At 42.6% G+C, this 57,671-nt stretch carries 51 protein-coding genes, 1 tRNA gene and 1 riboswitch (2 of these 53 cut by a window edge); of the genes, 35 read left to right on the top strand and 17 right to left on the bottom strand.

The features are described from left to right. Both pntB and selD read left to right on the top strand, forming a co-directional pair. Window positions 1-542, top strand: partial view of a Re/Si-specific NAD(P)(+) transhydrogenase subunit beta gene (gene pntB, locus DK415_RS03510; protein ID WP_006718444.1) — the end only. The gene continues 883 nt to the left of window position 1, outside the view; 542 of the gene's 1,425 nt are visible here — the last part of the coding sequence; the start codon falls outside the window, past its left edge; its stop codon occupies window positions 540-542. A 186-nt stretch (window positions 543-728) separates the two neighbouring features. Next, the gene (gene selD / locus DK415_RS03505; RefSeq protein ID WP_109432542.1) at window positions 729-1,769 is read left to right on the top strand and encodes a selenide, water dikinase SelD; all 1,041 of its coding nucleotides are present in this window, start codon (window positions 729-731) and stop codon (window positions 1,767-1,769) included. 379 nt (window positions 1,770-2,148) lie between these two features. Here the strand turns inward: selD and DK415_RS03500 are convergent, their stop codons facing one another. Next, a complete protein-coding gene (locus DK415_RS03500) occupies window positions 2,149-3,261 on the bottom strand; it encodes a phospholipase D family protein (protein ID WP_109432485.1) in 1,113 nt (370 codons plus the stop codon). A gap of 92 nt (window positions 3,262-3,353) precedes the next feature. Then, on the bottom strand, window positions 3,354-7,046 hold the full coding sequence (gene metH / locus DK415_RS03495; RefSeq protein ID WP_109432484.1) for a methionine synthase: 3,693 nt from the start codon (window positions 7,044-7,046) through the stop codon (window positions 3,354-3,356). 217 nt (window positions 7,047-7,263) lie between these two features. Here metH and DK415_RS03490 point away from each other — a divergent pair, with 217 nt between their 5' ends. The 13 genes from DK415_RS03490 to dapB all read left to right on the top strand — a co-directional run bounded on the left by DK415_RS03490 (window position 7,264) and on the right by dapB (window position 19,936). After that, the gene (locus tag DK415_RS03490) at window positions 7,264-8,448 is read left to right on the top strand and encodes a lipoprotein-releasing ABC transporter permease subunit (protein ID WP_109432483.1); all 1,185 of its coding nucleotides are present in this window, start codon (window positions 7,264-7,266) and stop codon (window positions 8,446-8,448) included. Between the two features lie 14 nt (window positions 8,449-8,462). Continuing rightward, window positions 8,463-9,149, top strand: coding sequence for a lipoprotein-releasing ABC transporter ATP-binding protein LolD (lolD, locus tag DK415_RS03485; RefSeq protein ID WP_109432482.1), 687 nt, complete (start codon window positions 8,463-8,465; stop codon window positions 9,147-9,149). After that, entirely contained in the window at window positions 9,149-10,399 is a 1,251-nt protein-coding gene (gene lolE / locus DK415_RS03480; protein WP_109432481.1) for a lipoprotein-releasing ABC transporter permease subunit LolE, read from the top strand. Before lolD ends, lolE begins: the two co-directional genes overlap by 1 nt. A 103-nt stretch (window positions 10,400-10,502) precedes the next feature. Continuing rightward, a complete protein-coding gene (gene aroG, locus DK415_RS03475) occupies window positions 10,503-11,585 on the top strand; it encodes a 3-deoxy-7-phosphoheptulonate synthase AroG (protein ID WP_109432480.1) in 1,083 nt (360 codons plus the stop codon). Window positions 11,586-11,730: 145 nt separating this feature from the next. Beyond that, a complete protein-coding gene (locus DK415_RS03470) occupies window positions 11,731-13,137 on the top strand; it encodes a replicative DNA helicase (protein WP_109432479.1) in 1,407 nt (468 codons plus the stop codon). Between the two features lie 24 nt (window positions 13,138-13,161). After that, a complete protein-coding gene (gene alr / locus DK415_RS03465; RefSeq protein ID WP_109432478.1) occupies window positions 13,162-14,244 on the top strand; it encodes an alanine racemase in 1,083 nt (360 codons plus the stop codon). A 16-nt stretch (window positions 14,245-14,260) separates the two neighbouring features. After that, complete coding sequence (gene pgi, locus DK415_RS03460) at window positions 14,261-15,910, top strand: glucose-6-phosphate isomerase (RefSeq protein WP_109432477.1); 1,650 nt, start codon at window positions 14,261-14,263, stop codon at window positions 15,908-15,910. Window positions 15,911-16,062: 152 nt separating this feature from the next. After that, window positions 16,063-16,536, top strand: a complete 474-nt coding sequence (gene ribH / locus DK415_RS03455) for a 6,7-dimethyl-8-ribityllumazine synthase (RefSeq protein WP_006718423.1) — start codon at window positions 16,063-16,065, stop codon at window positions 16,534-16,536. Between the two features lie 6 nt (window positions 16,537-16,542). Further along, window positions 16,543-16,968: a transcription antitermination factor NusB gene (gene nusB / locus DK415_RS03450; RefSeq protein ID WP_048750566.1), complete on the top strand. Its 426-nt coding sequence runs from the start codon at window positions 16,543-16,545 to the stop codon at window positions 16,966-16,968. Window positions 16,969-16,992: 24 nt separating this feature from the next. Continuing rightward, a complete protein-coding gene (gene thiL / locus DK415_RS03445) occupies window positions 16,993-17,976 on the top strand; it encodes a thiamine-phosphate kinase (RefSeq protein ID WP_109432476.1) in 984 nt (327 codons plus the stop codon). A gap of 10 nt (window positions 17,977-17,986) precedes the next feature. Further along, window positions 17,987-18,478, top strand: a complete 492-nt coding sequence (locus tag DK415_RS03440) for a phosphatidylglycerophosphatase A family protein (protein WP_109432475.1) — start codon at window positions 17,987-17,989, stop codon at window positions 18,476-18,478. 6 nt (window positions 18,479-18,484) lie between these two features. After that, a complete protein-coding gene (locus DK415_RS03435) occupies window positions 18,485-19,105 on the top strand; it encodes a LysE family transporter (protein WP_109432474.1) in 621 nt (206 codons plus the stop codon). 18 nt (window positions 19,106-19,123) lie between these two features. Beyond that, window positions 19,124-19,936, top strand: a complete 813-nt coding sequence (dapB, locus tag DK415_RS03430) for a 4-hydroxy-tetrahydrodipicolinate reductase (protein WP_109432473.1) — start codon at window positions 19,124-19,126, stop codon at window positions 19,934-19,936. 92 nt (window positions 19,937-20,028) lie between these two features. Here dapB and yfaE read toward each other — a convergent pair whose 3' ends face one another. The 5 genes from yfaE to nrdA form a co-directional block, all read right to left on the bottom strand. Further along, entirely contained in the window at window positions 20,029-20,277 is a 249-nt protein-coding gene (gene yfaE, locus DK415_RS03425) for a class I ribonucleotide reductase maintenance protein YfaE (protein WP_005703065.1), read from the bottom strand. Window positions 20,278-20,346: 69 nt separating this feature from the next. After that, window positions 20,347-21,732 carry an SLC13 family permease gene (locus DK415_RS03420; RefSeq protein WP_109432472.1) on the bottom strand — a complete coding sequence of 462 codons (1,386 nt, stop codon included), beginning with the start codon at window positions 21,730-21,732 and terminating at the stop codon, window positions 20,347-20,349. A 258-nt stretch (window positions 21,733-21,990) separates the two neighbouring features. After that, entirely contained in the window at window positions 21,991-23,121 is a 1,131-nt protein-coding gene (nrdB, locus tag DK415_RS03410; RefSeq protein ID WP_109432470.1) for a class Ia ribonucleoside-diphosphate reductase subunit beta, read from the bottom strand. Between the two features lie 157 nt (window positions 23,122-23,278). Continuing rightward, the gene (locus DK415_RS03405; protein WP_162540460.1) at window positions 23,279-23,602 is read right to left on the bottom strand and encodes a hypothetical protein; all 324 of its coding nucleotides are present in this window, start codon (window positions 23,600-23,602) and stop codon (window positions 23,279-23,281) included. Beyond that, a complete protein-coding gene (nrdA, locus tag DK415_RS03400; RefSeq protein ID WP_109432468.1) occupies window positions 23,568-25,838 on the bottom strand; it encodes a class 1a ribonucleoside-diphosphate reductase subunit alpha in 2,271 nt (756 codons plus the stop codon). Before nrdA ends, DK415_RS03405 begins: the two co-directional genes overlap by 35 nt. Window positions 25,839-26,279: 441 nt before the next feature. On the opposite strand from nrdA, the gene DK415_RS03395 reads away from it, so the two are divergent. The 3 genes from DK415_RS03395 to DK415_RS03385 are packed head-to-tail and all read left to right on the top strand — an operon-like array spanning window position 26,280 to window position 30,427. Beyond that, window positions 26,280-27,308: an ABC transporter substrate-binding protein gene (locus DK415_RS03395; RefSeq protein ID WP_109432467.1), complete on the top strand. Its 1,029-nt coding sequence runs from the start codon at window positions 26,280-26,282 to the stop codon at window positions 27,306-27,308. A gap of 58 nt (window positions 27,309-27,366) precedes the next feature. Further along, on the top strand, window positions 27,367-29,385 hold the full coding sequence (locus DK415_RS03390) for an ABC transporter permease (protein WP_109432466.1): 2,019 nt from the start codon (window positions 27,367-27,369) through the stop codon (window positions 29,383-29,385). 1 nt (window position 29,386) lies between these two features. Beyond that, window positions 29,387-30,427, top strand: coding sequence for an ATP-binding cassette domain-containing protein (locus DK415_RS03385; protein WP_109432465.1), 1,041 nt, complete (start codon window positions 29,387-29,389; stop codon window positions 30,425-30,427). 103 nt (window positions 30,428-30,530) lie between these two features. Here the strand turns inward: DK415_RS03385 and DK415_RS03380 are convergent, their stop codons facing one another. From DK415_RS03380 to metX, 3 genes are all read right to left on the bottom strand, one after another. Continuing rightward, complete coding sequence (locus DK415_RS03380; protein ID WP_032997890.1) at window positions 30,531-30,851, bottom strand: HI1450 family dsDNA-mimic protein; 321 nt, start codon at window positions 30,849-30,851, stop codon at window positions 30,531-30,533. 117 nt (window positions 30,852-30,968) lie between these two features. Then, window positions 30,969-31,979 carry an HTH-type transcriptional repressor PurR gene (purR, locus tag DK415_RS03375; RefSeq protein ID WP_109432464.1) on the bottom strand — a complete coding sequence of 337 codons (1,011 nt, stop codon included), beginning with the start codon at window positions 31,977-31,979 and terminating at the stop codon, window positions 30,969-30,971. Between the two features lie 306 nt (window positions 31,980-32,285). Further along, window positions 32,286-33,383: a homoserine O-acetyltransferase MetX gene (gene metX / locus DK415_RS03370; protein ID WP_109432463.1), complete on the bottom strand. Its 1,098-nt coding sequence runs from the start codon at window positions 33,381-33,383 to the stop codon at window positions 32,286-32,288. 193 nt (window positions 33,384-33,576) lie between these two features. Here metX and DK415_RS03365 point away from each other — a divergent pair, with 193 nt between their 5' ends. Continuing rightward, window positions 33,577-34,299, top strand: a complete 723-nt coding sequence (locus DK415_RS03365; protein ID WP_109432462.1) for a SanA/YdcF family protein — start codon at window positions 33,577-33,579, stop codon at window positions 34,297-34,299. On the opposite strand, the gene cra is transcribed toward DK415_RS03365, so the two are convergent. The 4 genes from cra to DK415_RS03345 all read right to left on the bottom strand — a co-directional run bounded on the left by cra (window position 34,283) and on the right by DK415_RS03345 (window position 39,602). Then, window positions 34,283-35,272, bottom strand: coding sequence for a catabolite repressor/activator (gene cra / locus DK415_RS03360; RefSeq protein ID WP_109432461.1), 990 nt, complete (start codon window positions 35,270-35,272; stop codon window positions 34,283-34,285). The genes DK415_RS03365 and cra overlap by 17 nt on opposite strands. A 275-nt stretch (window positions 35,273-35,547) precedes the next feature. Then, window positions 35,548-36,039 (bottom strand): acetolactate synthase small subunit, encoded by a 492-nt coding sequence (gene ilvN, locus DK415_RS03355; protein ID WP_109432460.1) that lies wholly within the window; start codon window positions 36,037-36,039, stop codon window positions 35,548-35,550. Further along, entirely contained in the window at window positions 36,039-37,757 is a 1,719-nt protein-coding gene (locus DK415_RS03350) for an acetolactate synthase 3 large subunit (RefSeq protein WP_109432459.1), read from the bottom strand. Before DK415_RS03350 ends, ilvN begins: the two co-directional genes overlap by 1 nt. A 312-nt stretch (window positions 37,758-38,069) precedes the next feature. After that, on the bottom strand, window positions 38,070-39,602 hold the full coding sequence (locus DK415_RS03345) for a Na+/H+ antiporter NhaC family protein (RefSeq protein WP_109432458.1): 1,533 nt from the start codon (window positions 39,600-39,602) through the stop codon (window positions 38,070-38,072). 95 nt (window positions 39,603-39,697) lie between these two features. Then, window positions 39,698-39,871, bottom strand: a riboswitch (Lysine riboswitch). A gap of 159 nt (window positions 39,872-40,030) precedes the next feature. Here DK415_RS03345 and DK415_RS03340 point away from each other — a divergent pair. The 5 genes from DK415_RS03340 (at window position 40,031) to DK415_RS03320 (ending at window position 44,786) form a co-directional block, all read left to right on the top strand. Then, on the top strand, window positions 40,031-40,429 hold the full coding sequence (locus DK415_RS03340; protein WP_109432457.1) for an H-NS family histone-like protein: 399 nt from the start codon (window positions 40,031-40,033) through the stop codon (window positions 40,427-40,429). A 63-nt stretch (window positions 40,430-40,492) separates the two neighbouring features. Next, complete coding sequence (purU, locus tag DK415_RS03335; protein WP_109432456.1) at window positions 40,493-41,329, top strand: formyltetrahydrofolate deformylase; 837 nt, start codon at window positions 40,493-40,495, stop codon at window positions 41,327-41,329. Between the two features lie 158 nt (window positions 41,330-41,487). Continuing rightward, window positions 41,488-42,117: a 23S rRNA (uridine(2552)-2'-O)-methyltransferase RlmE gene (gene rlmE, locus DK415_RS03330; protein WP_006718370.1), complete on the top strand. Its 630-nt coding sequence runs from the start codon at window positions 41,488-41,490 to the stop codon at window positions 42,115-42,117. Window positions 42,118-42,232: 115 nt separating this feature from the next. Beyond that, complete coding sequence (gene ftsH / locus DK415_RS03325; protein WP_109432455.1) at window positions 42,233-44,167, top strand: ATP-dependent zinc metalloprotease FtsH; 1,935 nt, start codon at window positions 42,233-42,235, stop codon at window positions 44,165-44,167. A gap of 82 nt (window positions 44,168-44,249) precedes the next feature. After that, the gene (locus DK415_RS03320; protein WP_109432454.1) at window positions 44,250-44,786 is read left to right on the top strand and encodes an elongation factor P hydroxylase; all 537 of its coding nucleotides are present in this window, start codon (window positions 44,250-44,252) and stop codon (window positions 44,784-44,786) included. A 58-nt stretch (window positions 44,787-44,844) separates the two neighbouring features. Here DK415_RS03320 and queF read toward each other — a convergent pair whose 3' ends face one another. Next, window positions 44,845-45,684, bottom strand: coding sequence for an NADPH-dependent 7-cyano-7-deazaguanine reductase QueF (gene queF, locus DK415_RS03315; RefSeq protein WP_109432453.1), 840 nt, complete (start codon window positions 45,682-45,684; stop codon window positions 44,845-44,847). Window positions 45,685-45,692: 8 nt separating this feature from the next. Then, window positions 45,693-46,475 carry a Zn-ribbon-containing protein gene (locus DK415_RS03310; protein WP_109432452.1) on the bottom strand — a complete coding sequence of 261 codons (783 nt, stop codon included), beginning with the start codon at window positions 46,473-46,475 and terminating at the stop codon, window positions 45,693-45,695. Window positions 46,476-46,583: 108 nt separating this feature from the next. Between DK415_RS03310 and DK415_RS03305 the strand changes: the two genes are divergently transcribed. From DK415_RS03305 to cspD, 4 genes are all read left to right on the top strand, one after another. Then, window positions 46,584-46,898 carry a YqcC family protein gene (locus DK415_RS03305; protein ID WP_109432451.1) on the top strand — a complete coding sequence of 105 codons (315 nt, stop codon included), beginning with the start codon at window positions 46,584-46,586 and terminating at the stop codon, window positions 46,896-46,898. Then, window positions 46,895-47,608, top strand: a complete 714-nt coding sequence (gene truC / locus DK415_RS03300) for a tRNA pseudouridine(65) synthase TruC (protein WP_109432450.1) — start codon at window positions 46,895-46,897, stop codon at window positions 47,606-47,608. Before DK415_RS03305 ends, truC begins: the two co-directional genes overlap by 4 nt. 52 nt (window positions 47,609-47,660) lie before the next feature. Beyond that, entirely contained in the window at window positions 47,661-47,825 is a 165-nt protein-coding gene (locus tag DK415_RS03295) for a YoaH family protein (RefSeq protein WP_109432449.1), read from the top strand. A gap of 204 nt (window positions 47,826-48,029) precedes the next feature. Continuing rightward, a complete protein-coding gene (cspD, locus tag DK415_RS03290; protein WP_109128629.1) occupies window positions 48,030-48,239 on the top strand; it encodes a cold shock domain-containing protein CspD in 210 nt (69 codons plus the stop codon). A gap of 59 nt (window positions 48,240-48,298) precedes the next feature. Here cspD and matP read toward each other — a convergent pair whose 3' ends face one another. Then, window positions 48,299-48,745 (bottom strand): macrodomain Ter protein MatP, encoded by a 447-nt coding sequence (matP, locus tag DK415_RS03285; RefSeq protein WP_109432448.1) that lies wholly within the window; start codon window positions 48,743-48,745, stop codon window positions 48,299-48,301. A gap of 145 nt (window positions 48,746-48,890) precedes the next feature. Between matP and DK415_RS03280 the strand changes: the two genes are divergently transcribed. The 7 genes from DK415_RS03280 to recD form a co-directional block, all read left to right on the top strand. Then, complete coding sequence (locus DK415_RS03280; protein ID WP_109432447.1) at window positions 48,891-50,675, top strand: AAA family ATPase; 1,785 nt, start codon at window positions 48,891-48,893, stop codon at window positions 50,673-50,675. A gap of 142 nt (window positions 50,676-50,817) precedes the next feature. Further along, complete coding sequence (fabA, locus tag DK415_RS03275; protein WP_006718349.1) at window positions 50,818-51,348, top strand: bifunctional 3-hydroxydecanoyl-ACP dehydratase/trans-2-decenoyl-ACP isomerase; 531 nt, start codon at window positions 50,818-50,820, stop codon at window positions 51,346-51,348. Window positions 51,349-51,531: 183 nt separating this feature from the next. Beyond that, window positions 51,532-51,608, top strand: a tRNA-Val gene (locus DK415_RS03270). Between the two features lie 157 nt (window positions 51,609-51,765). Beyond that, window positions 51,766-53,076, top strand: a complete 1,311-nt coding sequence (locus DK415_RS03265) for an NCS2 family permease (protein ID WP_109432446.1) — start codon at window positions 51,766-51,768, stop codon at window positions 53,074-53,076. Between the two features lie 5 nt (window positions 53,077-53,081). Beyond that, window positions 53,082-53,438 carry a DsrE/DsrF/TusD sulfur relay family protein gene (locus DK415_RS03260; RefSeq protein ID WP_109432541.1) on the top strand — a complete coding sequence of 119 codons (357 nt, stop codon included), beginning with the start codon at window positions 53,082-53,084 and terminating at the stop codon, window positions 53,436-53,438. Between the two features lie 69 nt (window positions 53,439-53,507). Continuing rightward, the gene (gene recB / locus DK415_RS03255; RefSeq protein ID WP_109432445.1) at window positions 53,508-57,158 is read left to right on the top strand and encodes an exodeoxyribonuclease V subunit beta; all 3,651 of its coding nucleotides are present in this window, start codon (window positions 53,508-53,510) and stop codon (window positions 57,156-57,158) included. Continuing rightward, window positions 57,158-57,671, top strand: the 5' end (the start) of a protein-coding gene (gene recD, locus DK415_RS03250; RefSeq protein WP_109432444.1) for an exodeoxyribonuclease V subunit alpha. Its footprint extends 1,466 nt past the window's final position; the window shows 514 of its 1,980 coding nt (coding positions 1-514); it begins with the start codon at window positions 57,158-57,160; its stop codon lies off the right edge, out of view. Before recB ends, recD begins: the two co-directional genes overlap by 1 nt.

The following is a 57,671-nucleotide window of genomic DNA, read 5'->3' as shown; positions in this document are numbered from 1 at the left end:
CTTCCGATACGGAACAAGGCGAACACCGTGAAACAACCGCAGAAGAAGTGGCGGAATTGTTGAAAAATTCCAGCTCTGTGATCATCACCCCAGGATACGGCATGGCGGTGGCGCAAGCACAATATCCGGTGGCAGAAATCACCCAAAAATTACGCGAACGCGGCGTGAACGTGCGTTTCGGTATCCACCCGGTTGCCGGACGTTTGCCGGGCCACATGAACGTGTTATTGGCGGAAGCCAAAGTGCCTTACGACATCGTGTTGGAAATGGATGAAATCAACGATGATTTCGCTGACACCGACACCGTATTGGTTATCGGCGCGAACGACACCGTAAACCCTGCCGCAATGGATGACCCGCACAGCCCAATCGCCGGTATGCCGGTATTAGAAGTGTGGAAAGCGGCTAACGTAGTGGTATTCAAACGTTCTATGAATACCGGTTACGCCGGCGTACAAAATCCACTGTTCTTCAAAGAAAACACCCAAATGCTGTTTGGTGATGCGAAAGAACGTGTGGATGACATCTTAAAAGCGTTGTAATTTGCTTTAGATGACAAGCTAAAAAATAAAAGTGCGGTGAGCTTTCACCGCATTTTTTGTTTCTGAGAAATGCATTTCAATTAATGAATCATTCGTCCAATAAAGCTATAATTACACCATTCGTTTAATAAAAAGGAAGTAAGCATGACAGAGCAGGCTTTGCACGCGGAACAGAATGAATGCGTCATAACAAACGACATTCGGCTGACGCAATATAGCCACGGTGCCGGTTGAGGCTGCAAAATATCGCCTAAGGTTTTAGAGGAAATTTTGCATACCGAAATGGCACCGTTTATTGACCCGAATCTCCTTGTCGGCAATGACACCAAGGATGACGCGGCGGTGTATGATTTAGGCAATGGTACGTCGATTATCAGTACCACGGACTTTTTCATGCCGATTGTGGACGATCCTTTTGATTTCGGACGCATTGCGGCAACCAACGCTGTGAGCGATATTTTCGCCATGGGCGGAAAGCCGATTATGGCGATTGCGGTGTTTGGCTTCCCGATTAACAAATTGCCCGCAAGCGTGGCGCAACGCATTATTGACGGCGGCCGTTTCGCTTGTCAGGAGGCGGGCATTGCCCTTGCCGGCGGACACTCCATTGACTCGCCGGAACCGATTTTTGGCTTGGCGGTGACCGGCATTATCGACACAGAGAAAGTGAAACGAAATGCCTCTGCTGAAGCCGGTTGCAACTTGTATTTAACCAAGCCATTGGGCATCGGCGTATTAACGACGGCAGAGAAACAAGGCAAATTAAAAGCCGAACATAAAGGCTTGGCGACCAAGTGGATGTGCCAAATGAATTTGCTAGGAAGTCAGCTTTCAAACATTGAAGGTGTCACTGCGATGACGGATGTCACCGGTTTTGGCTTGTTAGGGCATTTAGCCGAAATCTGCGAAGGCTCAAATCTCAATGCCGAAGTGGATTTTGCTAACATTAAAACCCTAGACGGTGTGTACGATTACATTGCACAAGGCTGTATTCCGGGCGGTACAAACCGTAATTTCGACAGCTACGGACACAAAATCGCCCCAATAACGGATTTACAAAAAGCCGTTCTATGTGACCCGCAAACCTCCGGTGGCTTACTCATCGCCGTCAAACCGGATTCGGAAAAAGAGGTTTTTGCCGTTGCTCAAAACGCTGGTGTTGAATTATATCCTGTCGGCAAACTCATGGAACGACAAGCCTCACCGGAATTTATTGTGGTGAAATAGCGTTAATTTTATGATCAAAGTGCGGTCATTTTTCCAAGTGTTTTTTGAAATGAAAAACGTTTGAGGAAATGACCGCATTTTTTTAGTCATGAAAATTTATGCTAGCGCGCATTGCCTAACGCGAGCCCTAAAAAGTAAATAAAGTGCGGTGAGTTTTTGAAATGTTTTTAATTGAAATTGGGCACACGCTGGGAAGCGTGCGCCAACAGATTGTGCTAATAAGGAAAGATAGTGCCAGCGTCCACGCTGGTGCTGTTTAATAATACATTGCGAATTTTACCCATAAGTCGTTGGCAGAATTAATATTCAAAATTCTTTAGATTTTTTACCGCACTTTTAGCTGATAGGCACAAGCGAGGACGCTTGCGCCATCATAAAATTAACGATATTTGCTCTGAATTAACGCATCTAATTCAGCAAGATTTTCAATTTTGTCCATATCACTCAAGATATCTCTAAGAATTTGAGATGTGACAATATAAGTTTTTCCATCTGTAGATTTTGGTATCGTTCTATTTAAGCTTTTTAGAAAATCTCTAACTGGTTTATTGAATAATGGATATTCATTAGGATATTCTAAAGAAAGTAATTCAGATAGTAATGCTTTTCTATTTGAAATATTTTTATTTTGTAAGTTGTTAATTTCTTTTTCTACTATATTATCCCTCTCATCAGATTTGGTCTTGTATATTCTATCTAATGCTTGGCATAATAACTTAAAGTTATCACGACTCCCACGTCTAGACCAATCAAATCTAGGCTGAAAACTGATACCTTGTTTTAATATTTCTTTTAAATTTTCATAAAAATTTTTGTGGCTTATTTCACCATTAGCACATTTTGAAATTAGTTTTTTTAGTTCTTTTTGATGAATTTTATAGTTTTCAAGTTGTTTTCTTCTCGATGAAATTAACTCTTCATCATATGAGAGTAAATCTTTTAATGTTTTTTCATACATATTTAATTGTTCAATTCTAAGTGGTATTGCTTGGTTATATTTATCTATCCATTCTTTTGTAACTACTTTTGATTCTTTTTCAATACTAGATATCCATTTTATAACATCTAAAAATTGTTTCTCAGAAAGAAAAGTTAATATATTAGCTTCACAATTTGAATTAAATGCTGCATTTGTTAGATTTGACGAACCTATTAATGCATAGTATTCATTGTTACTATTTTTCCAAAAAATAGCTTTGGGGTGAAATCCTTGAATATGCTCTGCAACAAGAAATTTTTCTTGAAATTCTGAAGGAAGCCAATCTAGTACATTTTTTACAGCTTTCTTTCTAGATAAACCAAAATCTTTACCAAATATAAATCTAAACTTAGAAGGTTTTATTTTGGGGTTAAGTTTTGTATTTATGTTCCACTCAGTTAGGTATGCAGAAACAATATATAGTTCAACAGCTTCAGAAATTGCTTTTTGATAAAAATCTAATAATTCAGATTCATTTTCTTTTGTATGTAAAAATAATTTTGGTTCTTTCATTCTTGATTCCTCCCATATAGGTTATTAAATTTTCTAAAAATATATTTTGCTTAAGATAAGATCATATACTATCTAGGTATTAAATTAGAAAACTACTTCATCGCAACCCCCAACCACTTCATCATCTCTCTCTCATCCCAACCTTTACGTTTGGCATAATCTTGAGCTTGGTCTTCATCAATGCGACCTAAAGTGAAATAGTTGCTAGCGGGGTGGGTGAAGTACCAACCGCAGACGGAGGCTGCCGGCCACATGGCGTAGCTTTCGGTGAGTTTCATACCGATGCGTTGTTCCACTTCTAATAAATCCCAAATTAAGGCTTTTTCGGTATGTTCCGGGCAGCTTGGATAGCCCGGTGCAGGGCGGATGCCGACATAGTTTTCATTGATTAAACCTTGGTTGTCGAATTTTTCTTGTGTGTAGCCCCAAATGCGGGTGCGAAGCTCAAAGTGCAGGTATTCAGCCATGGCTTCGGCGAGGCGATCGCCCACTGCTTGTAGCAAGATAGCGTTGTAGTCATCACCCGCCGCTTTATAGCCTTCCACTAAATCCATTTCTTCAACGCCGGCACACACGGCAAACATCCCGAACCAGTCTTTTTTACCGCTTTCGCGATCGGCGATAAAATCGCTTAAGCAGAAGTTAAATGGGCTTTTGCTGTTTTTGCCACGTTCCGTTTGTTGGCGTAAGCCGTAAGCGGTGCCAATGGCTTGCGTGCGTTCTTCATCAGAGAATAGCACCACATCATCGCCCACACGTTCCGCAGGGGAAATGCCTAAAATACCGCTTGGGTTGAGTTTGTGGTTTTGCTCTAATTCATCTAAAACCACTTGTGCATCGTTCCATACACGACGGGCTTCTTCGCCGCCTTCCGGATAATCAAAGGCATCAGGGTAGCCGCCCATCAAGCCCCAAATACGGAAGAATGGCGACCAGTCGATAAATTTGCGTAGTTCGGCAATCGGCACGTTTTTGAATTCCACAATGCCTGTTTGTTTTGGCGTTGGTGGCACATAATCCGCCCATTCACCGCTAAAGCCATCGAAACGGTTGGCGCGAGCTTCTTCAATACTAAGCTGTTTACGTAGCGGTTTACGATTTGCAAAAGATTGTTGAATTTTTTCGTAATCCTTTTTGAACTGTTCCCACAATGCCGCGCGCCCTTCAGGGTTCATCAATGTGGCACATACGGTTACCGCACGGGAAGCGTTTGAGGTATAGAACACACCGTGTTGTTTATATTTTGGATAAAGTTTAATGGCGGTATGTTCTTTGGAGGTGGTTGCGCCGCCGATCAACACCGGCAAGTTCAAGCCTAAACGCGTCATTTCGCCGAGGAAGTATTCCATTTCGTCTAGGGATGGCGTAATCAAACCGCTCAAGCCGATAATATCCGCTTTTTCATCAATCGCCGTTTGAATGATTTTGTCTGCCGGCACCATGACGCCTAAGTCAATCACTTCAAAGTTATTACATTGCAACACCACGCTCACGATGTTTTTACCGATGTCATGCACGTCGCCTTTCACGGTGGCGATCACCACTTTACCATTGCTTGAGCCTTTTTGTTTGGTGGCGTTGATAAACGGCTCTAAATACGCCACGGATTGTTTCATCACGCGTGCGGATTTCACCACTTGCGGGAGGAACATTTTGCCGTCACCGAATAAATCGCCCACCACGTCCATGCCTGCCATGAGTGGGCCTTCAATTACTTCCAACGGCGTTGGCAATTTTTGGCGGGCTTCTTCGGTGTCTTCAATAATATGTGTGGTAATGCCTTTCACAAGGGCGTGTTTTAAGCGTTCTTCCACCGGCCACGTACGCCATTCGGCGACAGAATCCACCGCACTTTCATCATTGCCTTGGTTGCGATATTTTTCCGCAATATCCAATAAACGTTCTGTGCCATCCGGTGTGCGGTTCAAGACGGCGTCTTCAATCACATTGCGTAATTCCGGATCCAGATCATCGTAAATCGCGAGCTGTCCTGCGTTTACGATCCCCATGTCCATGCCTTGTTTGATGGCGTGATAGAGGAAGACGGCATGAATGGCCTCACGCATCACATTGTTACCTCGGAAAGAGAAGGATACGTTTGACACACCGCCCGAAATTTTGGCATGTGGCAAGCTGCGTTTAATGCGACCTGTGGCGTTAATGAAATCCACGCCGTAGTTGTTGTGTTCTTCAATCCCGGTGCCGATGGCGAAAATATTCGGGTCGAAAATGATGTCTTCCGGCGGGAAGCCAAGTTGGTTGACTAAGATGTTATAAGCACGGGTACAGATTTCGACTTTGCGATCTTCGGTATCCGCTTGCCCAACTTCGTCAAATGCCATCACGACCACGGCGGCGCCGTATTTACGTACCAGTTTGGCGTGTTCGATAAAGATTTCTTCGCCTTCTTTCAACGAGATGGAGTTCACAATCGGTTTACCTTGTACCGATTGCAGGCCCGCCTCAATCACTTCCCATTTGGAGGAGTCGATCATCACCGGCACTTTGGCTGCATCGGGTTCGGTCGCCATGATGTTGAGGAAACGGGTCATGCATTTTTTGCCGTCGAGTAAGGCTTCGTCCATGTTCACGTCGATCACTTGCGCACCGTTTTCCACTTGGTCGATGGCAATTTCAATGGCTTCGGCAAATTTGTCTTCTTTAATTAAGCGTTTAAATTTCGCCGAGCCTGTCACGTTATTACGTTCGCCCACGTTCACGAACAGGCTTTCATCATCAATGTTGAGCGGTTCTAAACCTGATAAACGCATGGCGGTTTTGATTTGTGGCAATTTGCGTGGTGGGATATTTTCTACCGCATCGGCAAAGGCTTTGATGTGTTCCGGTGTGGTACCGCAACAGCCACCGATAATGTTCACAAAGCCGCTTTCCGCCCATTCTTTCAGGTGTGCCGCCATGTCTTCTGCGCCAAGATCGTAGCCGCCGAAGGCATTCGGCAAGCCTGCGTTGGGATGCACGGAAACGTAGGTTTCGCTGATTTTAGACAGTTGTTCGACATACTGGCGAAGTTCTTTCGGACCTAGCGCACAGTTCAAACCGAATGTGAGTGGTTTGGCGTGGCGAAGCGAGTTGTAGAACGCTTCAGTGGTTTGTCCTGAAAGGGTACGACCGGAAGCATCGGTAATGGTGCCGGAAATCATAATTGGCAATTCCACGCCTAATTCTTCAAACACGGTTTCGATGGCAAACACCGCCGCTTTAGCATTTAGCGTGTCGAAAATGGTTTCGATCATAATTAAATCGGCACCGCCTTTGATTAAGCCGCGTGTAGCTTCCGAATAGGCATCCACCAATTCCATAAAGGTCACATTACGGAAACCCGGATCGTTTACGTTCGGGGAAATGGACGCAGTGCGGTTCGTCGGGCCGAGAATCCCCGCGACGAAACGTGGTTTTTCCGGTGTGCTGTATTTATCCGCCGCCAAACGAGCCAGTTTTGCACCGGCAAAGTTGAGTTCGTAGGCAATGGATTGCAAATCGTAATCTGCTTGCGCAATAGTGGTGGAGCTGAATGTATTGGTTTCGATAATGTCCGCACCGGCTTCTAAATATTTTTCGTGAATGGCGGAAATGAGTAACGGTTGGGTGAGGGTTAGTAAATCATTATTGCCGCGTAAATCGATAGCGCTTTCAGCAAAGCGTTCACCACGGAAATCCGCTTCGGTGAGTTTATATTTTTGGATCATCGTGCCCATGGCGCCGTCTAAAATTAAGATACGTTGGGCGAGGGCATTTTTTAGTATTTCAGTGGTGTTTTTCAAAATAAGCTTTCCGTTTGTTGGAGTTCAAATAAATGGGAGGAATAGTAGGAAGATGTGCTTGCGCTGTCAAATGTTATCTCTCTAAAAGTGCGGTGTTTTTTTAACGCATTTTTCTAGTAGGCATAAGAAGAGAATTCTTTGCCGATATTCTGCTTTTTATCTTGGTCTATGCTAAACTAGCGCGCAATTTTTCTCGTATTTTTAATGATTTTTATCCCTTATGACCTTATCTACCCCTCTTTTTATTGCATTGCGCTATTGGCGGGCGAAAAGTGCCGATCGTTTTGGACGGTTGGTGACGAATTTAGCCAGTTTCGGCATTGTGCTTGGCGTGATGGCATTGATCATTGTGCTGTCTGTGATGAACGGTTTGGAAGGCTATCAAAAGCAACAAGTGCTTTCTTCCATTCCACACGCCATTGTCAGCCCGAACGGCAAGGTGAAGATCGACGATGCCGAGCCAACTATGCCGAGTTTTGTGCAAAAAGCCGTGCCGATAAACATGACAAATGTGATTTTTCAAACCGCGGGCGGTGTCAGTGCGGGACAAGTGATTGGGATTCGACAATTTGCTGATGACCCAATTTTATCCACATTGTCTGAGCAGAATTTTGAGGATTTGCTCCCGACAGGCGAATTTAAAATTATCATTGGCGATCAACTGGCGCAGAAATTAAACCTGCATATTGGCGATAAAGTACGTTTAATGATTACTGAAAACAGCCAATACACGCCATTTGGGCGCGTGCCGTTGCAACGTTTATTTACCGTCAGTGAAATCTATTTTGAGACGGGCGAAGTATCCGGTTATGAAGCGTTTGCCAATTTAACGGACATTGGACGCTTAATGCGAATTCAGCCGGGCGAAGCACAAGGTTTCCGTTTATTTTTAACAGATCCGTTCCAAATTACCGAGTTGCCGGCTGCGTTTCCGTCGGCAGAGCAAATCACCGATTGGCGCACACAAAAAGGCGAATTTTTCCAAGCGGTGCGTATGGAAAAAAACATGATGGGCTTGTTGGTGAGCTTAATTATTGTGGTGGCGGTGTCCAATATTATTACGTCTTTAAGCCTGATGGTGGTGGACAAACAGGGCGAAATCGCCATTTTGCAAACCCTCGGTTTAACAAAAGGACAAGTGCGTTCCATCTTTATTTATCAAGGCTTATTGGTCGGTTTGATGGGCACCTTGATAGGCGCCATATTGGGCGTGTTAGTGACGTTAAATTTGGACGCTATTGTGAATATCTTAGGCGCAAAAACGATGTATTTGCCGACCGCACTTGAGCCTTGGCAAATTCTGACGATTATCGCGTTTTCCTTATTATTGTCATTGTTATCCACCATTTATCCGGCCTATCGCGCCGCGAAAGTGGAACCGGCAGAAGCCTTGCGCTACGAATAAAAAGAGATGAAAAAATGAATACAGCATTATTATCTTGCCAAAATGTGAGTAAATTTTACCAAGAAGGCACCCAACAAACGGAAGTGCTAAAACAGGTGTCTTTTTCTATGCAACCGAGCGAATTGGTCGCGATTGTGGGCAGTTCAGGTTCGGGCAAAAGTACGTTATTGCATACCTTGGGCGGATTAGATCAACCGAGCAGCGGTGAAGTGTTTATCAAAGGGCAATCGTTGCAACAAATGACGCCGAATGCCTTGGCAAAGTTGCGCAATCAATATTTAGGCTTTGTGTATCAGTTTCATCATTTGATGGCAGATTTCACCGCACTTGAGAACGTGATGATGCCTATGCTTATCGGGCAACAAAACAAAACGGAAGCGCAGGATCGCGCAGAACAGATCTTAAGTGCGGTCGGTTTACAGCACAGAATTTCACATCGTCCCTCTGCGTTATCCGGTGGAGAACGCCAACGTGTGGCGATTGCCCGTGCGTTGGTGAATAACCCGGCATTGGTGTTGGCTGACGAACCTACCGGCAATTTGGATCACAAAACCACGGAAAGCATTTTTGAGCTAATTCAACAGCTCAATCAAGAAAAGCAGATTGCGTTCTTGTTGGTGACCCACGACTTAAATTTGGCGGAAAAATTGAATCGCCGTTTAATTATGCAAGACGGCGTGTTACGCGAGGAAAATGCCTGATGAATACGCCATTTTTTATTAGTTGGCGCTATCAACGCAGTAAGCATAAAAACCGTTTGGTGTCGCTGATTTCGTTTTTTTCCAGTATGGGCATTGCCTTGGGCGTGGCGGTGTTAATTATCGGCTTAAGTGCCATGAACGGCTTTGAACGTGAACTCAATCAACGGATTTTGGCGGTCGTGCCCCATGCGGAAATTTCCTCTGCAAGAGGGCAAAACAACGCACCGATTGATCATTGGCAACATCTTGCCGCTAAGTTGAAGCAAAACCCGCAAATCATTGGCGTTTCGCCTTTCGTCAGTTTTACCGCGCTCGTGGAAAACGGTGCGAAATTAAAAGTAGTGCAAATCAAAGGTGTGGAAACGGCGTTGCAAGATCAAGTGAGTTCCCTTGGGCATTTTGTGTTAAATCAGGGATGGCAAAATTTTGCACAGAATGGCGGTTTGGTGCTGGGTTCGGGGATTGCACGAGAGTTGGATGTGCAAGAAGGGGATTGGGTTTCCCTGTTAATTTCACAACAAAAAGGCACGGAAAATTTGACGCAGCCGTTGCGTGAACGTATCCAGGTCACGGGGATTTTGCGTTTAGATGGACAGCTAGATCACAGCTATGCCCTCATGCCCTTGGCGCAGGCGCAGCAGTTGATGGATTATCAAGCGGAACAGGTGAGTGGGGTAGAACTGAAAACTACCGATCCGTTTAACATTCAAACCCTTGATTATTCCATGTTGCAAGATTATCCGCAGATGCTCTACCTGCAAAACTGGATCAGCAAATTCGGCTATATGTATCGTGATATTCAGCTGATTCGTACGGTGATGTACATTGCCATGGTGCTGGTGATTGGGGTGGCGTGTTTTAACATTGTGTCCACGCTCATCATGGCGGTAAAAGATAAAGCCGGTGACATTGCCATCATGCGTACCCTTGGCGCGAATAATGGGTTTATTAAGCGTATTTTTATTTGGTATGGCTTGCAGGCTGGCATGAAAGGCTGTCTGATTGGCATTGTGTTGGGCGTGATTTTGGCCTTAAATTTGACCGCACTTATTCAAGGCTTGGAAAGTGTCATCGGTAGAAAATTATTGTCCGACGGCATTTATTTCGTGGACTTCCTGCCAACCGAACTCCATTGGCAAGATGTGTTGCTGGTGTTGCTTTCTGCGTTAATTCTCAGTTTATTTGCCAGCCTTTATCCGGCAAATCGCGCAGCAAAATTGCAACCGGCACAAGTATTAAGCGGTCATTAAAAAAGAAATCAAACAAACTAGTTTACTAGTACAAATTACAGTGGTAGAGTAATACCACTTTTTTCGGTCATTTTAGAATTTTATGAAGATAAGCGAGTGAACAATGAATACAAAAAACGATATTTCCATTGAAAACGACGATACGCGAATTGGCAAGATTGAACAGGTGTTACCCCCGATTGCCTTGCTAGAAAAATATCCGGCAAGTAGCGTTGCGGCGAAAACGGTGGAAAATGCCCGTCACGAAGCGCATAAAATTATTCATGGTGAAGATGATCGTTTACTTGTGGTTATCGGGCCTTGTTCCATTCATGATCCGAAAGCCGCATTAGAATATGCGAAACGCATTAAATTAATGCGTGAAAAATACCAGGATACCTTACAAATTATCATGCGTGTGTATTTTGAAAAACCGCGTACCACTGTGGGTTGGAAAGGCTTAATTAATGACCCGCACTTAAATAATACGTATGCCTTGAACGACGGTTTGCGTATGGCGCGTAAATTGTTATCCGACATTAACGATTTAACCGTACCGACGGCAGGTGAGTTTTTGGACATGATCACACCGCAATATTTAGCCGACTTTATGAGTTGGGGCGCGATTGGCGCAAGAACCACCGAATCCCAAGTGCACCGTGAACTGGCTTCCGGTTTATCTTGTGCCGTTGGCTTTAAAAATGCGACCAACGGTGGCGTAAAAATTGCGTTAGATGCGATTGGTGCGGCAGAAGCACCGCATCATTTCTTGTCTGTTACGAAGTTTGGTCATTCTGCTATCGTTTCCACCAAAGGTAACGAAGACTGCCACATTATTTTGCGTGGTGGCGACAATGGCCCGAATTATAGCGAACAAGATGTTGCTAACGTATGTGATGAACTTGCCAAAGCGGGCTACAGAGCCCATGTCATGGTGGATTTCAGCCATGCCAACAGCTACAAACAATTCAAAAAACAATTAGATGTGAGCCGTGAAGTGGCACGTCAAATTGCTGCCGGCTCCGATAAAATTTTCGGCGTGATGATTGAAAGCCATTTGGTGGAAGGGCGTCAAGATTTGATCGAAGGCAAACCCTTAACTTACGGTCAAAGCATCACCGACAGCTGCATCGGTTGGGAAGACAGTGAAAAAGTCTTGCAAGAGTTATCCGATGCGGTGGCGGCAAAACGAAAATTAAACGGCTGATTTTTCTTTTCACCCGTTCATTTCAAACAAAAGTGCGGTGGATTTTCAGAGCGAATTTCCACCGCACTTTTTTTGACTTTTAAGTTAAACCGCCTCCGGATTTGGTATATCATATAGGGACTTATTTTTATCCACTGAGGCAATAATGGCGTCTAAAAACTCTCCTCCGGCAAAAGACCAAAACACCACCAATTTGAACATTCCACCTCATTCTATTGAAGCTGAACAAGCCGTGTTGGGCAGTATTTTATTGAACAACATGTATTGGGATGATGTGGCAGAAAATGTGGTGAAAGAGGATTTTTACCGCTTTGAACATCGTCTGATTTTTGAGGAAATGGAAAAGCTGATTGCCCAGCAATTGCCGGTGGATTTAATTACCTTAGAACAGGCACTAAAAAGTCGCGAAGTCATCGAACAGGTGGGCGGTTTTGCTTATTTGGCGGAGCTTTCCAATAACACGCCGAGTGCCGCCAACGTGGTGGCTTATGCCAATGTGGTGCGAGAAAAAGCAATCATGCGCGAGTTGATTTCCGTTGGGAACAAAATTGCGCAAAACAGCTATTCTCCGAAAGGGCAGGATGTGAAACATTTGCTGGATGAGGCGGAGCGAGAAGTTTTTGCCATTGCTGAGAAGCGCACATCTGGTACTGAAGGGCCACAAAATATCATTTCCATTCTGGAAAACACCATCAATAAAATCGAACAACTCAGCCAAATTAAAGATCATTCCGGCGTTACCGGTGTTTCCACCGGTTTCAAAGATTTAGATAAGAAAACGGCAGGCTTGCAAAAATCTGATTTGATTATTGTGGCGGCGCGTCCTTCCATGGGGAAAACCACCTTTGCCATGAACCTATGTGAAAATGCGGCGTTAGGCAGTGATAAACCGGTATTGGTGTTCAGTTTAGAGATGCCGGCGGAACAAATTATGATGCGTAGCTTGGCGTCACTTTCTCGTGTGGATCAAACGAAAATTCGTACCGGGCAGGGCTTGGATGACAACGATTGGGCAAAAATTTCCAGTACCATGGGGATGCTGGCTAAAAAACCGAATTTATTTATTGACGATTCTTCCGGTTTAACCCCAACGGAGCTACGTTCCCGTGCCAGACGGGTTTATCGTGAAAATAACGGCTTAAGTTTAATCATGGTGGACTACCTTCAATTAATGCGTGCGCCGGCTTTTTCTGAAAATCGTACCTTAGAAATTGCAGAAATTTCCCGTTCTTTGAAAGCGTTGGCAAAAGAATTAGAAGTGCCGGTGATCGCCCTGTCACAATTAAACCGTACCTTGGAAAACCGTCAGGATAAACGCCCGGTTAACTCAGACTTGCGGGAGTCAGGCTCTATTGAGCAGGATGCAGACTTGATTATGTTTATTTATCGCGACGAAGTGTATAACCGTGAGTCGGAAGAAAAAGGCATCGCGGAAATTATCATCGGTAAACAGCGTAACGGGCCGATTGGGCGTGTGAAATTGGCATTCCAAGGCAATTTTTCCCGTTTTGATAACTTAGCGGAACATCATCATTATGATGACGAATATTAGATAACAGAGTAAAAGAGATAAAAAATGCACATGAAACCTGCAACAGCGAAAATCAGTTCTGTTGCGTTAAAACACAATATTCAAACCATTAAACAAAAAGCCCCAAACAGTAAAATTATTGCGGTGGTAAAAGCCAATGCCTACGGACATGGTGTGGTGTTCGTCTCTTCTGCCGTCGAAAGTATGGTGGATTGCTTTGGCGTGGCGCGTTTAGAAGAAGCACTAAAATTACGCTCCAACGGCATCACCAAACCGATTTTGCTGTTAGAAGGTTTTTTCTCTTCCAAAGACCTACCTATTTTAGCCGTTAATAACATTCAAACTGTCGTGCATAGCCAAGAACAGTTAGAGACTCTTGAAGAAGCCCAAACGCCTAATCCGGTGAAAGTGTGGTTAAAAATTGATACAGGAATGCATCGTTTAGGCGTGCATTTGGACGAAGTGGACAACTTTTATCAAAAACTCAAATCGCTTCCGTGTGTTGATCCGAATATTGGCTTTGTGAGCCATTTTAGCCGTGCTGATGAGCTAGAGTGCGGTTACACAGAAAAACAATTAAGCCGCTTTTTACAGGCAACGGAAGGCAAAGCCGGTGAGCGGAGCATTTCTGCTTCCGGTGGTATTTTGTTCTGGCAGGACGCGCATTTAGACTGGATTCGTCCGGGCATCATTATGTACGGCATTTCACCGAATAATACTGCAGGAAAAGAATACGGTTTAACGCCGGTGATGAATTTAACCTCCTCCTTAATCGCCGTGCGCGAACATAAAAAGGGCGAGCCGGTGGGATACGGTGGTGTTTGGACAAGTGAAAAAGACACTAAAATCGGCGTGGTAGCTATTGGGTATGGTGATGGTTATCCGCGTGATGTGCCACAAGGGACACCGGTTTATCTGAATGGTCGCCGTGTGCCGATTGTGGGCAAGGTATCCATGGATATGTTAACCGTGGATCTGGGCGCAGACAGTCAAGACAAGGTCGGCGATGAAGTGATCTTGTGGGGGAAAGAATTACCGATTGAAGAAATCGCAGAAATTACGGGCGTTATCAGTTATGAATTAATCACCAAATTAACCCCGCGTGTATTAACCGAATACATTGATTAAATTTAGAGGAGTGCTTATGCAAAATATCAATCCAACCCAAACGAACGCATGGAAAGCGTTAACCCAACATCATGCGCAACGTAAGAATGCAACGATTCAAGATTTATTCGCGCAAGAAAAAGATCGTTTCGCCAACTATTCGTTAACCTTTAACAACGAGATTTTGGTGGATTTTTCCAAAAATAACCTGACGCAAGAAACCCTTGGTTTATTGCGTCAACTCACTGAAGAGTGTGGTTTAACGCAAGCCAAAGAAGCCATGTTCAACGGCGAAAAGATCAACCGTACGGAAAATCGTGCCGTATTACATACCGCACTTCGTAACCGTTCTAATACCCCGGTTTTAGTGGATGGCAAAGATGTGATGCCGGAAGTGAATGCGGTGCTCGCCAAAATGAAATCGTTCTGTGAACGCGTGATTTCCGGTGAATGGAAAGGTTATACCGACAAAGCCATTACCGATGTGATCAATATCGGTATCGGCGGTTCCGATCTTGGCCCTTACATGGTGACTGAAGCCTTGCGCCCGTATAAAAATCATTTAACCATGCATTTTGTTTCCAACGTGGACGGGACACACATTGCTGAAACGTTGAAAAAAGTGAATCCGGAAACCACTTTAATTTTAGTGGCCTCCAAAACGTTCACCACCCAAGAAACCATGACGAATGCCTTGTCTGCCCGTGATTGGTTCCTTGCCGCAGCAAAAGATCCTGCCCATGTAGCAAAACACTTTGCGGCGCTTTCGACCAATGCAAAAGCGGTCGCAGAATTCGGTATTGATACCAACAATATGTTTGAATTCTGGGATTGGGTAGGCGGTCGTTATTCTTTATGGTCTGCTATTGGTTTGTCTATTGCGCTTTCTATCGGCTTTGAAAACTTTGAAGCGTTATTAAGCGGTGCTCATGAAATGGATAAACATTTCCGCAATGCGCCGTTAGCACAAAATATTCCGACAACGCTGGCTTTAGTGGGCTTGTGGAACACCAACTTCTTGGGCGCACAAACGGAGGCGATTTTACCGTATGACCAATATTTACACCGTTTTGCCGCCTATTTCCAACAAGGCAATATGGAATCCAACGGTAAATATGTCGGCCGTGATGGCAAAGTGATCGACGGCTATCAAACCGGCCCAATTATTTGGGGTGAACCGGGCACGAACGGTCAGCACGCGTTCTATCAATTGATTCACCAAGGTACCACATTAATTCCTTGTGATTTCATTGCACCGGCGCAAAGCCATAATCCGTTGTCCGATCATCACAACAAATTGCTTTCCAACTTCTTTGCCCAAACCGAAGCGTTGGCATTTGGTAAAACCAAAGAACAAGTGGAAGCAGAATTCTTGAATGCAGGTAAAACCTTGGAAGATGTGAAAGACATCGTGCCGTTTAAAGTGTTTACCGGTAACAAACCGACCAATTCCATTTTGTTACAAAAAATCACACCATTTAGTTTAGGGGCGTTGATTGCCATGTACGAACACAAAATTTTCGTACAAGGTGTGTTGTTCAACATTTACAGCTTCGACCAATGGGGCGTGGAACTAGGCAAACAACTTGCCAACCGAATTCTGCCTGAATTAGTAAATAACGAGAAAGTGGAAAGCCACGATAGTTCAACCAACGGCTTGATTAACCAATTCAAAGCTTGGCGTTAATTCTGTCTGATTGGCAATGCTAATTAGCAATAAAGTGCGGTTATAAAAAACAGTGTTTTTTAACCGCACTTTGGCTTTTTCTTACTGCCAGAAAATGAATTTTATGCTAGAATCCGCGCACTCTTTTTTATTCATCTTACAAAGGAAATCACATGAAAATTTTAGAAGGTCATATCGCTGCACCAGAAGCGAAAGTTGCCGTTGTTATCGGACGCTTTAACAGTTTTATCAATGAAAGTCTTTTGGAAGGTGCTCTTGATGCGTTGAAACGTGTCGGTCAAGTAAAAGACGAAAATATCACTTTAGTTCGCGTACCGGGCGCGTATGAATTGCCATTAGTTGCGCGTCGTTTGGCGGAAAGCAAAAAATTTGATGCTATCGTGGCTTTAGGCACGGTGATTCGTGGCGGCACAGCGCATTTTGAATATGTGGCAGGCGAAGCCAGCAGCGGCTTAGGCAAAGTGGCGATGGAATCTGACATTCCGGTAGCATTCGGCGTATTAACCACTGAAAACATTGAACAAGCCATTGAACGTGCGGGCACCAAAGCGGGTAATAAAGGCGCGGAAGCCGCCTTGGTTGCGTTAGAAATGGTAAATCTTTTAAATCAAATTCAGGCAGCGTAAGTGACAATGACGGAACAAGTAAAGAAAATTTCTCCTCGTCGTCGTGCGCGTGAATGTGCCGTGCAAGCGTTATATTCTTGGGCTGTTTCACAAAATTCACCGGAAATCGTAGAACTCAATTTCATGACCGAACAGGACATGAAGGGCGTGGATACCCCGTATTTCCGCAAATTATTCCGCCAAACGGTGGAGAATGTTGAAACGGTGGAACGCATTATGCAAGGCTACTTAGATCGTGGTTTAGAGGAACTGGATCCAATCGAAAAGGCCATTTTGCGTTTAGCGGTGTATGAGCTGCAATTTGAGGCGGATGTGCCTTATAAAGTGGTGATCAACGAAGCGATCGAAGTTGCCAAAGTTTTTGGCGCAGATGAAAGCCACAAATACATCAACGGTGTGTTGGATAAAATCGCACCGGTTGTTCGACGTTAATCTTCATTGAGACAGGGAGGCACAATGACAGAGGGTGAATTTGATATTATTCAACGCTATTTTACCGCCTCTAAACGTGTGCCTCGCAAAGATGTCCTCCTTTCTGTCGGTGACGATTGTGCCGTCACCGAATTAAATCCTAATCAGCATCTTGCTATTACCACCGATACTATGGTGGAAAACATCCATTTCTTGCCGAATATTCGTCCTGCCGATTTGGCGTATAAAGCCGTTGCGTGTAATTTAAGTGATCTTGCCGCCATGGGCGCAGAGCCTGCTTGGATTTCATTAGCTTTAACCTTACCAAAAATTGATCATGATTGGTTGGCGGAATTCAGCGAAAGCTTTTTTGACATTCTCGATCATTACAACGTGGATTTAATCGGTGGAGACACAACCAAAGGCCCTTTAAGCGTCACTATTACGGCGCAAGGGATTATGGCGAAGAACAAATGCCTTTGTCGCCATCACGCCAAAGTGGGCGATTGGATCTATGTATCCGGCACCTTGGGCGATAGCGCTGCGGGCTTGTCTTTCTTGTTACAAGGCAAAAGTGCGGTCAATTCTGCGCAAGAATATTTAATTCGTCGCCATTTACATCCAACACCAAGAGTCCTACTCGGCATGGAACTGGCGATGACCGGTGTTGTGAATGCCGCCGTGGATATTTCTGACGGGTTCGTTGCTGATCTCGGGCATATTTTAACGCGCAGCCAATGCGGCGCGGTGGTTGAGTTGAACAAACTCCCACTTTCCCCTCAATTAATTGAGGAATTTGGCGCGGAACAAGCGGAACAATTTGCCTTATCGGGCGGTGAAGACTATGAATTATGTTTTACCGTACCGGACAGCTATAAAGCGAAATTGGAAAAAGCCTTGGCGCATCTTGGCATTTTTTATACCTGTGTCGGACAAATTCGCCATGCCGGCAAAAAGCGCATTCAATTTCAACGTAACGGCCAACCGGTTGACATCGTGACCAGTGGCGGTTTCGATCATTTTAAATAGGTCTTTCATTATGGCAGCACCACAAAATCCCCTTGAACGGGTGACGTTGCGCAATCCTATTCATTTTCTCGCACTGGGTTTGGGTTCCGGTTTATTGCATCCGGCGCCCGGCACGTGGGGTAGTTTGGTGGGGGTGATTGTTGGCGCATTATTACTGCCTTGGCTGGGTGCAAAAACATTTTTTATATTGACCGCACTTTGTTTCTTTCTTGGCATTTGGTTATGCGAATGCACTAGCCACGACATGGGCGTGCATGATCATGGCAGCATTGTGTGGGATGAAATTGTCGCCGTTTTCTTGGTGCTGTTGGTGGTGCCGGAAGTGTCTTTATTTTGGTGCGCCGTTGCTTTCGTGACCTTCCGCCTGTTTGATATTTTAAAACCTTACCCGATCCGCTATTTCGATGAAAAACTCACCAACGGCTTCGGCATTATGGTGGATGATATTTTGGCGGCAGGTTATAGCATTCTCGTCATTCTCGCCTTAGCGCATTTTATCTAGCAAATCATGTTACATTTAATGTTCGTTCATTTAATGGGGTTGCTTTCGCCTGGGCCTGATTTCTTTTATGTCAGCCGAGCTGCGGCAATACATTCTCGGCGAACGGCAATCTATGGTGTGATTGGCATCACGATTGGCGTGACCATTTGGGCGACGGCTGCAGTGTTAGGTTTGGCGATTGTGTTCAAAACGATGCCGGCGTTGCAAGGTATTGTGATGGCATTGGGCGGTAGCTATTTGTTTTATCTGGGTGTGAAAATGGCTCGGGTCACAACCAATGCGGTATTTGATGAAAGCAATTTGATACAAAACACAGCGTCTAAAAATGAAATCATCAAAGGCCTGCTGGTGAATTTATCCAACGCCAAAGTGGTGATTTATTTCAGCATCGTGATGTCTTTTGTCCTCGTCAACATCACTGAAACGCGGCAAATGTTGACCGCACTTTTGATTATCACGATAGAAACCTTTGTTTATTTCTATGTGATTTCCCTCTTATTTTCACGCCCCTTTGCAAAACGTTTTTATAGCCGATATAGTCGCTATATAGATAACGCTTCAGGCGTGATTTTTATTCTGTTCGGCGCCTACTTAATTTACAGTGGTGCGTTGAAAATCATGAGTTAGTTTAAATCGGAGAAGATTATGGCTTTAAGAATTGCAATCGTAGGCGCCGGCGGACGCATGGGGCGCCAGTTGATTCAAGCAGTACAGAACGCAGAAGGCGTGGTATTAGGCGCGGTATTTGAACGTAAAGGTTCCTCATTGGTGGGGGCTGATGCCGGTGAGTTGATGGGGATTGGTCATTTAGGCATTCAGGTGGGCGATGATTTAAACGCCGCCAAAGAACAATTTGATGTGCTGATTGATTTCACCCGTCCGGAAGGCACCTTGGCTCATTTGGCATTTTGTGTGGCGAATCAAAAAAATATCATTATTGGCACGACGGGCTTTGATGATGCAGGTAAAGCAGCGATTAAAGCCGCTTCGGAGCATATTGGTGTTGTGTTTGCCTCTAACTTCAGTGTGGGCGTGAATCTGGTGTTTAAATTATTAGAAAAAGCCGCCAAAGTGATGGGCGATTATTGTGACATTGAAATCATTGAAGCGCATCATCGTCACAAAGTGGACGCGCCGTCCGGCACCGCGCTTTCCATGGGCGAACACATTGCCAAAACGTTGGGGCGTGATTTGAAAACCCACGGCGTATTCTGCCGTGACGGCATTATCGGTGAACGTAAACGGGATGAAATTGGTTTTTCTACGATTCGCGCTTCTGATGTGGTTGGCGAACATAGCGTTTGGTTTGCCGACATCGGCGAACGCGTTGAAATTGCCCACAAAGCTTCCAGCCGTATGACCTTTGCTAACGGCGCCGTGCGTGCGGCGAAATGGCTTGAGGGAAAAGACAAGGGCTTGTTTGATATGACGGATGTGTTGGATTTGAATAATCTATAAAAGTAGGGGTGAGTAAACGCCCCTTTTTGTATCCGAAATTGATCATCATTTCAGCTTCATCGATCAAAGTGCGGTTATTTTTCACCGTGTTTTTACAACTCAATCTCCAAATCCTCTTCCACCCGACAACAACATAATAAAATCTCGTCTTGTTGTAAAAAGGCTAACGGTGTTTCTGCGTAGGACACTTTGCCTTTTTTTATTTTTACTCGGCAAGAACCACAATAGCCACTACGACATTGGTATTCATGGTGAATGCCATGTTGCTCCAAGCGATTGAGGAGCGGGATTTGATTATCGTGTTCGATGGTTTGACGGCTGTGTAATAAATGAATTTTCATGATCATTAAAATAAAAAAAGAGCAGTTAGAAAACTGCTCTAAATAGCATTGGGCGTATTGTAATCGAAATTAGATCCACACGAAATATGCCATGCCGCCAATTATTCCGATACAGAAAAGGTTGAGAATAAAGCCGACTTTTGCCATATCTACTTGTTTGACATGGCCTGTTGCGAACACGATAGCATTCGGCGGCGTGGCGATTGGCAACATAAAGGCACAACTTGCACCGCAGGCGATGATGGCGGCAAGAGCGATTGATGGCAAGTTTAGGGTTTGCGCCACTGAAATCACAATCGGCATGATCAATGCTGCGCTGGCGGTGTTAGAGGTGAATTCTGTGAGGAAGATGATGAACGCGCTGACAACGAAACAAAGCACCCACAGCGGTTTTTCATTGGTAAATTGCACAATGGTATCTGCCATGATTTTACTGGCACCGGAGTCTTTCATCACGATACTCAAGGTTAAACCACCGCCGAAAAGCATTAACACGCCCCATTCCACACGTTCTTGAATTTCTTTCCATTTGGCTACACCGGTCACGCCGATAATCACCACGACGGTTAAAGCGATAATACTATCAAAGCTATCAATTTTTTTCTCTAAGCCCAGTAAACCGGAGAACCACGGGTTGATTAGCGAACTAAACAGAAGCAGTAATGCCATTACGCTGAAGATAATGAGAGTGATGATGTTCTTTTTCGTGAAAGAGACTTTTTCAAGAGAAGGGGCAAATTCAACATGAAAGTTGGGACGTAAAATGACCCAAAGGGCAAATAACATGGAAGGTAGCAACAACAGCATTACCGGGAAGCCATAGCCTAACCACTCGGTGAAAGTCACTTGAATTTGAGAGGCCAAGATGGCATTCGGTGCGCTACCGACTAAAGTGCCAATGCCGCCAATACTGGCACAGAACGCCATGCCTAATAAGGTAAAGGCATACAGGCGATAATTTTTTTCTGCATTCAACCCTTTTAACATCCCGATGGTAAGTGGCAACATCATTGCCGCGACAGCCGTGTTGTTGATCCACATGGATAAAAAGGTGGTGACCCCAAATAAATACGCCACGGAAAGTTTTAAATTGCCTTTGGCGAGTCGCACGATGTAATTCGCGATAATTTTATCCAGTTGCTGAATTTGTAATACTGCCGCGATAACAAAGCCGCCGAAGAACATATAAATAATCGGCGTAGCAAAAGGCGCAAGGGCTTTCTGTGTATTAATGAGCCCCAAACCAATGGCAAGAATAGGCACCATAAGCGAGGTTACCGTAATATTAAAGGCTTCCGTTAACCACAAAATACCGATGAACGTCAGCAAGGCTAAGCCGCGGTTTTCCTTTGGTGAGAAGGGCAACGTGTTGATTAGCACCAACATCAAGATAAAATCCAAAACAAGAATAATCAGGCTTTTATATTTAGCGAAGAAAGGGATTTGTGTTTGCATAATAAATGTCCTCCATGGCTGCTATTTATTAGCATTGTTTTAATAAACTAGAAACATTTTTTTAACAAAATTGTGAAGGCTATCAAATATATTTTGTGAAGAAGAAAGAGATAAAAGTGCGGTGATTTTTATGAAAGGATTACATGCTTGTTTTACTGAGTAGAGGAGACAATCATTGAGAAATAAAAAAGTGCGGTAGATTTTACTGGCGTTTAAAAACACCCGAAAAATCCACCGCACTTTTAGCGACACCAAAGATTACAGATCGAAATCGTCGAAATCTTTTGTGTCCACTTTGGAGTCAATTTGACCTACAAGATAAGAACTCACTTCCACTTCTTGCGGCGCCACTTGTACGTTGTCGGAAACCAACCAGGCGTTGATCCATGGAATCGGGTTGGAACGCGCTTGGAACGGCAATGGCAAGCCTACCGCCTGCATACGGATATTGGTGATGTATTCCACGTATTGCACCAAAATGTCTCTGTTCAAGCCGATCATGGAGCCGTCTTTGAACAAATAATCCGCCCAGTCTTTTTCTTGTTCTGCTGCCGCTAAGAATAAATCGTAAGCTTCTTGTTTACATTCTTCGGCAATCTCTGCCATCTCCGGATCGTCTTGACCTGCCGCCATAATGTTTAAAATATGCTGCGTACCGGTTAAGTGCAATGCTTCATCACGAGCGATGAATTTAATGATTTTCGCATTGCCTTCCATTAATTGACGTTCTGCAAAGGCAAAAGAGCACGCGAAAGACACATAGAAACGAATGGCTTCAAGCGCGTTCACGCTCATTAAGCAAAGGTAAAGTTGTTTTTTCAAATTACGTAAGGTAACGACACATTCTTTGCCATCCACGGTGTAAGTGCCTTCGCTGTACAGGCTGTAAAGTTGGCTGTCGCGGATTAAATCGTCGTAGTAAGAAGAAATATCGCGCGCCCGTTTGATAATTTCTTCGTTGGTCACGATGTCGTCAAACACGATAGACGGATCGTTCACAATGTTACGGATAATGTGCGTGTAAGAACGGGAGTGGATGGTTTCGGAGAACGTCCACGTCTCGATCCAGGTTTCCAATTCCGGAATAGACACCAACGGTAACAACGCCACGTTCGGGCTGCGGCCTTGAATAGAATCTAATAAAGTTTGATATTTTAAGTTACTGATGAAAATGTGTTTTTCATGCTCAGGCAACGCCGCATAGTCGATACGGTCTTGCGACACATCCACTTCTTCCGGACGCCAGAAGAAGGAAAGTTGTTTTTCAATGAGCTTTTCAAAGGTCTCATATTTTTGTTGATCGTAACGGGCAACGTTAACGTTTTGACCAAAGAACATTGGTTCTTTTAACTGGTCGTTTTTGTTTTGTGAGAAAGTGGTGTATGCCATTTTTGTTTCTCCTTTAATCTTAAGAGTAAAGTGCGGTCAGTTTTTAAAATGTTTTTTCATGCTGGCGCAAGCGTCTTCGCTTGTGCCTTTAGTTTATTTACTTAACACAAGCGTGGACGCTTGCGCTATCAGTCAGTTTATTTGGGATATGCTATTTTTAATCTCTCTTTATGAAGCGAAAACATTTATATTGATATAAGTGATCATCAGTAGACCAAGCGGTGTGTATTTCTGACGGATATTCTTCCCATAATTCACCAGTCGAATTTAACTTACTTAGAAATTGATATTTCTTTTCCTCTATAGCATTCAGGGCTTCTTCAGTAAATTTACATAAATTGAAAGGAACTCCAAAACATACATCTTGGTATTTTTCTCCACTTTCATTTTTTTTAATCCCAGAAGTTTTTACAAGCACGTTCATAATTATGTCTCCTATATAGCGTTTAAATCTTACACGCCCCACCAGCACAGCCATCATCTAAATCTTCTTGGCTGTCTTCAGCACCATCACGGGTGTTTTGGTAGTAGAGGGTTTTTAAGCCGTATTTGTAAGCGGTTAACAGATCTTTTAACAACACTTTCATCGGTACTTTGCCGTCTTCAAAACGTTTCGGATCGTAGTTGGTGTTGGCGGAGATGGCTTGGTCTACGAATTTTTGCATGATACCGACCAAGTGCAAGTAGCCATCGTTGCCTGGGATGTCCCAAAGTAATTCGTAGTTTTCACCCAAGTTTTCATAATCCGGCACCACTTGTTTCAAAATACCGTCTTTCGAGGCTTTGACGCTCACATGGCCGCGTGGCGGTTCGATACCGTTGGTGGCGTTGGAAATCTGAGAAGAGGTTTCCGACGGCATTAAGGCGGTGAGGGTAGAGTTGCGCAAGCCGAATTCTTTAATGTCGCGGCGTAGGCTTTCCCAGTCGTAATGCAACGGCTCTGAGGTTAAGCTGTCGATGTCTTTTTTGTATGTATCGATTGGCAAAATACCTTGTGCGTAAGTGGTTTCGTGGAAGTATTCACACGCGCCTTGCTCTTTCGCCAAGTTCATGGAGGCTTTCAATAAATAATATTGAATGGCTTCGAAAGTGCGGTGGGTTAAATCGTTGGCGCTGCCGTCAGAATAACGCACGCCGTGTTTCGCCAAGTAGTACGCATAGTTGATGACGCCGATACCTAAAGAACGACGGGCTAGGGAACTGCGTTTTGCCGCAATCACCGGATAATCTTGGTAATCTAATAAAGCATCCAATGCGCGTACCGCAAGATCCGCCAGATTGTCGAGCTCGTCTAAGTTTTCCAATTTGCCTAAGTTAAAGGCGGAGAGGGTACAAAGAGCGATTTCGCCTTGTTCATCGTTAATGTGGCTTAGCGGTTTGGTTGGTAAAGCGATTTCCAAACAAAGATTAGATTGACGCACCGGTGCCACTTTCGGATCGAACGGTGAGTGAGTGTTGCAGTGATCCACGTTGTGAATGTAAATACGACCGGTGGACGCACGTTCTTGCATTAATAAAGAGAACAATTCCACGGATTTTACGGTACGTTTACGAATGGACGGATCCTGCTCGTATTGCACGTAAAGTTCTTCAAACTTGTCTTGATCCGCAAAGAACGCTTCATAAAGTCCCGGTACGTCGGACGGGCTGAATAGGGTAATGTCGCCGCCTTTGATTAAGCGTTGATACATTAATTTATTGAGCTGTACGCCGTAGTCCATGTGACGCACGCGGTTGTCTTCCACACCACGGTTGTTTTTCAACACCAACAGGCTTTCTACTTCTAAGTGCCAAATCGGGTAATACACGGTTGCCGCACCGCCACGCACGCCACCTTGAGAACAAGATTTCACGGCAGTTTGGAAATATTTATAGAACGGAATACAACCGGTATGGAACGCTTCGCCGCCACGAATTGGGCTACCTAGCGCACGAATCGCACCGGCATTCACACCGATACCAGCACGTTGAGAAACGTATTTCACGATGGCAGAGGCGGTGGCGTTAATGGAATCTAAGCTGTCGCCACACTCGATCAACACACAAGAGCTGAATTGGCGGGTTGGGGTACGTACGCCTGCCATGATTGGGGTTGGCAAGGAGATTTTGAAGGTAGAAGTCGCATCGTAGAAACGACGGATATAATCCAAACGGGTTTCTTGCGGGTATTTAGAGAACAGACTTGCCGCCACTAATAAATAGAGGAATTGTGCAGATTCGTAGATCTCTCCGGTTACGCGGTTTTGGACTAGATATTTGCCTTCTAATTGTTTCACTGCCGCATAAGAGAAGGTCATGTCGCGCCAATGGTCGATAAAACCGTCCATTTCATCCCATTCTTCACGGGTGTAATCATCCAATAAGGCATGATCGTATTTGCCCATGCGCACGAGTTTTTTCACATGATCGTATAAACGCGGCGGATCGAAATGGCCGTAAGCCTTTTTACGCAAATGGAACACCGCAAGGCGTGCGGCAAGGTATTGATAATCCGGAGAATCTTTGCTGATTAAGTCCGCAGCTGCTTTGATAATGGTTTCGTGAATATCGGAAGTACGAATACCTTCATAAAACTGAATGTGAGAACGCAATTCCACTTGTGAGACGGACACATTATCCAGTCCTTCTGCCGCCCATGTAATCACGCGGTGGATTTTATCGAGGTTAATCGGCTCTAGTGTGCCGTCACGTTTGGTGACCATTAATGCCTTGTTCATGGAAGATGCTACTCCTTAGATATATACCCAAAACACAACATGTAGTTGCAAGTCAAAAAATTGGGCACAAGATAATGTGTTGAGATAAAGAATTCAAGCGATATATTTTTTTATCTCTTAGTTGACATTAAATAACTGGTTATAAATAAAGATGATTTTTCTATGGGCGGAAATAGGCCTTTATTAAAATTTGTGCGCGAGATCAAATTTTGAATTAAAAACGGATCCGAGGATGTTTTTGGGGATCAAAAGTGCGGTCTTTTTTCCCAACAAATTTTAAACCACAACGACAAGTTCATCGTTTTTGTTTACAGGTGATTGGTTGTACCTGTATTTACAAGGCTTTCATTGGCGTAAAAATTAAACGCAATCGATTTCGATTTTTCATGTAATGACATATAATCTCAGCCTTTCATTATGTCTGTTTAAGAGAGTGTTCAAATGCAAAAATGGTTTAAACACAGTTTAGGTTTGGTGTGTCTTTCGTCTTTATTTTTTAGCCAACAGGTGGCGGCGGAAGGGCGTTTGACCGTGTATTGCACGGTGCAAAATGCCTTGTGTGAAAAAGTGACGACGCAGTTCGGGGAAAAATATGATGTGAAAACTGAATTTGTACACGGGGGCACGGAAACCATTTTTGGCAAGATCAAAGCGGAGAAAGACAATCCCCAGGCAGATTTTTGGTATGGCGGTACCATTGAGCCGCATTTCCAAGCAGGCGAGTTGGGTTTGTTAGAAGCCTACCGTTCGCCAAAACAAGCGGAAATTTTACCGCAGTTTAAATCACTCATGGCGCAAAAGGGGGATTTCACTTCCGTGGCATACATGTTGGTGTTGGGCTTTGGTGTGAATACACAAAAATTGGCACAACTGGGTTTGCCCGCGCCACAAAGCTGGGAAGATTTGCTCAAACCGGAATATAAAGGTGAAATTCAACTGCCGGATCCGCGCGCTTCCGGCACGACCTATACCATCATGGCAACCTTGATTCAGCTTTGGGGCGAAGAAAAAGCCTTTGATTATTTGAAAAAGCTCAATGAAAACGTGTCGCAATATGTGAAAAGTAATCTGGTGACGGCGAATTTATCCCGTGGTGAAAGTGCGGTGAGTGTCGGTTTTGTGCATGCGTATGCCACCGAAAAAGAAAAAGGCGCGCCGGTGGAAACGGTGATCCCACAAGGTAAAACCGGTTATGCGTTGGGCGGTGCAAGTATTATTAAAGGCGCACGCAACCTCGATAATGCCAAACTTTTTATGGATTTTGTGTTGTCGAAAGAGGTGCAGGAAATGCCATGGCGTGATTTCGGTTTATATCAAATCCCGACGAATGCCAATGCGGAATCTTCACCAAAATCCGTTGATCCGAAAAAATTAGATTTTGTTGAATTTGATTTTGTGAAATTTGGTTCTAAAGACGAAGGCAAGCGATTAATTAATAAGTGGCTGGCTGATATCAAATTATCGAAATAATCCTACCTATGCTCGGCACCCTATGCTGTGCCGAGCAAGATCTTATGCTGATGTATCCATGCTAAAACACTGCTTTCATCACCCCATCATTTGGATTTTGCTCGCTTTTCTGGCATTTGCTTGTTTGCCGGTGCGCGCCTTGGATTACGGCCTTTTCGGGGCAAGCGCCAAAGAATATTTTGCTGCGATAGGATGGGCGCAAGTCAATATCAGTTGGTTGTGGTTTGCCTCGCTACTGATATTTCCTTTACTTCAGCGATACGCTGATTCTCGCCACTCGACAAAAATAACCGTTATTTTGACCGCACTTTTGAGCTTCTTCATTTGGTTCTCCGCGGAAGCTTATGCTTTTCGCTTCGGTTATGCGGTGATTTTCCTGTTTATTGCCATAGGCGCCATATTCGTCAATGCCTTGGCGCGGTTAGGTTTTTTACGGGGAGATCGTTTTTTATTGGCGGTCGCCACAGGCCTTGCCGTGTTGGTGATCGGCTTTATTTTTTATCCGATCACCGAATTATTTACGATCTTTTTTACCGGCGAATCCGGTGAGTTTGGCAATGTTTTTACGTTATTAAACCATCTCGGCTTGTGGAAAGTCATTGGTAATTCCTTGGCGGTATCGTCTGTGGTCGGCGTATGTTCTGTTATGTTTGCTCTTGTTTTGGCGTTGTACACCACAAGAATTGCCAAACGCAGTTTGTTTATCAGCAAGATCTTTTCCTTATTGCCGATGGTAACGCCGCCTTTTGTCGTGAGCCTAGGCGTGATGTTGATGTTTGGGCGCTCAGGCTATGCCACTCAATTTCTCGGGCAACATTTCGGCGTGAACTCGAATTGGCTTTATGGTTTTAACGGTATTCTTATTTCCCATACCTTAGCCTTAACGCCCATGGCATTTATGTTGTTGGAAGGGGCATTAAAAAATCTTTCACCGAAATTGGAAGAAGCCGCCGTGATGCTCGGCGCAAATCGTTGGCAGAGTTTTTGCTTTATCGTGTTGCCGTTATTGAAACCGGCACTAGCCAATGCTTTTTTAATTGTCATGGTGCAATCCTTGGCGGATTTTAGCTCGCCTTTTGTGTTAGGTGGTAATTTTGACGTGTTGGCAACGCAAATTTATTTTTACATTGTGGGGGCACAAAACGATTATTTCTCCGCAAGTGCCTTGGGGATTATTTTGTTAAGCATTTCCCTCGGGATTTTCTGGCTGCAATATCATTTTATCGGGCGTAAAAATTACGTTACGCTCTCGGGCAAAGGGTTTGAAGGTCGAAATACGCCGTTATCTTTCGGTTTAAAGATTACCGTTGTAAGTATTTTTGCTGCCTGGGTTGGTTTCAATGCTTTATTGTATGGCAGTATTTTTTATGGCAGCGTGATGCAGAACTGGGGTGTTAATCACACCTTTACTTTACAACACTACATCACGCTATTCGGACAAGGCTGGAAGAACGGTGCGATTCCGTCTTTAGTGCAAACCGTCTTGTTCGCTGTGATTGCCGCGCCTTTTACGGCAGTGAGTGGCTTTTTGTTGGCTTATTTCTTTTCTCGTCATCGTTTCTTCGGACAAAAACACATTGAATTTCTCACGCTACTCAGTTTTGCCGTGCCGGGAACGGTTGCCGGGGTGTCTTACATCCTTGCGTTCAATAATGTCCCGCTCTATTTAACCGGCACAGGGGCGATTATTGTGCTTTCGATGGTGACTCGCAATATGCCTATTGGTTTGCGTGCCGCGTTAGTGAATTTTAAACAATTAGATCCGGCATTGGATGAAGCTGCCTATTCTTTAAAAGCCAGTGCATTTCAGACGTTACGTTTTATTACCTTACCTTTATTGAAGCCCGCTTTATTGTCTGCCTTGGTGACCAGTTTTGTACGAGCTATGACGACCATTAGCGCGATTATTTTCTTAGTTACACCAAGCACCCGCGTGGCAACGTCGTTTATTTTAAATCGGGTAGAAGATGGCGATTACGGTTTAGCCGTGGCCTATGGCGCCAGTTTAATTGTGATTATGATGCTGGTTATCGGCTTATTTGGTCGATGGGTCGGTGAGACAAAATTAGGACGATAACATGACACAACATATTGAATTAAAACAGGTTTATAAAGCTTTTGGCGCAACGAAAGTATTGCAAGATTTCAATCTTTCTTTTGAAAAAGGCAAATTTACGACCTTATTGGGTGCATCAGGCTGTGGCAAAACCACCATTCTGCGCCTCATTGCCGGATTAGAAGATCTCGATCAAGGGCAAATTTTATGTGACGGAAAAGACATCAGTCGGTTACCGCCACAACAGCGAGGCGTCGGCATTGTATTTCAATCCTATGCGCTTTTCCCGCATTTAACCGTCGAGGAAAATGTGGCGTTCGGTTTGAAAATGCAGGAAACCCATTCCTCCGACATCGCCGAAAAAGTCAGTCAAGCATTAAAAATGGTGGAACTCGAGGGATTTGAACATCGTCGCATCGAACAACTTTCCGGTGGACAACAACAACGTATCGCCTTGGCGAGGGCGTTGGTAATTGCGCCACAAATTTTATTATTTGATGAGCCATTAAGTAATTTGGATACCAATTTGCGCCGTACCATGCGAGAGATGATTCGCCATTTACAACAGAAATTGGGCATTACCGTGCTCTATGTGACCCACGATCAAACAGAAGCCTTTGCTATTTCCGATGCAGTCGTGGTGATAAACCAAGGAAAAGTCGAACAGATTGGCTTGCCGAATACGCTCTATCATCATCCAACCTCTCGTTTTACGGCAAACTTCATGGGGGAAGTGTCTTTCTTTCCGGTGACGGTAAAAAACGGAAACTATGTTTTGGCAGAAAATCCCTTGTCGATTGAATCGAATGAGCTACCACAGGATGGAAATTATTTACTCGGTATTCGCCCGGAAGGCGTGTTATTAGAGTTAACAGGCGAACCTGCAGAACGTTGTGATGTGCAATCGGCGATTTATATGGGAAATTATTGGGAAATTCAGGTGCAATGGCATGGTTTGCCATTATTGGTGCATTTAAATCCTAATGATTACATACCAAATCAGCCCGAGTATTTTGTTAAGTTACGTCCGATTGGTTGGTTTGTGCTGCCTGTAGAGGAATAGGAAAGACGGAAAGTGCGGTGGGTTTTACCGTGTTTTTCGCCCTGTGTTAGACGAACAGGGCAGGGCGAGGGTTTTCGCGTGCCGGAATGAACAGAAATACGCGTTATTCTTTCCAAATAATATGATATTGGCGATCTTCTTCGCGGTGAGAAATTAAAAACTTGGCAAAAATATCATCCATTTCGTCTTGTTCATTTACTAACCCAATCCAGACTTCGGCATATTCTTCCGGATCAATTAACACGCCAATTTCTTCTTCCCAGTTATCAGCGGTTTCGACAAACTCCACAGCACCACGTTCTTCAAATTGCAGATTAAATAACAGAATATCGGCAGGATCGAGATTTTCCGGTGCCATTTCAAGAAAAATATCATAGGCAATATCAATTGCCGTATCGGGATCCAGTTTTTTGAATTCGCTCATTTGTGTATTCCATGCAAGTAAATTGGGGGCTCATCATAGCATAATTGTTGGGGAAAGTGCGGTCGGTTTTTGTGGTGTTTTAAATGTGAAGAAAAGGGGCTTTTTTGAGCCCCTTTTTTATTTGTTTATGCCATTTTTTTTCACCGATTTGCGAACCACCAATTCAGGGTGGATTTCAATTTTTTCTTTCTGATCGGATTTATGGTTAATGCGTTCAAATAATAAATTCACCGCTTGCACACCTAAACGAGACTTAGATTGGTGCACGGTTGTCAGTGGCGGTGAATAAAAACGCGAGGCATGAATGTTGTCATAACCGATAATGGAAATGTCTTCCGGTACACGTAAGCCTTTTTCGCCAATCGCAGAAATTGCGCCCAACGCCATGACGTCATTACAACAAAATACGGCGGTTGGTAAGTTATCTTGGCTTAAAATTTTATTCATGCACTCATAGCCGTCTTCCGGTTCAAAAAAGCCTTCCACCACCCAGTTCGGATTAACGGTTAAACCGGCTTCTTTCATTGCATGGATAAAGCCTTCATAACGGGTTTTAGCGGTTATTTTGGTGAGTTCACCGGCAATAATACCGATGTGTTTATGGCCGTTTTCAATGAGATGTTTGGTGGCTAAATAACCACCATCAAAGCTGTTATCTTGGATGATGTCAGTGTGTACGTTCGGGCCCCAATCCATCACGACCATCGGGATATTTTCAAAGGAATGGAGTAGGTTTAAGGAATCCGGAAAATATTCGGAACACATAACCAAAATGCCATCTACGCGTTTTTTCGCTAGCATTTCCAAATGGTTTTTGATTTTTTCCGCATTATTTTGCGTGTTACACAGAAACAATGAATAACCTTGGCGATAGCAATGTTCTTCCACCGCATGAATGATTTCCGCAAAATAAGGTGCTTCACTGGTGGTGACGATCATGCCGATAGATTTGGTGGTATTCACTTTAAGGCTACGCGCCACCGCACTTGGGGAATAATTAAGATCTTTGATGGCTTGTAAAACCAAACTTTCGGTTTCTTGTGCCACAAAGCGGGTTTTATTGATTACGTGCGACACCGTGGTGGTGGATACGCCTGCCATTTTGGCAACATCTTTGATGGTAGCCATAACTTTCTCCCTAAATAATTTTGGCTATTATAAAGAGGTAAGTGCTTTTGGTTAAGGGCATAACACCGAATTTTTATTAATCTGTCGCCTTTTTCATATTTGGTTGGCTTTTTGTGTGAATTTTTTGGTAAAATGCGGTTTCTTTTAACATAAAGACAAAAAAGAGGTGAATCATGGGGACTTTCGGTTATGCAATGATGACGGTTGCGCTTTCTCTTAGCGTGATTCTTGTTTTAGCGTTTTCCATTTTCTAATGAAAAACACATCAAAAAGAAACCGCACTTTAAAACTAAGTGCGGTTTCTTTTTAGAACCTTTCTTCTGTCTTTCCTGCTAATCCATCACGAATTTTATGTTCAAAAAAGGCGTAGTCCACCAAAAAGGCATCATGACCATAGTCTGAGCTGAATTCATAATAATTTAAATTCACACCATTTTCTTCCAAGAGCTGTTTGCTTTTGCGTAATTCCGGCAATTTGAACAGCTGATCGTTATCCACTGAAACTAGCGTGTAGCGTGCTTGAATGCGAGAAAGTGCGGTTTTTAAGTCGGCATAACCAAGGCTTGGATCATATAAATCCAACGCGCGTAGTAAATGCAGGTAGCTATTGGCATCGAAGCGCGCAAGAAATTTCTGTCCTTGGTAGCTCAAATAAGATTCCACTTGGAAATAGTCACCCTGCAAATTGCCTTCTGCTTTGGTTGCGCGACCGAAAGCTTTGGTCAGCTGAACATCCGTACGATAGGTGAGCATGCCAAGCATACGCGCTAACGCTAATCCTTTATCCGGTTTTGCACCGTCGTAATAATCGCCGTTATTGAAGTTTGGGTCACTGATAACCGCTTGGCGCATAACGTGATTAAATCCGATGGCTTCTGCGCTAAAAGATAGAGAAGAGCATAAATTCACAACGTTGGAAACAAAATTAGGGTAATCAATCGCCCATTGATTGGCTTGCATTCCGCCGAAAGAACCACCAATGATGGCGTGCAAATGCGGAATAGCCAGTGAGTCTAATAAGGCTTTTTGCACTTTTACAATATCTTGTACGACGACGGTAGGAAATTGGCTGCCGTATGGACGACCGGTTTGCGGATTCATTGAAGAAGGACCGGTTGTGCCTTTGCAACCACCAAGCACATTGGAACAAATAAAGAAATAGCGCGAAGTATCTAATGCCAATCCGTCACCCATGAAGTTTTGCCACCAACCTTGTTGGTTTGCCTCTTGAGCAAAGTAAGGTTCTGCATCCCCGGTAAGGGCATGGCAAATTAACACGGCATTGCTTTTATCCGCATTCAATACACCGTAAGTTTGATAGGCGACATCAATATGTTCCAGTTGACCGCCTAACGTAAGCTGTAAAGGTTGATGGGTAAAAACGGTGGTCTTTTTTATTGTCATTGCAAAATCCGGCGCAATTTCTCTTGTTATCAGTAAAGGTGAGTAACGTTACATCCTGCGACTATCCCTTGTCAAGAAATTTTAGACGTCTAAACATCCGGAAGTTTTTAAGGCTATAAATAACGAAATTCCACTTGAATTCAACGCTTTTTTTCATTATGTTGAGTAACAATTTTTTCTGATAACACAGCCAATGAAATTGAATTTAAAAGAAAAGTTACAAGCATTTTTTATGTTAACACACATGAAACGGCTTTCCCGTTACATGGCGTTATTTATGGCTTTTTTTGCGATTTTGTTGGTGATTGTTGATCAGACCATTGGATACTATGTGCGTAATGACATCTACTACGACATCGAAAAAGTACCAAATCGTCCTTATGGATTGGTGCTTGGCACGTCAAAGTATTTCTCTGATAACACTCTGAATCTCTTTTATTACAATCGCTTATTGACGGCTCAACGTTTGTTTGAAAAAAGAAAAGTAGATTATTTATTGTTAAGTGGTGATAACCGTACGTTGCAATACAATGAACCGCGAACCATGTTAAAAGATTTGAAAAAAATGGGCGTGCCACAAGAGTTTATTTATCTGGATTTCGCCGGTTTTCGCACGTTGGATTCCGTGGTTCGTGCCGATCAAGTGTTTAAAGCGCATTCTCTTACAATCATTTCTCAAAAATTCCACTGCGAACGAGCCTTGTTTATTGCGAAATTCCACAATATTGATGCCATTTGTTTTGTTGCTGATTATCCACAAGGTTACACAAAAGTGCGAGTACGAGAATTTTTTGCCCGCTTGCAGGCTGTGTGGGATTTATTAATGGAAAGGGAACCGCACTTTTTGGGGGCGCCGGAACCTTTGCCCCCACCAGTGACGATTCCCGATGTGACGGATGCTAACAGTGGTACTTAATCACTTTACGACTTAAAGGCGTGCTATTTACTGTTGTTTTATGTTTTTTCGAAATGGCATTAAACGCCAAGTTCAATAGTGATTGCGATATTTTATCGTAATCTTGCACGCTACAAATCACCGGATTCTCTAATAATTCCAACATTTCAAAATGACCAAAGGTTGCAATCGTTAAGTGATGAGGCACATGGCCAAAACGTTGTAATAATACCAACATCACGCCTTCTAATAGCGTAAATGAAGTGGTAAAAATGGTTGTCGGCAACTCCTCTTGTTCTGATAACCATTGTGCAAACGTATTTGTCGCATTGTTTTTATGAAATTTATCTGTATATAAATAATCAACTTTTACCGCTCTATCTTTCAGTGCTTTGCGAAAACCCTGCTTACGTTCCTTGCTGGTAGGTAGTTCAGGCAATGCCCCAAAGAACAACACTTGTTGTTGATTTGGTAACTTGAGAAATTCCTCGGCTAAGCGGTATGCATCGCCTTCATCATCAGTTAACACATTCATCACGTTCGGTGATTGAATACGGCGATCAAAACCAATAATTGGTACATCGGCATTTTGATAAAAATCCGTGTCATAGGGCAGAGCTGAAGAGACAATCAACGCATCAATTTGACGTTGTAATAAATGTCTTACGCAATTTTGTTCATTCTCAATGTGATCATTCGAACAAGAAATTAACAGCTGATATCCTTTTTCCCGCAAACGGTTTTCTAATTTGTTCGCGATTTTGGCGTAACTGATATTTTCAAAATCCGGAATAATTAAACCGATGGTTTTGCTTTTTCCCACCCGCAGGCTTGCTGCCATAGCATTGGGTTTGAAATCATATTGTTTAATCAGCGCCTGCACTTTGGCTATCGTGCTATCGCTTACGCGATATTGTTTAGCTTTTCCATTCACAACGTAGCTCACCGTTGTGCAAGAAACGCCCGCCAACTTGGCGATTTCATCTAATTTCACATTAACTCCTTAAAATGTCAGAAATAGATCGTAGATTGATTAAATTGCACAAATTTTGTATGTAACTACACAAATTATAGCATCTCATTTTATTAAAAATGGTACGCATATCACAAAATTGTTTATATGTTCAAAATATGTTGGGATTGGTTGGAAATAAGCTTATCAAACTGTTAAGTGGGATTTGCTTTGCTCTTGCGTATTTAAAAAATTAAATAAAAAGTGCGGTCAAAATTTACAACGAATTTTGACCGCACTTGATGCTTCTTTATCGACTACAAATAGCCCTTTTCGCCACGCGGTAAACTCACCAAACCGGAGCGGACGATTTCGATGACAACGGCTTCTTCTTTTAGAGTGCTCACGAAGGCGTCCAGTTTGTCTTTGGTGCCGGTGAGTTGGATGATGTAAGACTTCGTGGTGACGTCTACAATTTGTGCACGGAAAATATCCGTCAAACGTTTCAGTTCTTCTCTCGCTGCACCTTGTGCACGTACTTTAATTAACATCACTTCACGCTCAACGTGTTCACAGTCGCTCAAATTAATCACTTTGAACACGTCCACCAATTTGTGCAATTGCTTTTCAATTTGTTCTAACACTTGTTCATCGCCGTAGGTTTCGATAGTCATACGGGATAATGTCGGATCGTCTGTTGGTGCTACGGTAAGGCTTTCAATATTGAAAGCACGTTGTGAGAATAAGGCGACGACACGGGATAACGCGCCTGATTCATTTTCGAGTAATACTGATAAAATTCTACGCATTATGCATTCTCCGGTTTAGTCAAAATCATTTCATTCATAGCGCCGCCACGCACTTGCATTGGGTAAACGTGTTCGTTGGCATCAACGTTGACGTCAACAAAGACCAGTTTATTTTTAATGCTGAACGCTTGTTTGAGTTTTTCTTCCAGTTCTTCCGGTTTGGCGATTTGAATACCTACATGATCGTAGGCTTCTGCTAATTTCACAAAATCCGGCAACGAATTCATGTAAGTTTGCGAATGGCGGCCGGAATAAATTAAATCCTGCCATTGTTTCACCATGCCGAGGAAATGGTTGTTCAAACAAATGACGACGATAGGAATATCATACTGTTTGGCGGTAGAAAGCTCTTGAATGTTCATTTGAATGCTGCCGTCACCGGTAATACAAACTACCATCGCTTTCGGATCGGCAAGTTTTACACCAAGCGCAGCAGGCAAGCCGAACCCCATGGTGCCGAGCCCTCCCGAGTTGATCCAACGACGTGGTTTGTCGAACGGATAGTGTAAGGCGGCGAACATTTGGTGTTGTCCTACATCAGATGCCACATAGGCATTCCCCTTGGTTAGGCGATAAATCGTTTCAAGCACTTGCTGTGGTTTGATAACGCCACTGTTGCGATCGAAATCGAGGCATTTTTCTGCTTTCCATTGTTCGATTTCTTTCCACCAATCAGTTAAATCAGATTGGGATTTAGCAAGATTTTCATCTTCCAATAACGATAAAAATTCCTCTAATACGCTTTCTGCGCTGCCTACAATGGGAATCGCCACCAGTACGGTTTTGGAAATGGAGGTGGGATCCACATCCACATGAATCACTTTCGCATTCGGGCAATATTTCGCGAGATTATTGGTGGTGCGATCGTCAAAGCGAACGCCGATACCTAAAATCAAGTCACTGTTATGCATGGCGGTGTTGGCTTCATAAGTGCCGTGCATACCGAGCATACCAAGGAATTGTTTATCCGTGCCCGGGAAAGCACCTAAGCCCATAAGAGAAGAGGTGACCGGCAAATTTAACTGCTTAGCAAAACGTGTTAAGGCATCGTGACAGTTGGCCGAAATTACACCACCGCCCACGAAAAGTACCGGTTTTTTTGCCACCAATAAGGCTTTTAATGCTTTTTTGATTTGCCCTTTGTGACCTTGTACCGTTGGACTGTAAGAACGCAAAGTGACTTCTTCCGGATAAGTGTAGGCAAATTTGTTCAACGGATTGAGTATGTCTTTCGGTAAATCAATCACGACTGGACCTGGACGACCGGTAGAGGCAATATAAAAGGCTTTCTTAATGATGGTCGGAATGTCTTCCGGGTTTTTAACTAAAAAACTGTGTTTTACGACCGGACGGGAAATCCCCACCATGTCGCATTCTTGGAAGGCATCACTACCAATTAACCCCGATGGTACTTGTCCGGAAAGCACCACTAACGGAATAGAATCCGCATATGCGGTAGCAATGCCGGTAATAGCATTGGTGGCACCAGGGCCGGAGGTAACTAAAACACAGCCTACCTTGCCCGTGGCACGTGCATAGCCGTCTGCCATATGAACTGCCGCTTGTTCGTGACGCACTAAAATATGTTCAATACCGCCTAGGGTATGAATGGCGTCATAGATGTCTAAAACTGCCCCACCCGGATAACCAAATAAAAATTCAACACCTTGATCACGCAAGGATTGAACGACCATTTCTGCTCCCGATAATTTTTTCATTTTCACCTCTTAATATGTTGTCTTAAAAACACTGATTTTTTTGACCGCACTTTTACATGGGCAATGTAAATGTGGGTACTTTGTAGGGGATGGAATTATTTGTAATGGAAAGCAGCTGAGTTGTCTATTTAAAATTTGATGGGAAAATGAAATTTTTCTGGATTTATCAGTATAAAATTCTTTTAAAGTTTTAATTTTGGTGTTTTATAAAATTATTTTTATTTTAATTATAAAAAATGCGACTTTATGCCGCATTTTATAAATTTAACAAAATTATATTTTTTGTTTTGATTTTGTGCGCTAGATCACAATTTAGCGTTTTTTAAAGATAAACACGAGTAAGGCAAGTACAGCACCTGTGGTGATAAAACCAAGTAGGCCGGAATAGGTGAAACCGACAACGATATAGCCCGCAATAGTTGCGGTTGCCACGGTAAGAGCATAAGGCAACTGTGAGGTAACGTGATCCATGTGATCACATTTTGCCCCAGTGGAAGACAAGATTGTCGTATCGGATACCGGTGAACAGTGGTCACCGCAAACTGCGCCTGCCATAACGGCGGATAAGCAAGGCAACATAAATTCCACAGAGCCCGGCATCGCGTGAGAAGCAATCGCAGCGGCGATTGGCAACATAATACCGAAGGTTCCCCAGCTGGTGCCCGTGGAGAATGCCATGACGGATGCCAAAATAAATAAGAGCGCAGGTAATAAAGCAAGTGGCAATGTATCGGAAACTAAAGAGGCTAAATAAGCACCGGTTTTCACATCGCTTACTACATTATTAATGGTCCATGCGAAGAATAAAATGAGAATCGCGCCGGACATGGATTTCATACCTACGCCCCATGCTTTGATATATTCGGAGACATTCACCAAACGATCGGCAAAAATACAAAGTGAAGCAATTAATACCGCACTTAAACCACCAGTAACTAATGACACGCCAACGGTGGTATTTTCAAATGCTCCTAAGATGGAGAAAGGTTTTTCATCCGCCGCTAAAGCTTCGTTACCGGTATACATCATTGCGGAAACGGTCACGATAATTAAGGTTAAAATCGGTAGTACAAGATTACGTACATGGCCTTTTATGTCAGAGAGTTGTTCTTCTTCTGTATTTTCAGCTTCCAACGCAAGTTTTTCATGTTGTGCCATCGAGCCAATATCAAAAGAGAAATAGGCAACAAAGAACACCATTAAAATGGAGAAAATGGCATAAAAGTTCATAGCACTCATCGCCATAAATGCGCCAATTGGGGTATAGCCGGTGAGTGAGTAGGTTGCAAATAAGCCTGCGATTAACGTAATAATGTATGCTCCCCAGCTGGACACAGGCATAAGTACACACATCGGCGCGGCAGTAGAGTCGAGAATATAAGCTAATTTAGCGCGAGACACTTTGAATTTATCGGTAATTGGACGAGCAATTGCACCGACGGCTAAACTGTGGAAATAGTCATCAATAAAGGTAATGAAAACTAGTGCTGCGGCAACTAATTTTGCACCACGGCGATCTTTAATGTGTTTTTGCGCCCATTCAGCAAAAGCACGATTACTACCGGACATGCTTAAAAGTGCGGTCAAAATGCCAAGCAATAATAAGAAAAGCAGAATGTTAATGTTGTTGCTATTCAAACCGTCTTCAGTAATGAAAAGGGAAGAAATATTATTTTTTAAATACACTAAGGTATTCAGCGGTTCAAAGTTCGTCAACATGGCGGCACCGACCAGAATACCGACACTTAAAGAAAGGATAACTTTACGCGTAACAATCGCTAATAGCAACGCAAGTAAAGGAGGAAGTATTGACCAAATTGACGATGAATAATCGATGAGTTCCATATGTTGTTCTACCTAAAATTAAGGGAGAACCACTGACTTTAAATATTTAGAATAATCAGAAATGATTTAAAACGGTAGGTAAATAAAGACCTAACCTAACCAGTAGCGCTCCATAGTTGTTATTGACTATGACAGTGACGGTTCTTTCGAAGACGCCACCAACCAGTTAAAACGACTTTTAACTGATTTCGGCAAACGTTCCTTTCCATTTTCTTCATCGTTATCCACTCTGAAAATATACTTATAACGTTTGCACCTCTACGTATGTATAGGACACCACAAGACTACAATAAAAAAAGAGAAATGCCAATAAGGAAATGGCATTTTGTGTGATAAATAAATTTAATAAATTCTGTTTACCTGGGATATTTATTTGTTTATGATAACCCACGGTTTTATATTAGTAACGGATATCGGAGGTAAATTTAATGACTGAAGTGTTAAAGGTTTTAACAAATATTCGTAGTTTACGCGTACTTGCCAAAAATGAATCTTTGGAATTATTAGAAAGTATTTTAGAAAAGTTACAACTGGTTATTTCTGAAAAAAGAGAAGAACTCTTGAAAATTCAACAAGAGGAAAAAGAGCGTCAAGAACGCATTGCTAAATATAAAGATTTATTGAAAAAAGAAGGTATTACCGTCGATGAATTAGCTGAGATTTTAGGTGCGGAAGTTCCTCGTAAGAAGCGAGAAGCACGCCCTGCAAAGTATCAGTATGTTGATGAAAATGGCGTGACAAAAACTTGGACAGGTCAAGGTCGTACGCCAAAAGCGATTCAAATAAAATTAGATAAAGGTCAATCTTTATCCGATTTTGAAATTTAATACTATTTTTAATTATCGAGAGAAGCCCATTTTTATGGGTTTCTTTTTTATTAAGAGGATAATATGGTTGAAAATAAAATATTATTGACGGATTGTCCTGATGATAAAGGACTTATTTCTAAGATCACAAATATTTGTTATAAGCATCAATTAAATATTGTGCATAATAATGAATTTGTTGATTTTGAAACCAAACATTTTTTTATGCGCACGGAACTACAAGGGATTTTTAATGAAGAAACCTTGTTGGCCGATTTGGCACTGAGTTTACCTGAAGGGACAAATTGCCGTCTCATCAGTGCAAAACGTAAACGAATTGTGATTTTAGTGACGAAAGAGGCGCATTGTTTAGGTGATATTTTGATGAAAAATTACTATGGTGGTCTTGATGTAGAGATTGCTGCGGTGATTGGAAATCATGATTCATTGCGTACGTTGGCAGAGCGTTTTGATGTACCGTTTTTCTGCATTAGTCATCAAGATTTAACCCGTGAAGAACACGATCAGTTGCTCGCTGAAAAAATTGACGAATTTGCACCGGATTACATTGTGCTTGCAAAATATATGCGCGTGCTAAATCCAAAATTTGTGGCTCGTTATCCTAATCGAGTTATTAATATTCACCACTCATTCTTACCGGCATTTATTGGTGCGAAACCTTATCAACAGGCTTATGAACGCGGCGTGAAAATTATTGGTGCAACAGCGCATTTTATTAATAATGAGTTGGATCAAGGACCGATTATTATGCAGAATGTGATCAATATTGACCATACTTATAGCGCGGAAGCCATGATGAAAGCCGGTCGTGATGTAGAAAAAACAGTATTGAGCCGAGCTTTAGATTTGGCATTGCACGATCGTATTTTCGTTTATAAAAATAAAACGATCGTTTTATAGACCGCACTTTAATTGCTACAATAAGCACCATTCTGATTTAAGCCACCTTTCCGCCAAAAATCGAGGAAAGGTGGATTTTTTATTAATGATGATTTAAGGCTTGAAAAGTAAAGCTTAAGCCTTCATATACAACGACATTACAAAATATAAGACAGGTTATGGGCAAGAAAAAACGCTCAGCGAGTTCTACTCGCTGGTTAAACGAACATTTTAAAGATCCTTTTGTACAAAAAGCGCATAAACAAAAACTGCGTTCCCGTGCATATTTCAAACTTGATGAAATCCAGCAAACAGACCGTTTATTTAAACCGGGTATGACAGTGGTCGATCTTGGTGCCGCTCCGGGGGGTTGGTCGCAGTATGTCGTCAGCCAAATTGGTCGGAATGGACGCGTTATCGCATGCGATATTTTGGAGATGGATCCCATTGTAGGGGTTGATTTCCTACAAGGGGATTTCCGCGATGAAAATGTCCTGAGTACTTTGCTAGAACGCGTTGGTGAAGAAAAAGTCGATGTGGTGATGTCTGATATGGCGCCTAATTTCAGTGGAATGCCATCAGTGGATATTCCACGTGCAATGTATTTGGTCGAGCTTGCATTGGATATGTGCAAACAGGTGTTGGCAAACAAAGGCAGTTTTGTTGTAAAAGTTTTTCAGGGTGAAGGTTTTGATGAATACTTAAAAGAGATTCGTTCTCTCTTTAGTGTAGTAAAAGTTCGGAAACCTGAGGCCTCTCGAGATCGCTCTCGGGAAGTTTATATCGTTGCAAGTGGCTATAAGTTTTAATGGGTTAAGTAACAAAGAAAGACAATCAATTTGATAACTTTAACTTTCGAAACAAATATAGTAACCTTGCAACATTTTATTAACTTTATAAGTATGGGGTAATGCCTTGAACGATATGGTAAAAAATTTAATTCTTTGGGTTGTTGTTGCTGTTGTCATGATGACGGCATATCAAAGTTTTAATTCGACTTCTACCGGCAGTGTAACGGACTATACAACTTTTATTACTGATGTTGAAAATAGTCAGGTGCGTCAGGCTAAGTTTGAAGACAATGAAATTTTAGTTACCAAAGCAGACGGTTCTAGATATACGACAGTCATTCCTTTAGAAGATAAAAACTTACTGAATGATTTATTAAATAAAAAAGTCAAAGTAGAAGGCACACCTCCGGAAAGAAGAGGATTATTATCTCAAATCTTGATTGCTTGGTTCCCGATGTTGTTATTAATCGGCGTCTGGGTTTTCTTCATGCGTCAAATGCAAGGCGGTGGCGGTAAAGCCATGAGCTTTGGTAAAAGCCGCGCGCGTATGATGACACAAGAGCAAATCAAAACCACTTTTGCCGATGTAGCCGGTTGTGATGAAGCAAAAGAAGAAGTGGCTGAAATCGTTGACTTCTTACGTGAACCGAAAAAATTCCAAAATTTAGGCGGTAAAATTCCAAAAGGGATTTTAATGGTGGGGCCTCCAGGTACCGGTAAAACGTTATTGGCAAAAGCGATTGCCGGTGAAGCGAAAGTGCCTTTCTTCACGATTTCCGGTTCTGACTTTGTTGAAATGTTTGTGGGGGTCGGGGCTTCTCGTGTGCGCGATATGTTTGAACAAGCGAAGAAAAATGCGCCTTGTTTGATTTTTATCGATGAAATCGATGCCGTTGGTCGCCAACGTGGTGCTGGGCTTGGTGGTGGTCATGATGAACGTGAGCAAACCTTGAACCAAATGTTGGTTGAAATGGATGGATTTGAAGGTAATGAAGGCGTTATCGTGATTGCTGCAACTAACCGTCCTGATGTTCTCGACCCTGCATTAACCCGCCCGGGACGTTTCGACCGTCAAGTTGTGGTTGGATTGCCTGATGTGAAAGGTCGTGAGCAAATTCTTAAAGTTCACATGCGAAAAGTGCCTGTTGGGCCGGATGTTGATGCAATGACCCTTGCGCGTGGTACGCCGGGTTATTCCGGTGCGGATTTGGCAAACTTGGTGAATGAAGCAGCGTTATTTGCTGCACGTACCAATAAACGTATCGTTACGATGGTTGAGTTTGAAAAAGCCAAAGACAAAATCAACATGGGACCTGAACGCCGCACTATGATCATGACCGATAAGCAAAAAGAGTCGACTGCATATCATGAAGCGGGTCATGCCATTGTCGGTTATTTGGTGCCGGAACACGATCCAGTGCATAAAGTAACAATTATTCCACGCGGACGTGCTTTAGGTGTAACGTTCTTCTTACCGGAAGGCGACCAAGTGAGCATCAGTCAAAAACAATTGGAAAGTAAACTTTCTACGTTGTATGCAGGGCGTTTAGCAGAAGACTTGATTTACGGCGAAGAAAATATTTCGACAGGTGCTTCTAACGATATTAAAGTGGCAACTAATATTGCTCGTAACATGGTTACCCAATGGGGTTTCTCCGATAAACTTGGCCCGATTCTTTACACTGAGGATGACGGGGAAGTGTTCTTGGGACGTTCCATGGCGAAAGCAAAACACATGTCTGATGAAACTGCGCATGTGATCGATGAGGAAGTGCGTGCGATTGTGAGTCGTAACTATGAACGTGCGAGACAAATTCTGATCGACAATATGGATATTTTACACGCCATGAAAGATGCATTAGTAAAATATGAAACCATTGAAGAAGAGCAAATTAAACAGTTGATGAATCGCCAACCGGTTACACCACCAGCTGGCTGGGAAGAACCGAAGGGCACTAATAGCGCTGAGCCTCAACAGCCAAAAGCTGAAGAGCCTAAAGCAGCAGAGACTCAACAGGTTGAAAGTGCGGTAGAAAAAAACGACGATTCTGCCTCCTCTGATAACTAAACAAAAAAGCCTTTTCGGTTCGCCGCAAAGGCTTTATTATTGCAACCCGCTTCTTTAAGCGGGTTTATTTTTTGGAGTCAAAATGGAACATCATATCGAAGATTTAATTCATATTTTTAATCAATGTTTTGAACAAGAATACAACACCAAATTAGTCAAAGGCGGGGATGAGCCATTGTATGTTCCTGCAAATGAGGATTGCCCTTACAATGCCATTTATTTTGCGCGTGGTTTTTACAGCAGTGGATTACATGAAATCGCCCACTGGTTGGTTGCCGGTAAAGAACGCCGTAAATTAGAAGATTTTGGCTATTGGTATGAACCTGATGGACGTAGCGAAGAGCAACAACGTTTATTTGAAAAAGTGGAAGTCAAACCGCAAGCATTAGAATGGATTTTGGCAACCTCTGCCGGTTTTCGTTATTTTGCTAGCGCTGATAATCTCAATGGGCAACCTGGAGATACTCAACCATTCAAACAGGCGGTCTATGAACAAGTGAAGCTCTATGCGGAAAAAGGTTTACCAAAACGGGCTGAAACTTTGCGACAAGCATTAGTTAAGTTTTACGGCACGGAAGACGGTATTGATCTAACGAAATTTGATGTGACAAGAATTTAGTTTAGAACGTAAAAGTGCGGTCATAAAATCTAACAAATTTTGTGACCGCACTTGATGTTTATTGTCGTGCTAATCGCAGGTTTTGTGGCAACGCTTCAAAGTTTGAGCGATATGGATTGATATCTAATCCACCTCGACGAGTATAGCGCGCATATACCGTCAGCTTTTCCGGTTTTGCATATTGCATGAGGTCACAGAAAATACGCTCAACGCATTGCTCGTGGAATTCGTTATGTTGACGGAAAGAAATAATGTAGCGTAATAACTGCTCACGATTAATTTGTTTACCTACATAATGAATCTGCAAGCTCCCCCAATCCGGCTGTTGGGTAATAAGGCAGTTGGATTTGAGCAAATGGCTAACTAAAGTCTCTTCGACCACATTATCCCCAGTACAATTTTTCAGCAAGTCAGCGTTAAATGCATAATCCTGAATTTCAATATCTAACTCATCAATACATTCGCCTGATAGGGCAACAATAGGCTGTGCCGTATAGTCTGCCAGCGAATTTAATTGCACCTTGACTTTGCCTTTGGCGCAATCTTGTAAATCCTGTTGCAAAATGTGCTGTACTTCGGACGGATCAGCAAATTTTGTTTGGTTAAAACTGTTTAAATAGAGTTTAAAACTTTTCGATTCGATTAAATTTTCACTGCGAAAATCAATTTGTACATCGGCGATAGCCACTTGTGGCACGCCTTTGAGGTTGAGCCATGAAATTTCATATGCAGTCCAAATATCGGCACCGATGGAAAAGGGCTGCGTTTGTGTAATGCCCAACGTGTCGCGATTGAGATGGCGTGGAACCGGTTGTAATAAAGTGCGGTCATATTTTTCCGCATATTGAGTTTGCTGACCGAGTTTTAAGGCGTTCAGGCTGGGATCTTGATAATGCATAGTTTTCCTTATTGCCAATGCCATGAGAGATTTGAAACGAGGCGGCAATGATCACATTTAAAATAGAGGAAGTCAAAAAGCGGTTGGCTTAATGTCCAGTTTCGTTTACACAACGGGCAGCAAGATTGCAATTCTGCCTCGCGGTTTTCCCCACCAATACGATACAAATAATAGTAAGTAGGAATGCCGCTGTGGCGCGCAATTTCCTGTGCTAAATGATAGCCATGCTTAAACAACGTGCTTTTTGTGTCGGTAATTTGTGCCAAGGCGGATTCTTCTAACACAGAACCATTCATTTGCAACTGATCGCAAGCTTGCCAATTTTCCTGCCATTTAATCAAATCCATCGCCAAGTGCGGTATGTTTTTTAGTTGTTTATACAATGGAATCGGCTGCAAAGTATTACCGCTTTGTAGCGGCGAGCAAGATTGCAAATAAGTGGTGTAGAGCAGTTGCCAAGAAGGTGGTTCTGTCGCAGTGATTTCTGAATTGAGATCTTCTGCCACAATCTGAAAACTCTCAAAAAACACACCGCACTTTTCTGCTGCCTGCATGGCTTTATCCACCGAGAAATTATTAAATTCCGCTAAAAGGGAGGTTTGTTCCGGGCAGGTAACGCGTACGGCTAACCCCGTTTGATTTTCCTGTTGGGCGACAAATTGTGGAATTTCACGTCCGATAATTTGCCCATTGTAGCGCCATTGTTCAATTATTTGATTCACGCAATGACTTTGTTTTTCCAAGGAAAATTGCTCGGTTTGTAGAGAGAAAAAGGCTTCGATTAGATACATAGACGGTAACGCTAAAGTTGAAAGGGCGAATTTTACACTAAATTTGCCATGGCTGGCGCAAAAACGCGAAATCTTCTACAATGAGCCGTTTTTTACGAGGTCTTTTTTATGTATCAACAAACCCGATTACATTTACAAAATTTACAGCAAATTATGGAGCGTTTAGCGTTGTGGCAAACGATGCCGCCACAAGAAGAGGCGTTTTTGAGCGATCAGCCTTTTGCGTTAGATGCCATGAGTCCGACAGAATGGCTGCAATGGATTTTTATTCCGCGCATGTATGCACTTTTGGAAAGCCAGGCACCGTTGCCAAGCCAAATCGCGATCAGCCCTTATTTGGAAGAAGCGCTAAAAGAAGAGGCGTATTTGGCGGAATTACTACGCCCGATCATTGAAATCGAAGAATTGCTGCAACAACAATGACGCTAGAGATTTTATATCAAGACGAGCATATAGTGGCGGTGAATAAACCGGCAGGTATGTTGGTTCATCGTAGCTGGTTGGATCGTCATGAAACTCAATTTGTGATGCAAACCTTACGCGATCAGATCGGACAATTAGTTTATCCCATACATCGCTTAGATAGACCAACATCCGGTGTGTTATTATTTGCGTTAAACAGTGAAACAGCAAATTTGTTATGCCATCAATTTGAGCAAAAACAAACGGAAAAAGAATATTTGGCCGTGGTTCGTGGTTATGTGACAGGGCAGGGCGAAATTGATTATCCGTTGAAAGTTCAATTGGATAAAATTGCTGATAAATTTGCTCAACAGGATAAAGAACCTCAAAGTGCGGTGACGTTTTACAATGGATTGAAAACCGTTGAAATGCCTTATGGCGTAGGGCGCTATGCCACTTCTCGTTATTCATTGGTTCGCTTAATACCGAAAACCGGGCGTAAACATCAGCTTCGTCGTCATATGAAACATATTTTTCATCCGATTTTAGGTGATACGCAGTACGGCGATTTACACCAAAATCGAGCTTTGACAGAGCACACGGGGTGTTCTCGTTTAATGTTACATGCGGAAAAATTAACTTTTGTTCATCCGGTCACGCAACAGCCAATAACGCTTCAGGCAGGGTTAGATGAGCAATGGCAAAATTTAATGCAGATTTTTCAATGGTAAAAAATACGTAAAAAAACGACCGCACTTTTATGTAAATAATAAAGGATAGAAAATGTTAGAGAATGATTTACTTAATTTAACTCACGAACAGCAACAACGTGCCGTTGAAAAAATTCAAGAATTAATGTCGCAAGGTGTAGGAAGTGGTGAAGCCATTGCCTTAGTGGCAAAACAGTTACGAGAACAAAATACACAAAAACAAAATAAAAATGAATAAAATGAGAAATTATAAAAGCTGAAGGGATTTTGCTGATTAATTTTTGTTATTTTTTGTGATCTCGGTTTGATTTTGAAACTTTTGTTATTGCGTGATAGGGAAATTTATTTAAATATAAATGCCAACATATCAAGGTGATAGGGCAATTGTCTTATTGAAGTAAACGTAGTTCTAAAAGGACAAAAACCATAAGAGGTTTAAATTATGGAAGTTGGTGTTGTTAAATGGTTTAATAATGCAAAAGGATTTGGCTTTATTTCTGCAGAAGGCAGTGATACCGATATTTTTGCACATTATTCTGTGATCGAAATGGATGGATATCGCTCATTAAAAGCGGGACAAAAAGTTCAGTTTGAAGTGATTCACGGTGACAAAGGTTCACACGCAACAAAAATTATTCCGGTAGCAGAATAATAAAGATTTCCTTATTTAGTCATTGAAATAAAGACAAGCCCAATTGGACTTGTCTTTTTTTATTTGAGTAAATCTTTTAATCCGGCTTTCATTGCCGACATTTGATTTTCATATAATGCTTTTTTCTCTCGTTCATCAATCATATACATAATTGTTTCCGAGAGCGTCATTTTCATTTTGCGGGAATATTTTGATAAACGAAGCCAAACCGCATATTCCAAATCAATGGATTTTTTCTTTGTAGATTGTTTTTCACCGTTGAAGAAGCGCTTTCTTCTGGCACGAATGGCTTGGTCCATTTTAATCACCAATTCAGGGGCTAAATGCGCTTTTATCCATTCTTCAATTTTTTGCGGATAGTTTTGGCAACCGATGAGTTGTTTAACAATGTCTTCTTGCAAACTTTTTTCTGTATAGCGTGTAACATTTTCACCTTCACGGGCTTTCTTTGTTAAATACACCCATTTCCAGTGAGCTTCTTGGTTTTCTAACTTTTGATATTTCATAAGAATTCTATTTAGTGACGTGGTAACTCTGTCACTATACGCTGTTTATAGGTGTTTTTCTAGCAGATTTTTAAGCGATGCGAAGAAAGACGGGAAGAAATGTGCGATAATGCGCGCAAATTAAATAGACAACACAGAGATTAATGTGACTTTATCTTCTTTATCTAATACTACATTGCCTTGGCAGGCCTTACGTCCGGAATTGACGGTGACCGACATTCCTTCACAACCTCAGGATTTTTTTGCTTTACAGCCTCGTGCCAGTAAAGCCGTTCGGCATTTCATTCGAAATTCACACCGCACTTTATTGGTGCTGAAAGCGGATGATCAAGCGGAATATGCCTCTTTATTGGAAGGTTTTATTCAAAAACACCAACCTGAAATGGGCGTGTATGGTGTGCAATATCACGTAGAACAAGGGGATTCTTTCTCTTTTCCGCGTGTTTATGCTGAGCCTGCACAATCGCTAGAAGATAATTTTGCAGCCAAAAAAAGCGCTGCTACGGCGTTATATTTTGATCAGTTCCAGTTGTTCGGTTCGCTTAAAGTGCACGCATCTTCTCATGATATTCAACTTCACGCCGGATTGGTTCACCAGCTGAATAACGGCGTGCTGATTGTGACTGCGAGCGCATTATTGGCACAATTTGATTTATGGCAACGTTTGAAACAGATTTTAACGACCGGTATGTTTGATTGGTATTCGGCACATCCATTTAAAACATTGCCTTGCGATATTCCGAGTTACCCTTTGTCATTGAAAGTGATTGTGCTAGGTAATCGCACGGAATTAGCGGCTTTAGAAGAGTTGGAAGAAGAACTCTATCATTTAGCAGATTATGCGGAAATTGAAAGCTATTGCAGCGTAGAAACAGCAGAGCAACAACAGCAATGGATGCGTTATGTGCAATGGGTTGCACAACAAAATCAGTTACCAGGGTTGGATTTAAGCGGTTTTAATAAACTGTATCAATTATTGGTGCGTGATAGTGAAAATCGCCATTTAATTAATGTATCGCCACTTAAATTAAAAATGATGCTCACAGAGACCGCACTTTTAGCGGAATCTAATCCACTCAGCGCGGTGGATTTTGAACGTTATTTTCAACATAAAACGGCACAATTTGGTTTTTTGCGCGAGCAAACTTACGATGGCATTTTACAGGAACAAATTTATGTCGCGACTGAAGGCGAGATGGTCGGGCAGATTAACGGTCTGTCGGTCATTGAATATCCGGGCACGCCATTGTCTTTCGGTGAGCCTTCGCGAATTAGTTGTATCGTGCAATTTGGTGATGGCGAAATTGTGGATGTGGAGCGTAAAAACGAATTGGCAGGTAACATTCACAGCAAAGGCATTATGATTGCGGAAGCCTGCTTGGCCAATGTTCTTGAATTGCCGTCACAGTTGCCTTTTTCCGCTTCTTTAGTATTCGAGCAATCTTATGGTGAAATTGATGGCGATAGTGCCTCTTTGGCGAGTTTTTGCGTCTTATTAAGTGCCTTGTCTTCTTTGCCATTGCCGCAATCTATTGCCATTACCGGCGCAATCGATCAATTTGGATTAGTCCATGCTGTGGGCGGTGTGAATGATAAAATTGAAGGTTTCTTTACCATTTGCCAACGTCGTGGACTCACAGGTAAGCAAGGCGTGATGATTCCAAGTGCGGTGCTAAATCAGCTCAGTTTGTCGGAGGCGGTAGTCAGTGCAGTGAAAAATCAGGAGTTTTTTATTTACCTAGTAGAGACGGTGGATCAAGCCTGTGAGATTTTGTTGCAGCGGGATTTGGTGGAACAAGAAAATAAAACTTACGATTTTGATTCCTTGCCGTTATCTCGTTTGATTCACCAACGTATTGATCAATATTCTGACCAGCAATCTCATAAATTAGGTTTATGGGATCTGTTCTTCGGGAGAAAAAATCGCTAAATCAAAATAGCCATCAAAAATTAACTGATCGGACAAGTTTGGCGTACAAGTGTTAGCTATTTTAAATGACGGAATGCTTTGCTAGAATCCAACCCGCATTCAACATTACGTTGTTTAACCATATTTTATAGGATGATTAATAATGAACACTTGTACTCCAAACATTAAAGACAGTTACACTTACGAAGATTTATTGGCTTCTGGACGTGGCGAATTGTTTGGCAAAGAAGGCCCGCAATTACCGGCTCCGACCATGTTAATGATGGATCGTATTGTAAAAATGACCGAAGATGGCGGTACTTTTGGCAAAGGCTATATTGAAGCTGAATTAGATATTCATCCTGATTTACCTTTCTTTGCGTGTCACTTCATCGGCGATCCGGTGATGCCAGGTTGCTTAGGCTTAGATGCTATGTGGCAATTAGTTGGCTTCTTCCTTGGTTGGGTTGGTGGCAAAGGCAAAGGACGTGCTTTAGGCGTTGGCGAAGTGAAATTTACTGGGCAAATCCTACCAAGTGCGAAAAAAGTCGTTTATCGTATCAACATGAAACGTGTGATTAACCGTAAATTAGTCATGGGCATGGCAGACGGCGAAGTGGAAGTGGATGGTCGTGTGATCTACACCGCAACCGATTTGAAAGTTGGTCTTTTCCAAGATACGTCAAGTTTCTAATTCACCATTTCTAAAAACACTGAAATTTTTGACCGCACTTTTCTAGCAAGGAAAGTGCGGTTTGTTTTTGCAATGTTTTTATCTTTATAATGAATTGGTTAATTTTTTTGCAGTCATCCATGCAATCAAATAAAAAACTTGTTTTAGCCTAAAAAGGTAGCTATTATTAGCGCACTTTTCACTGCGACTGTAGCTCAGTTGGTTAGAGCACCACCTTGACATGGTGGGGGTCACTGGTTCGAGTCCAGCCAGTCGCACCATCTTTTCTTCCTCTATTTTTCTTCGTTATCATCTCATTTTTTATTTTTCTAAACCCGTCGCAGTCTTTCTGATCTTTTGCTAGAATCAGCGGGAAAAACACCTTTCTTATAACCTTGTTTTTCATCGTTTTTATTTTGTCTCTGATTGGAAATTACAATGAAAAATCAATCTTTTCTACAACAATTCTTTAAATTAAAAGAAAAAGGAACCTCCTCCCAAACGGAAATTATTGCCGGAATCACCACTTTTTTCACCATGGTGTATATCGTTTTCGTGAACCCATCGGTATTGGGGGATGCGGGTATGGATAAGCAAGTTGTTTTTGTTACCACTTGTTTAATCGCAGGCTTCGGTACGATTGCCATGGGGTTATTCAGTAACTTGCCTATCGCGTTAGCGCCGGCAATGGGCTTGAATGCCTTCTTTGCTTATGTAGTGGTCGGTAAACTTGGCTATTCTTGGCAAGTAGGGATGGGCACCATTTTCTGGGGTTCTGTCGGCTTATTGCTATTAACCATTTTCCAAATTCGTTATTGGCTGATGGCATCTATTCCGCTCAGTTTGCGGGTAGGCATTGGTGCCGGTATCGGTTTCTTTATCGCCTTAATCGGTTTCAAAAATATGGGGCTGGTGGTTGCAAATCCGGCAACCTTAGTGGCTTTAGGCGATCTACACAGTCCGCAAGTGTTATTGGGTATCCTTGGTTTCTTTATTATCGTGGTGTTGGCAGCACGCAATATTTATTCCGGCGTGTTAATTTCTATCGCCACGGTGACCGCACTTGCATTGTATTTTGACGAAAGCGTGATGTTCCATGGCATCGTTTCCATGCCGCCGGCATTAACTCAAGTGGTTGGCCAAGTGGATATTGCCGGTGCCTTGGATACGGCACTTATTGGCATCATCTTCTCTTTCTTATTAGTGAACTTATTTGACTCTTCCGGCACCTTGCTCGGTGTCACAGACAAAGCCGGGTTCAGCGATGAAAAAGGGCGTTTTCCGAAAATGAAACAAGCCTTATATGTTGATAGTGCAAGCGCCGTTGTCGGATCTTATATCGGTACTTCTGCGATCAGTACTTACATTGAAAGTGGTGCAGGCGTGTCTGTCGGTGGACGTACCGGTATGACGGCGGTTGTTGTAGGGTTATTGTTTTTACTGACGATTTTCTTCTCACCATTGGCCGGCATGGTGCCTGCTTATGCCACTGCGGGTGCATTGGTTTATGTGGGTATTTTGATGGCATCCAGCTTAATTAAAGTGCAATGGGACGACTTAACAGAAGCGACTCCTGCCTTTATTACCGCGGCGATGATGCCATTTACATACTCCATCACAGAAGGAATCGCTTTTGGCTTCATCAGCTATTGTGTGATGAAACTCGGAACAGGGCGTTGGCGCGAAGTTAACGCACCGGTTTGGGTGGTTTCTTTATTATTCTTAATTAAATTTATCTGGGTAGGTTAATGATGATGCAAAAACTTCTTTTTATTTTAAATGAATCGCCATATGGCACAGAAAAAAGCTTCAACGCATTGCGTTTAGCCGTGAATTTGCAGGAAGAACATGGCAAGGAAGTTGAAATTAAAGTGTTCTGTTTTGGTGATTCGGTGTTAAGCGGCATTGCTGGTCAGCACCCAAATGAAGGTTCTAACGTACAACAAGTGATGGAAATTTTGGTAGCTCAAGGTGCGGAAGTTAAACTTTGCACAAGTTGTACCAAAGCGCGCGGTTTATTTGAAGCCAAATTAATTGACGGCGTTACTCGCGGCACCTTAGACGATGTTTCCAAATGGACGATATGGGCAGATAAAGTCGTTAATTTCTAACGAGCGTATTGGGCGGATTCGGTTCCGCCCTTATTTTATTCAAAATTTTTCATTCGCGTAATCTTAACCATGCAACAACTCAATCCGATTTCTATCCCGTTAAATGCTGTTAGTCTAATTGAAGCCTCTGCCGGTACGGGCAAAACCTATACCATGGGTTCCCTTTATTTGCGCCTATTATTACAGGCAGGGGAAAATACGTTTCCCTATGCGTTGAACGTCGAGCAAATTTTGGTAGTGACCTTTACCGAAATGGCGACAGAGGAGCTGAAACGCAAAATTCGAGAACGTATTTACGATGCCAAACAAAAATTGACGGCTTATCAGCAGACACAGGATTCGGCAGTATTTGGACAGGATGATTTTTTACGCGAATTGGTTGCTAGCATCACTGATTTATCGCTTGCCATTCAACGCCTGACTTTGGCGGAACAAAATATGGATTTGGCAGCGATTTATACCATTCATGGTTTCTGTCGCCGAATGCTGATGCAATACGCCTTCAATTCAGGCGTTCATTTCAATCTAGAATTGACTGGCGAAGAAGACGAGCTGTTGTTGCGCTTGGCGCAAAAAATTTGGCGTGAGCATTTTTATTCACAGCCTTATGCGGTTGCCGAGTTTATTCAGAAGAATTTGGTTTCGCCAAACAATATCGTTAAAAACATTAAAAAATTTGCTGGAAAAGAATTAAAGCTCCCGGAAAAACGACCGCACTTTTTTGATGGATCTTCCGAGGAATTTCTTTCAAAAATTGATGATTATTTTTATGACATAGAAGATAAAGAGCAAAGATTAAAAAATTTATGGAAAGACAAATCTCAAGAAATTAGTGATTTGATTGATGCCGAACTTCAAAAAGCAATCCCAAAAGACTACAAAAAAATTAATCCTAATAGTTTTAGAAAAGACCATAAATCTAAATGGTTTACGTTGATTGACAAATGGGCTGAAGAACCAGAGTCTCCTCAACCCAATTGTTTAAAAAATTTTAGCCAAAGCGAAATAAATAAGCAGGCGGGAAGTAAATGTGAAGAATTTTTAACTCATGTAGTATTTGAGGAAATTGATGAATTACATCAATGGAAGGTTTCTTTCGTTAAAGCCCTAATGTTCCATTTTTTGAAAGTGTTGAATACCCAATTAGCAGAATACAAACTCAACCATAGCGAAAAAAGTTTTCATGATTTATTGCGCTTGTTAAAAGAGGCTTTGTGTCATCCGAATAATACTGAATTTGCGCAGTTGATTCGTTATCAATACCCGTTTGCCATGATTGATGAATTTCAAGATACGGATGCGGTGCAGTATCAGATTTTTTCTAAGGTGTATGTAGAGCCACAGCGATTAGAACCGGTGACTGATAACGGCTTTATTATGATCGGCGACCCAAAGCAGGCGATTTATAAATTCCGTGGCGCAGACATTTTTACTTACTTTAAAGCGGCTGATGAAGCACAGTACCGTTTCAATCTAGGAAAAAATTACCGCTCTCACCAAGATGTTGTGCAATGTGTCAATCACTTGTTTGATTTTCACGAACCGCCTCCGTTTTTATATGAAAAGATTCCATTCTTGCCGGTTGAATCTAAAGACGATCATCCGAAATTTTGGTTAAACGGTGAAGTGGAACCTGCCGTGCGGTTTTATGTGGATGAATCCTCTGTAAAAGAGAATATGGCAAAAGCCTGTGCCATTTCTATCCAACATTGGTTGCAAAGTGCGGTGGAAAATAACGCTGATTTTCGTTCCGATGAAAAAGGCGTCGAAAAAACGTTAAAACCGGAAAGTATTGCCGTATTGGTGCGTAGTCGCAAAGAAGCTGATTTGGTGAAAAACGAATTACGTCGCCTTGGCATTGCCTCCGTGTATTTGTCAGAAAATAGCAATGTGTTTGATAGTAAAGCAGCAAAGGATCTGTTGTTGATTTTACGGGCCTGTCTTAATCCGTTTTCCGAACGCAATATTTTAAATGCTGTTGCAACGGCGATTTTTTCGCAAACGGCTGCAGATATTCAGCGTATTCGTTTAGACGAAAGCCGTTGGGAATATTGGGTAGAAAAATTTATTCATTATCAAAAAACCTGGCAAAAACAAGGTGTATTGGTGATGTTGCACCAGTTGTTCCTACAAGAAAAAATCACTGAAAAATTGTATCCCACTGTGGATGGTAAACGCCTGGTGACGGATTTATTGCATTTAGCGGAATTATTGCAAGAAGCCGCAACGTTGAACGAAAGTGAAGCCGCATTGTTACGTTGGTTTGAAAAGCAAATTCAAGGGGAAGATCGTCAAAATGAACAACAAGTGCGGTTAGAAAGCGAGTTGCAGTTGGTCAAAATTGTTACGATTCATAAATCCAAAGGGTTGGAATACGATTTAGTTTGGTTGCCGTTTATTGGTTATGCCTCCAAATTTAGGCCTGAACACATTTCTACTTATTATGACCAAGAGTGGAAGGCGGTGCTGTGGGATATTGATAGTTCTCATGAGAAGGATGTAAAACAAGAGGATTTTGCCGAACAACTTCGTTTACTCTATGTGGCGCTGACCCGAGCGAAATATCAGTTGAATATCGGTGTACCGAAAACCTTTGAGGAAAAGTGGAGTGCCTTGTTATATGTGCTCACTCAAGGGGAAATTCAAACGAATGAGAAGCCGACAGCCTACGATAGCTTACCGTTATTGAGAAAGTTGGTTCATGATGCCTCAGAGGGAAGTATGCAGATTTCTGAAACCACGGCATTAAAAGCGCTAGATGCACTAATGCAGTCGGAGACTCAAGTGCCATTAAACGCGGCAACATTTACCGGTCATATTGAACAAAACTGGACGGTGACCAGTTTCAGTGCCATTGAGGCAATTCATCAAAATAAAAAATACTATAAAGAACAACTGGCGGCAGAAAGTGCGGTCGCTTTTGAACCTGTTTTTGATGGTGGCAAAGATTACGATTTTAATGAACAAGCAACAGAAACAATGCTTGAAAGCGCTAGTCATGAATCTGCCTATCCTTTCGGTTATTCGCCTTTCGATTTCCCGCACGGGATTAAAATCGGTACAGCGTTGCACCGTTTCTTAGAAAAATATGATTTTAGCCAACCGTTAAGCGAAGACAAGGTAGAAAAACTCTGCCAATGGCTACAGTTAGATGAAACGTGGTTGCCATCCTTACAACAATGGATGAAGGCTATTTTAGATACGCCATTAAGTGCGGATGATTCAACGTTAAAGCTGAGCAATTTGTCTCGCCATCAATGCGTCAAAGAAATGCAGTTTTATTTAAAACTCAATCGGGTATTTGATGTGCCGGCATTTAATCGCGCGTTGCAAAAACATCACCATTTACCATCGGAAGCGCTGCAATTTGATGCGATTAAAGGTATGTTACGCGGTTTTATGGATTTGGTTTTCTGCCATAACGGTAAATATTATTTGGTAGATTACAAATCGAATTTCCTGGGTGTCGAGCCGCAAAATTACGTTGGCAAAAGCCTTGAGCAAGCCATGCTGGCAAACCATTACGACTGGCAATATTTATTTTACACATTGGCACTACATCGTTATTTGCAACAACGTGATGCAAACTATCACTACGAAACCCATTTTGGCGGTGTGTTTTATTGTTTTTTACGCGGCATGAACGGGGAAAATCAGGACGGTGTGTTTTTTGATAAACCGGATTATGCGTTAATTCAAGCCTTGGAGAATTTGTTCTGATGTTAACTTTATTATCTCAACTCAAAGAAAAAGGCATTATTAACGCCGCCGACTATTATTTTGCCGAGTTTATTCATCGTAAACAGCAACCGTTTAATTATGCGCCATCTGTGCAAAACTTGGCGGTACTGATAGCGGCATTGTGTAATTTTAATTACCGTCAAGGCAACACCTGTCTTTTGTTGAACCAAGCCACTGAACAGGATTTATTCGGTTTACAGGATTATTTCAACGAACGTATTTATTTGACAGAAATTCAGCAAAAAATTGATTATTTGCCGATTTCACAATGGCAATCTACCTTGCAAAAGGTACAACACATCGCCTTTACTGATTCGCCATTACAGCAAATCGCGCCTTTGGTGTTGCAGTTTAATTGCTTGTATTTTTACCGTGTTTGGCAGGACGAATTTCGAATTGCCGATTACTTCAAAAGTGCGGTCTGTTTTGAGCCTGTTTTTTCAAAGGGACAACTCACACAAATTGCCTCGATTCTCGATCGCTATTTTCAGG

The organism is Aggregatibacter segnis, assembly GCF_003130075.1.
GTDB classification, from domain to species: Bacteria; Pseudomonadota; Gammaproteobacteria; order Enterobacterales; family Pasteurellaceae; genus Aggregatibacter; species Aggregatibacter segnis_A.
The sequence above is the reverse complement of the archived record's forward strand: the minus strand, read 5'-3'. Positions and strand labels throughout refer to the sequence as shown.

Excerpts from the sequence above, each read along its gene's own strand:
- DK415_RS03500 (WP_109432485.1), bottom strand. The coding sequence starts at position 3,261 with ATGAAAGAACCAAAATTATTTTTACATACAAAAGAAAATGAATCTGAA.
- DK415_RS03490 (WP_109432483.1), top strand. The coding sequence starts at position 7,264 with ATGACCTTATCTACCCCTCTTTTTATTGCATTGCGCTATTGGCGGGCG.
- lolD (WP_109432482.1), top strand. The coding sequence starts at position 8,463 with ATGAATACAGCATTATTATCTTGCCAAAATGTGAGTAAATTTTACCAA.
- lolE (WP_109432481.1), top strand. The coding sequence starts at position 9,149 with ATGAATACGCCATTTTTTATTAGTTGGCGCTATCAACGCAGTAAGCAT.
- aroG (WP_109432480.1), top strand. The coding sequence starts at position 10,503 with ATGAATACAAAAAACGATATTTCCATTGAAAACGACGATACGCGAATT.
- DK415_RS03470 (WP_109432479.1), top strand. The coding sequence starts at position 11,731 with ATGGCGTCTAAAAACTCTCCTCCGGCAAAAGACCAAAACACCACCAAT.
- alr (WP_109432478.1), top strand. The coding sequence starts at position 13,162 with ATGCACATGAAACCTGCAACAGCGAAAATCAGTTCTGTTGCGTTAAAA.
- pgi (WP_109432477.1), top strand. The coding sequence starts at position 14,261 with ATGCAAAATATCAATCCAACCCAAACGAACGCATGGAAAGCGTTAACC.
- ribH (WP_006718423.1), top strand. The coding sequence starts at position 16,063 with ATGAAAATTTTAGAAGGTCATATCGCTGCACCAGAAGCGAAAGTTGCC.
- nusB (WP_048750566.1), top strand. The coding sequence starts at position 16,543 with ATGACGGAACAAGTAAAGAAAATTTCTCCTCGTCGTCGTGCGCGTGAA.
- thiL (WP_109432476.1), top strand. The coding sequence starts at position 16,993 with ATGACAGAGGGTGAATTTGATATTATTCAACGCTATTTTACCGCCTCT.
- DK415_RS03440 (WP_109432475.1), top strand. The coding sequence starts at position 17,987 with ATGGCAGCACCACAAAATCCCCTTGAACGGGTGACGTTGCGCAATCCT.
- DK415_RS03435 (WP_109432474.1), top strand. The coding sequence starts at position 18,485 with ATGTTACATTTAATGTTCGTTCATTTAATGGGGTTGCTTTCGCCTGGG.
- dapB (WP_109432473.1), top strand. The coding sequence starts at position 19,124 with ATGGCTTTAAGAATTGCAATCGTAGGCGCCGGCGGACGCATGGGGCGC.
- yfaE (WP_005703065.1), bottom strand. The coding sequence starts at position 20,277 with ATGAAAATTCATTTATTACACAGCCGTCAAACCATCGAACACGATAAT.
- DK415_RS03420 (WP_109432472.1), bottom strand. The coding sequence starts at position 21,732 with ATGCAAACACAAATCCCTTTCTTCGCTAAATATAAAAGCCTGATTATT.
- nrdB (WP_109432470.1), bottom strand. The coding sequence starts at position 23,121 with ATGGCATACACCACTTTCTCACAAAACAAAAACGACCAGTTAAAAGAA.
- DK415_RS03405 (WP_162540460.1), bottom strand. The coding sequence starts at position 23,602 with ATGATGGCTGTGCTGGTGGGGCGTGTAAGATTTAAACGCTATATAGGA.
- nrdA (WP_109432468.1), bottom strand. The coding sequence starts at position 25,838 with ATGAACAAGGCATTAATGGTCACCAAACGTGACGGCACACTAGAGCCG.
- DK415_RS03395 (WP_109432467.1), top strand. The coding sequence starts at position 26,280 with ATGCAAAAATGGTTTAAACACAGTTTAGGTTTGGTGTGTCTTTCGTCT.
- DK415_RS03390 (WP_109432466.1), top strand. The coding sequence starts at position 27,367 with ATGCTAAAACACTGCTTTCATCACCCCATCATTTGGATTTTGCTCGCT.
- DK415_RS03385 (WP_109432465.1), top strand. The coding sequence starts at position 29,387 with ATGACACAACATATTGAATTAAAACAGGTTTATAAAGCTTTTGGCGCA.
- DK415_RS03380 (WP_032997890.1), bottom strand. The coding sequence starts at position 30,851 with ATGAGCGAATTCAAAAAACTGGATCCCGATACGGCAATTGATATTGCC.
- purR (WP_109432464.1), bottom strand. The coding sequence starts at position 31,979 with ATGGCTACCATCAAAGATGTTGCCAAAATGGCAGGCGTATCCACCACC.
- metX (WP_109432463.1), bottom strand. The coding sequence starts at position 33,383 with ATGACAATAAAAAAGACCACCGTTTTTACCCATCAACCTTTACAGCTT.
- DK415_RS03365 (WP_109432462.1), top strand. The coding sequence starts at position 33,577 with ATGAAATTGAATTTAAAAGAAAAGTTACAAGCATTTTTTATGTTAACA.
- ilvN (WP_109432460.1), bottom strand. The coding sequence starts at position 36,039 with ATGCGTAGAATTTTATCAGTATTACTCGAAAATGAATCAGGCGCGTTA.
- DK415_RS03350 (WP_109432459.1), bottom strand. The coding sequence starts at position 37,757 with ATGAAAAAATTATCGGGAGCAGAAATGGTCGTTCAATCCTTGCGTGAT.
- DK415_RS03345 (WP_109432458.1), bottom strand. The coding sequence starts at position 39,602 with ATGGAACTCATCGATTATTCATCGTCAATTTGGTCAATACTTCCTCCT.
- DK415_RS03340 (WP_109432457.1), top strand. The coding sequence starts at position 40,031 with ATGACTGAAGTGTTAAAGGTTTTAACAAATATTCGTAGTTTACGCGTA.
- purU (WP_109432456.1), top strand. The coding sequence starts at position 40,493 with ATGGTTGAAAATAAAATATTATTGACGGATTGTCCTGATGATAAAGGA.
- rlmE (WP_006718370.1), top strand. The coding sequence starts at position 41,488 with ATGGGCAAGAAAAAACGCTCAGCGAGTTCTACTCGCTGGTTAAACGAA.
- ftsH (WP_109432455.1), top strand. The coding sequence starts at position 42,233 with ATGGTAAAAAATTTAATTCTTTGGGTTGTTGTTGCTGTTGTCATGATG.
- DK415_RS03320 (WP_109432454.1), top strand. The coding sequence starts at position 44,250 with ATGGAACATCATATCGAAGATTTAATTCATATTTTTAATCAATGTTTT.
- queF (WP_109432453.1), bottom strand. The coding sequence starts at position 45,684 with ATGCATTATCAAGATCCCAGCCTGAACGCCTTAAAACTCGGTCAGCAA.
- DK415_RS03310 (WP_109432452.1), bottom strand. The coding sequence starts at position 46,475 with ATGTATCTAATCGAAGCCTTTTTCTCTCTACAAACCGAGCAATTTTCC.
- DK415_RS03305 (WP_109432451.1), top strand. The coding sequence starts at position 46,584 with ATGTATCAACAAACCCGATTACATTTACAAAATTTACAGCAAATTATG.
- truC (WP_109432450.1), top strand. The coding sequence starts at position 46,895 with ATGACGCTAGAGATTTTATATCAAGACGAGCATATAGTGGCGGTGAAT.
- DK415_RS03295 (WP_109432449.1), top strand. The coding sequence starts at position 47,661 with ATGTTAGAGAATGATTTACTTAATTTAACTCACGAACAGCAACAACGT.
- cspD (WP_109128629.1), top strand. The coding sequence starts at position 48,030 with ATGGAAGTTGGTGTTGTTAAATGGTTTAATAATGCAAAAGGATTTGGC.
- matP (WP_109432448.1), bottom strand. The coding sequence starts at position 48,745 with ATGAAATATCAAAAGTTAGAAAACCAAGAAGCTCACTGGAAATGGGTG.
- fabA (WP_006718349.1), top strand. The coding sequence starts at position 50,818 with ATGAACACTTGTACTCCAAACATTAAAGACAGTTACACTTACGAAGAT.
- DK415_RS03265 (WP_109432446.1), top strand. The coding sequence starts at position 51,766 with ATGAAAAATCAATCTTTTCTACAACAATTCTTTAAATTAAAAGAAAAA.
- DK415_RS03260 (WP_109432541.1), top strand. The coding sequence starts at position 53,082 with ATGCAAAAACTTCTTTTTATTTTAAATGAATCGCCATATGGCACAGAA.
- recB (WP_109432445.1), top strand. The coding sequence starts at position 53,508 with ATGCAACAACTCAATCCGATTTCTATCCCGTTAAATGCTGTTAGTCTA.